At 57.5% G+C, this 57,671-nt stretch carries 51 protein-coding genes and 2 pseudogenes (2 of these 53 running past the window's edge); 28 read left to right on the plus strand and 25 right to left on the minus strand.

Features of this window, described 5'->3' with window-relative positions:
* The 3 genes from P2T68_RS00985 to istB (P2T68_RS00995) all read left to right on the plus strand — a co-directional run.
* On the plus strand, positions 1-1,087 hold the 3' portion of the coding sequence (locus P2T68_RS00985; RefSeq protein ID WP_277378916.1) for a DDE-type integrase/transposase/recombinase. It extends 389 nt beyond the left edge of the window; the window shows 1,087 of its 1,476 coding nt (coding positions 390-1,476); its start codon lies beyond the left edge, outside the window; its stop codon occupies positions 1,085-1,087.
* A gap of 103 nt (positions 1,088-1,190) precedes the next feature.
* The gene (istA, locus tag P2T68_RS00990; protein WP_115129398.1) at positions 1,191-2,690 is read left to right on the plus strand and encodes an IS21 family transposase; all 1,500 of its coding nucleotides are present in this window, start codon (positions 1,191-1,193) and stop codon (positions 2,688-2,690) included.
* On the plus strand, positions 2,683-3,486 hold the full coding sequence (gene istB, locus P2T68_RS00995; RefSeq protein ID WP_029241171.1) for an IS21-like element ISPsy20 family helper ATPase IstB: 804 nt from the start codon (positions 2,683-2,685) through the stop codon (positions 3,484-3,486). The genes istA (P2T68_RS00990) and istB (P2T68_RS00995) overlap by 8 nt, the downstream gene beginning before the upstream one ends.
* Before the next feature lie 148 nt (positions 3,487-3,634).
* On the opposite strand, the gene P2T68_RS01000 is transcribed toward istB (P2T68_RS00995), so the two are convergent.
* Positions 3,635-3,757: a hypothetical protein gene (locus P2T68_RS01000; protein WP_277378917.1), complete on the minus strand. Its 123-nt coding sequence runs from the start codon at positions 3,755-3,757 to the stop codon at positions 3,635-3,637.
* A gap of 266 nt (positions 3,758-4,023) precedes the next feature.
* Between P2T68_RS01000 and P2T68_RS01005 the strand changes: the two genes are divergently transcribed.
* Positions 4,024-4,245, plus strand: coding sequence for a hypothetical protein (locus P2T68_RS01005; RefSeq protein WP_003253450.1), 222 nt, complete (start codon positions 4,024-4,026; stop codon positions 4,243-4,245).
* An 82-nt stretch (positions 4,246-4,327) separates the two neighbouring features.
* Here P2T68_RS01005 and P2T68_RS01010 read toward each other — a convergent pair whose 3' ends face one another.
* The 3 genes from P2T68_RS01010 to P2T68_RS01020 are packed head-to-tail and all read right to left on the minus strand — an operon-like array spanning position 4,328 to position 7,144.
* Entirely contained in the window at positions 4,328-5,782 is a 1,455-nt protein-coding gene (locus P2T68_RS01010; RefSeq protein WP_169912132.1) for a glycosyltransferase family 39 protein, read from the minus strand.
* Positions 5,776-6,759 carry a glycosyltransferase family 2 protein gene (locus P2T68_RS01015; RefSeq protein WP_010951445.1) on the minus strand — a complete coding sequence of 328 codons (984 nt, stop codon included), beginning with the start codon at positions 6,757-6,759 and terminating at the stop codon, positions 5,776-5,778. Before P2T68_RS01015 ends, P2T68_RS01010 begins: the two co-directional genes overlap by 7 nt.
* Positions 6,725-7,144, minus strand: coding sequence for a GtrA family protein (locus P2T68_RS01020; RefSeq protein WP_169912133.1), 420 nt, complete (start codon positions 7,142-7,144; stop codon positions 6,725-6,727). The genes P2T68_RS01015 and P2T68_RS01020 overlap by 35 nt, the downstream gene beginning before the upstream one ends.
* Positions 7,145-7,401: 257 nt before the next feature.
* Here P2T68_RS01020 and P2T68_RS01025 point away from each other — a divergent pair.
* A pseudogene (locus P2T68_RS01025) lies at positions 7,402-8,322 on the plus strand (LysR family transcriptional regulator); the annotation flags it as partial.
* A 43-nt stretch (positions 8,323-8,365) separates the two neighbouring features.
* Positions 8,366-8,887: pseudogene (locus tag P2T68_RS01030) on the plus strand (porin); the annotation flags it as partial.
* Between the two features lie 75 nt (positions 8,888-8,962).
* Here the strand turns inward: P2T68_RS01030 and P2T68_RS01035 are convergent.
* From P2T68_RS01035 to P2T68_RS01055, 5 genes are all read right to left on the minus strand, one after another.
* The gene (locus tag P2T68_RS01035; RefSeq protein WP_169912135.1) at positions 8,963-10,960 is read right to left on the minus strand and encodes a heavy metal translocating P-type ATPase; all 1,998 of its coding nucleotides are present in this window, start codon (positions 10,958-10,960) and stop codon (positions 8,963-8,965) included.
* Positions 10,961-11,162: 202 nt separating this feature from the next.
* Positions 11,163-11,486, minus strand: a complete 324-nt coding sequence (locus P2T68_RS01040) for a DUF2790 domain-containing protein (protein WP_003253432.1) — start codon at positions 11,484-11,486, stop codon at positions 11,163-11,165.
* Positions 11,487-11,648: 162 nt separating this feature from the next.
* Positions 11,649-14,810: a CusA/CzcA family heavy metal efflux RND transporter gene (locus P2T68_RS01045; RefSeq protein WP_216891571.1), complete on the minus strand. Its 3,162-nt coding sequence runs from the start codon at positions 14,808-14,810 to the stop codon at positions 11,649-11,651.
* A gap of 24 nt (positions 14,811-14,834) precedes the next feature.
* Positions 14,835-16,085 carry an efflux RND transporter periplasmic adaptor subunit gene (locus P2T68_RS01050; RefSeq protein WP_169912137.1) on the minus strand — a complete coding sequence of 417 codons (1,251 nt, stop codon included), beginning with the start codon at positions 16,083-16,085 and terminating at the stop codon, positions 14,835-14,837.
* 68 nt (positions 16,086-16,153) lie between these two features.
* On the minus strand, positions 16,154-17,425 hold the full coding sequence (locus P2T68_RS01055; RefSeq protein ID WP_169912138.1) for a TolC family protein: 1,272 nt from the start codon (positions 17,423-17,425) through the stop codon (positions 16,154-16,156).
* 404 nt (positions 17,426-17,829) lie between these two features.
* Here P2T68_RS01055 and P2T68_RS01060 point away from each other — a divergent pair, with 404 nt between their 5' ends.
* The 3 genes from P2T68_RS01060 (at position 17,830) to P2T68_RS01070 (ending at position 20,778) form a co-directional block, all read left to right on the plus strand.
* Positions 17,830-19,173 (plus strand): OprD family porin, encoded by a 1,344-nt coding sequence (locus P2T68_RS01060; protein ID WP_009395919.1) that lies wholly within the window; start codon positions 17,830-17,832, stop codon positions 19,171-19,173.
* Between the two features lie 489 nt (positions 19,174-19,662).
* Positions 19,663-20,337, plus strand: coding sequence for a heavy metal response regulator transcription factor (locus P2T68_RS01065; protein WP_003253420.1), 675 nt, complete (start codon positions 19,663-19,665; stop codon positions 20,335-20,337).
* Positions 20,338-20,454: 117 nt separating this feature from the next.
* The gene (locus P2T68_RS01070; protein ID WP_169912139.1) at positions 20,455-20,778 is read left to right on the plus strand and encodes a hypothetical protein; all 324 of its coding nucleotides are present in this window, start codon (positions 20,455-20,457) and stop codon (positions 20,776-20,778) included.
* A gap of 91 nt (positions 20,779-20,869) precedes the next feature.
* Here P2T68_RS01070 and P2T68_RS01075 read toward each other — a convergent pair whose 3' ends face one another.
* From P2T68_RS01075 to P2T68_RS01085, 3 genes are all read right to left on the minus strand, one after another.
* Complete coding sequence (locus P2T68_RS01075) at positions 20,870-21,412, minus strand: hypothetical protein (protein WP_169912140.1); 543 nt, start codon at positions 21,410-21,412, stop codon at positions 20,870-20,872.
* 187 nt (positions 21,413-21,599) lie between these two features.
* Positions 21,600-22,997, minus strand: a complete 1,398-nt coding sequence (locus P2T68_RS01080) for a hypothetical protein (protein ID WP_223625449.1) — start codon at positions 22,995-22,997, stop codon at positions 21,600-21,602.
* Between the two features lie 81 nt (positions 22,998-23,078).
* Entirely contained in the window at positions 23,079-23,480 is a 402-nt protein-coding gene (locus P2T68_RS01085) for a hypothetical protein (protein ID WP_169912142.1), read from the minus strand.
* A 314-nt stretch (positions 23,481-23,794) separates the two neighbouring features.
* Here P2T68_RS01085 and P2T68_RS01090 point away from each other — a divergent pair, with 314 nt between their 5' ends.
* The 12 genes from P2T68_RS01090 to istB (P2T68_RS01145) all read left to right on the plus strand — a co-directional run bounded on the left by P2T68_RS01090 (position 23,795) and on the right by istB (P2T68_RS01145) (position 36,870).
* A complete protein-coding gene (locus tag P2T68_RS01090) occupies positions 23,795-24,838 on the plus strand; it encodes an ATP-binding protein (RefSeq protein ID WP_169912189.1) in 1,044 nt (347 codons plus the stop codon).
* Entirely contained in the window at positions 24,802-27,276 is a 2,475-nt protein-coding gene (locus P2T68_RS01095; protein ID WP_169912143.1) for a S8 family peptidase, read from the plus strand. The genes P2T68_RS01090 and P2T68_RS01095 overlap by 37 nt, the downstream gene beginning before the upstream one ends.
* A gap of 978 nt (positions 27,277-28,254) precedes the next feature.
* Complete coding sequence (locus P2T68_RS01100) at positions 28,255-28,971, plus strand: LuxR family transcriptional regulator (RefSeq protein WP_051448857.1); 717 nt, start codon at positions 28,255-28,257, stop codon at positions 28,969-28,971.
* Between the two features lie 159 nt (positions 28,972-29,130).
* A complete protein-coding gene (locus tag P2T68_RS01105) occupies positions 29,131-29,706 on the plus strand; it encodes an acyl-homoserine-lactone synthase (protein ID WP_041160802.1) in 576 nt (191 codons plus the stop codon).
* A gap of 135 nt (positions 29,707-29,841) precedes the next feature.
* Positions 29,842-30,435: an NAD(P)H-dependent oxidoreductase gene (locus tag P2T68_RS01110; RefSeq protein ID WP_024072551.1), complete on the plus strand. Its 594-nt coding sequence runs from the start codon at positions 29,842-29,844 to the stop codon at positions 30,433-30,435.
* Between the two features lie 13 nt (positions 30,436-30,448).
* Complete coding sequence (locus P2T68_RS01115) at positions 30,449-30,979, plus strand: DUF2867 domain-containing protein (protein WP_024072552.1); 531 nt, start codon at positions 30,449-30,451, stop codon at positions 30,977-30,979.
* Positions 30,976-32,175 carry an AfsA-related hotdog domain-containing protein gene (locus P2T68_RS01120; RefSeq protein ID WP_069077294.1) on the plus strand — a complete coding sequence of 400 codons (1,200 nt, stop codon included), beginning with the start codon at positions 30,976-30,978 and terminating at the stop codon, positions 32,173-32,175. Before P2T68_RS01115 ends, P2T68_RS01120 begins: the two co-directional genes overlap by 4 nt.
* Positions 32,176-32,188: 13 nt before the next feature.
* Positions 32,189-33,337: an NADH:flavin oxidoreductase gene (locus P2T68_RS01125; protein WP_277378918.1), complete on the plus strand. Its 1,149-nt coding sequence runs from the start codon at positions 32,189-32,191 to the stop codon at positions 33,335-33,337.
* Position 33,338: 1 nt separating this feature from the next.
* On the plus strand, positions 33,339-34,109 hold the full coding sequence (locus tag P2T68_RS01130; protein WP_277378919.1) for an SDR family NAD(P)-dependent oxidoreductase: 771 nt from the start codon (positions 33,339-33,341) through the stop codon (positions 34,107-34,109).
* A gap of 8 nt (positions 34,110-34,117) precedes the next feature.
* Positions 34,118-34,471, plus strand: coding sequence for an SDR family NAD(P)-dependent oxidoreductase (locus P2T68_RS01135; RefSeq protein ID WP_277378920.1), 354 nt, complete (start codon positions 34,118-34,120; stop codon positions 34,469-34,471).
* Between the two features lie 103 nt (positions 34,472-34,574).
* Complete coding sequence (gene istA / locus P2T68_RS01140; RefSeq protein ID WP_115129398.1) at positions 34,575-36,074, plus strand: IS21 family transposase; 1,500 nt, start codon at positions 34,575-34,577, stop codon at positions 36,072-36,074.
* Positions 36,067-36,870: an IS21-like element ISPsy20 family helper ATPase IstB gene (gene istB / locus P2T68_RS01145; protein ID WP_029241171.1), complete on the plus strand. Its 804-nt coding sequence runs from the start codon at positions 36,067-36,069 to the stop codon at positions 36,868-36,870. Before istA (P2T68_RS01140) ends, istB (P2T68_RS01145) begins: the two co-directional genes overlap by 8 nt.
* A gap of 443 nt (positions 36,871-37,313) precedes the next feature.
* Here istB (P2T68_RS01145) and P2T68_RS01150 read toward each other — a convergent pair whose 3' ends face one another.
* The 4 genes from P2T68_RS01150 to glyQ all read right to left on the minus strand — a co-directional run bounded on the left by P2T68_RS01150 (position 37,314) and on the right by glyQ (position 41,710).
* The gene (locus tag P2T68_RS01150; RefSeq protein WP_024072561.1) at positions 37,314-38,084 is read right to left on the minus strand and encodes a lysophospholipid acyltransferase family protein; all 771 of its coding nucleotides are present in this window, start codon (positions 38,082-38,084) and stop codon (positions 37,314-37,316) included.
* A gap of 82 nt (positions 38,085-38,166) precedes the next feature.
* On the minus strand, positions 38,167-38,706 hold the full coding sequence (gene gmhB / locus P2T68_RS01155) for a D-glycero-beta-D-manno-heptose 1,7-bisphosphate 7-phosphatase (RefSeq protein WP_172831391.1): 540 nt from the start codon (positions 38,704-38,706) through the stop codon (positions 38,167-38,169).
* Positions 38,706-40,760: a glycine--tRNA ligase subunit beta gene (gene glyS, locus P2T68_RS01160; protein WP_024072563.1), complete on the minus strand. Its 2,055-nt coding sequence runs from the start codon at positions 40,758-40,760 to the stop codon at positions 38,706-38,708. The genes gmhB and glyS overlap by 1 nt, the downstream gene beginning before the upstream one ends.
* Positions 40,757-41,710, minus strand: a complete 954-nt coding sequence (gene glyQ, locus P2T68_RS01165; RefSeq protein WP_003213601.1) for a glycine--tRNA ligase subunit alpha — start codon at positions 41,708-41,710, stop codon at positions 40,757-40,759. The genes glyS and glyQ overlap by 4 nt, the downstream gene beginning before the upstream one ends.
* 81 nt (positions 41,711-41,791) lie before the next feature.
* On the opposite strand from glyQ, the gene tag reads away from it, so the two are divergent.
* Positions 41,792-42,349, plus strand: coding sequence for a DNA-3-methyladenine glycosylase I (gene tag / locus P2T68_RS01170; RefSeq protein ID WP_024072564.1), 558 nt, complete (start codon positions 41,792-41,794; stop codon positions 42,347-42,349).
* Between the two features lie 40 nt (positions 42,350-42,389).
* On the plus strand, positions 42,390-43,277 hold the full coding sequence (locus P2T68_RS01175; protein ID WP_017848962.1) for a lysophospholipid acyltransferase: 888 nt from the start codon (positions 42,390-42,392) through the stop codon (positions 43,275-43,277).
* A gap of 124 nt (positions 43,278-43,401) precedes the next feature.
* Here P2T68_RS01175 and P2T68_RS01180 read toward each other — a convergent pair whose 3' ends face one another.
* The 5 genes from P2T68_RS01180 to def all read right to left on the minus strand — a co-directional run bounded on the left by P2T68_RS01180 (position 43,402) and on the right by def (position 47,964).
* On the minus strand, positions 43,402-43,713 hold the full coding sequence (locus tag P2T68_RS01180) for a tetratricopeptide repeat protein (RefSeq protein WP_024072566.1): 312 nt from the start codon (positions 43,711-43,713) through the stop codon (positions 43,402-43,404).
* Positions 43,714-43,731: 18 nt separating this feature from the next.
* Positions 43,732-45,105: a Trk system potassium transporter TrkA gene (gene trkA, locus P2T68_RS01185; protein WP_024072567.1), complete on the minus strand. Its 1,374-nt coding sequence runs from the start codon at positions 45,103-45,105 to the stop codon at positions 43,732-43,734.
* A gap of 22 nt (positions 45,106-45,127) precedes the next feature.
* A complete protein-coding gene (gene rsmB / locus P2T68_RS01190) occupies positions 45,128-46,438 on the minus strand; it encodes a 16S rRNA (cytosine(967)-C(5))-methyltransferase RsmB (protein ID WP_277378921.1) in 1,311 nt (436 codons plus the stop codon).
* Positions 46,435-47,388, minus strand: a complete 954-nt coding sequence (gene fmt, locus P2T68_RS01195; RefSeq protein WP_102623671.1) for a methionyl-tRNA formyltransferase — start codon at positions 47,386-47,388, stop codon at positions 46,435-46,437. The genes rsmB and fmt overlap by 4 nt, the downstream gene beginning before the upstream one ends.
* A 69-nt stretch (positions 47,389-47,457) precedes the next feature.
* A complete protein-coding gene (gene def, locus P2T68_RS01200; protein ID WP_024072570.1) occupies positions 47,458-47,964 on the minus strand; it encodes a peptide deformylase in 507 nt (168 codons plus the stop codon).
* Between the two features lie 135 nt (positions 47,965-48,099).
* Here def and P2T68_RS01205 point away from each other — a divergent pair, with 135 nt between their 5' ends.
* The 3 genes from P2T68_RS01205 (at position 48,100) to P2T68_RS01215 (ending at position 50,646) form a co-directional block, all read left to right on the plus strand.
* Positions 48,100-48,876, plus strand: a complete 777-nt coding sequence (locus tag P2T68_RS01205) for a peptidoglycan-binding protein (RefSeq protein WP_102623673.1) — start codon at positions 48,100-48,102, stop codon at positions 48,874-48,876.
* Between the two features lie 63 nt (positions 48,877-48,939).
* Entirely contained in the window at positions 48,940-50,034 is a 1,095-nt protein-coding gene (dprA, locus tag P2T68_RS01210; protein ID WP_024072572.1) for a DNA-processing protein DprA, read from the plus strand.
* A 54-nt stretch (positions 50,035-50,088) separates the two neighbouring features.
* Positions 50,089-50,646 carry an L-threonylcarbamoyladenylate synthase gene (locus P2T68_RS01215; protein ID WP_024072573.1) on the plus strand — a complete coding sequence of 186 codons (558 nt, stop codon included), beginning with the start codon at positions 50,089-50,091 and terminating at the stop codon, positions 50,644-50,646.
* A 104-nt stretch (positions 50,647-50,750) separates the two neighbouring features.
* Here P2T68_RS01215 and P2T68_RS01220 read toward each other — a convergent pair whose 3' ends face one another.
* Positions 50,751-51,728: an NADPH:quinone reductase gene (locus tag P2T68_RS01220; protein WP_277378922.1), complete on the minus strand. Its 978-nt coding sequence runs from the start codon at positions 51,726-51,728 to the stop codon at positions 50,751-50,753.
* 176 nt (positions 51,729-51,904) lie between these two features.
* Here P2T68_RS01220 and hemF point away from each other — a divergent pair, with 176 nt between their 5' ends.
* Positions 51,905-52,837, plus strand: a complete 933-nt coding sequence (gene hemF, locus P2T68_RS01225; protein WP_024072575.1) for an oxygen-dependent coproporphyrinogen oxidase — start codon at positions 51,905-51,907, stop codon at positions 52,835-52,837.
* Positions 52,837-53,655, plus strand: coding sequence for a shikimate dehydrogenase (gene aroE, locus P2T68_RS01230; RefSeq protein ID WP_277378924.1), 819 nt, complete (start codon positions 52,837-52,839; stop codon positions 53,653-53,655). The genes hemF and aroE overlap by 1 nt, the downstream gene beginning before the upstream one ends.
* A 49-nt stretch (positions 53,656-53,704) precedes the next feature.
* Here the strand turns inward: aroE and P2T68_RS01235 are convergent, their stop codons facing one another.
* From P2T68_RS01235 to betC, 3 genes are all read right to left on the minus strand, one after another.
* Positions 53,705-55,273, minus strand: coding sequence for a SulP family inorganic anion transporter (locus P2T68_RS01235; RefSeq protein ID WP_024072577.1), 1,569 nt, complete (start codon positions 55,271-55,273; stop codon positions 53,705-53,707).
* A 314-nt stretch (positions 55,274-55,587) separates the two neighbouring features.
* Positions 55,588-56,502 (minus strand): choline ABC transporter substrate-binding protein, encoded by a 915-nt coding sequence (gene choX / locus P2T68_RS01240; protein ID WP_277378925.1) that lies wholly within the window; start codon positions 56,500-56,502, stop codon positions 55,588-55,590.
* A gap of 14 nt (positions 56,503-56,516) precedes the next feature.
* Positions 56,517-57,671, minus strand: the 3' portion of a protein-coding gene (betC, locus tag P2T68_RS01245; protein WP_102623676.1) for a choline-sulfatase. 363 nt of this gene lie beyond the right edge of the window; only the last 1,155 of its 1,518 coding nucleotides appear in the window; the start codon falls outside the window, past its right edge; it ends in the stop codon at positions 56,517-56,519.

The following is a 57,671-nucleotide window of genomic DNA, read 5'->3' on the forward strand; positions in this document are numbered from 1 at the left end:
CTCGGTTTCCACCATTCGACGTTGGGCAGCCAAATACATTGGTCAGAACGTAGTAAAGCTGATCCCTCAGCATGCAAAAAAGGGCCGGGCTCCCGCGATACAGGGCGAGCTCGAAGTTATTCTCGAAGGGGTGATTAATAGCACCTACCTGCAGGATACGCTTCCTGCGGTCAGCGTGGTCGTTTCAGAATTTGAGGACCAGATTAAAGAAAGGAACAAAAGTCGTTTGCCCTCGGATCAGCTCAAGATCCCAAGCGGAATGACTGTCCGAAGGTACATCGCCAAGCTGGATCCGTATCTTGTGGATAAGGAGAGGCTTGGAAAACACGCAGCAGACAAAAAGCACCGCGTTGCGGCGGGTGTCCTACGTGTCCATGAGATTTTGGAACGGTGGGAGATTGATCACACGCTATTGGACGTACAGCTTGTGGATGAAACCTCGGGGTTGTGTATTGGGCGCCCCTATCTGACGATCGTCCTGGACCGCTTCTCTCGTATGGTGATGGGATATCTGCTTCACCTGTCGGCGCCAAATACGGAAACCGTGCTTCGTGTGATCGAACGCTCAATCCGTCCAAAGGCTGAACTGCTGAAGCGTTTTCCTAAAGTGAGAAATGAATGGTGGGCACGTGGGCTGCCAGCTCGCATCGTCCCAGACAACGCGGCGGAATTTCACGCGGGTGATCTCATCATGGGGTTCAACGAGTTGGGTATCGAGATCATGTATCCCGCTTCCAGGGCCCCCCAAAGGAAAGGTGCCGTCGAACGCTTTTTCAGCACACAGAACCTGGGGCTTATCCACAACCTCCCGGGCACCACGTTCTCGAATATCCAACAGCGTGGCGACTACGACTCGGAAAAAAATGCATGTTTCACGCTGCCGCAACTGGAGGCGGTGGTAGTGAAATGGATTGTCGATGGTTACCACCAGACACCCCATCGCGGGCTCGCTAATAGGACGCCGGCTCAAGTCTGGGGGACTAGCGAGGCGAACCACGTCATCAGTCTTCCCGTCGACCTGGACTCGTTGGAGTGCATCCTGGCCAAACGCGCTTCGGTGAAAGTTCACCATTACTGTTGCCGCTGACCGAAAACTGACCCAGTAGAGGCTGTTCTGCCGACTGAAAACTGACCCAGGTGTTCAACTGCTTCTGCTCACTTTTTGAGCAGGAGAACACAGGGTGATCAGCATGGAAATGTTGGGAAAAATCCGGCGGATGTACTTCCGCGACAAGCTCTCGCTGCATCAGATAGCCAAGCGTACCGGGCTGTCGAGAAACACCATCCGAAAATGGGTCAGAGCGCCCGAAGCCACTCAGCCAGCGTACCAACGGTGCGCAACCTTCAATAAGCTCAGCCCTTTTCACGAGACCCTGGAGCAGGCGCTCAAGGCCGATTCGTTCCGGCCAAGACACAACCGCAGGAGCGCCAAAGCGCTTTTCGAGCAGATCAAGGCCGAGGGTTACGACGGCGGCTACAGCCAGCTCACGGCGTTTGTCCGCTCTTGGCGAGGGGAGCAAGGCAAGTCTTTACGCGCTTTTGTACCGCTGACGTTTGCTCTCGGTGAGGCCTTTCAATTTGACTGGAGCGAAGAAGGTCTGCTGATCGGTGGTCTTTTTCGACGTGTCCAGGTCTCCCACATGAAGCTGTGCGCCAGCCGCGCATTCTGGTTGGTTGCGTACCCCAGCCAAGGCCACGAGATGCTATTTGATGCCCATACGCGCTCGTTTGGAGCGTTGGGTGGCGTGCCACGTCGCGGCATCTACGACAACATGAAAACGGCTGTCGACAAGGTCAACAAAGGTAAAGGCCGCACGGTCAACGCCCGGTTTTCCGTGATGTGCGCGCACTATCTGTTCGATCCGGACTTCTGCAACGTGGCCTCTGGCTGGGAGAAAGGCATCGTCGAAAAGAACGTGCAGGACAGCCGGAGGCGAATCTGGCTCGATGCTCAAAATTGCATGTTCCATACCTTTGAGGAGCTGAATGTCTGGCTCGGCCAACGTTGCCGGTCGCTCTGGAGCGAACTGGTGCATCCGCAGTACAACGGGCTGACGGTGGCCGAGGTCTTGGAGCTGGAGCAGGTCGAAATGATGCCAATGCCGACGGTATTTGATGGCTACGTCGAGCGTACCGTGCGGGTCTCCAGCACCTGTCTGATCAGCGTGGCGCGAAATCGCTATTCAGTGCCATGTGAGAGAGTCGGCCAGTGGGTCAGCAGCCGTTTGTACCCTTCGCGGATCGTGGTCATTGCCGACGAAACGGTGATCGCCAGTCACGAGCGCCTCTTTGATCGAGATCAGGTCAGTTTTGACTGGCAGCACTACATCCCACTCATCGAACGCAAGCCTGGTGCATTGCGCAACGGCGCGCCATTTGCTGATTTGCCAAAACCGTTACGGCTTCTCAAACGAGGACTGAGGCGTCACACCAACGGTGATCGAATCATGATGCAGGTACTGGCTGCTGTGCCAATTGCGGGTCTCGAACCAGTGCTGGTGGCGGTGGAGCTGGTACTTGAATCGGGAAGTCTGAGCGCCGATCACATCCTCAATGTCGTTGCCCGCCTGACCTCCACCACACCACCTCCCTGTGTAGAAACCAGCCTGCAACTCAAGGTCGCGCCTGTTGCCAATACGGCACGCTACGACCGGCTCCGTGCGACCGATGAGGAGAATCGCAATGCGTGACCTAATGACTGAACTCAAAGAACTTCGCCTGCACGGCATGGCCAGTGCTTGGGAAGAACTGGTCTCTCAAGGAACAGCGTCGACGGCTTCATCGAAATGGCTGCTGGAACATCTGCTTCAGCAGGAACATGCGGATCGCGCGGTACGCTCGGTGAATCATCAGATGAACATGGCAAAACTCCCCATGCACCGTGACTTAGCTGGCTTTGACTTCAGCGCTTCCAGCGCTGATGCCCGGCTGGTCAGCGATCTATCCAGCTTAGCGTTCACTGAAACCGCGCAGAATGTCGTGTTCATCGGCGGCCCTGGAACCGGGAAAACACACCTGGCCAGTGCCTTGGCTGTATCCGGAATCACGGCCCACAACAAACGCGTGCGCTTCTTTTCCACGGTGGATCTGGTGAATCTGCTGGAGCGTGAGAAGTACGATGGCAAGGCAGGGCGAATCGCCCAGGGACTGCTACGAACAGACCTGGTGATACTGGATGAGCTGGGGTATTTGCCCTTCAGTCAAAGCGGCGGTGCCCTGTTATTTCACCTGCTGTCCAAACTGTACGAACACACCAGCGTGGTCATCACCACCAACCTGAGCTTCTCGGAATGGTCGAGTGTGTTTGGCGACGCCAAGATGACCACCGCGTTGCTGGATCGGCTGACACACCACTGCCACATCGTCGAAACGGGCAACGAGTCCTACCGACTACAACACAGCACCTTGGCCGCGCAGACAAAGATCAAGTCACGGGAACGAAAGCGCAAGGACGGAGATGATGTCGAGGACGATGAGCCATTTTGATCCGCACCATAAATGCCCTGCCGCTTGCGGTGGGGCTTGATGGTCTTGAATCGGAACACTGCTGCTAAGCTTATCCACAATTGCTGGGGCAAAAATCAGCAATCCGTCCTGGGTCAATTTTCAATCGGCAGGGTGGGTCAGTTTTAAATCAGCGCCAACAAGCGCTGGAGGTGCGCGTCTGCGAGGTCAGCTCATCGAGCTGGACAGTGAGTTTTTCAGTGCAGCGGCGAAAGTCACCGATAGCAACTGCCCAGGGCTCTATGTCATTCATGGCTATCTCCTAGGGCGGCCAACAACGCCGCGCTGAATTAACGCGCTAGATATCAAAATTGTAATTTAAGAGAAAATTCGAAGTCGCCCTCGACAGTGCCGAGATAGACATGATCCTTCCAGATTTGAAGATTTAACGCATCCTATCTGCAGCCAAAATTACGGAATTGTAATTATTGACTCACCTTGTCGTTAGCTTCGCGTTCCTAAACTACAAACCAACAAAGGCCGCTAATCAGGCAGGCCTAGTATGAACCGAGGTTCACAATGAAATTTGTCAAATCTATCGCTATTGGCAGCCTGCTGCTGGGTCTCATGGGTACCGCTTACGCTGAAGGCGGCTTCGAGCGAGCGAAACAGTTCAACGAGAACTTCCGAACCGAACAGGCTCGCCTATGGAGCGATGACTCTTCGGACCAGAACAAACAACAAGTCGCTCAAGAGCAAAAGAAAGAAAGCAAGGATGGTAAGGAACAAGCCGACAATTAATCGGCGGTTAAATAGGACTTCAAATGACGAAAGCAATCGACAAAAAAGCCAGGGTAAAACCTGGCTTTTTTGTGCATGGAATTTAGCCTTCGTTCTTGCGAAGCGTTCCCACATTGCTTTCTCCAGCCAGACCCTCGGCACCTTGTTCGGTGCGTTTCCAATGGCACAGCAGGAGCTGGCTAGCGTTCGCTTCCGTGATCGCTGTGCAAGCCAGATCAACAGGCATTCCATCCTTGCTATCTCTCAAGCGCCTGGACAGGTAGAACGAGCCATCCCGCGGCCACTTGGCAGGATCCTTGATGTTCTCGGACTTCCCGCTGCTGTAAAACTCCGACGAGTATGAGCGGCGGCCAGGATAGATCAAGGGAGCGGAATGAGCAGACTGCACATTGAGCCAGGCTTGAACCACATCTCGCTGATTTTGAGGGCGCTCCTCTAGTACCCCGGCGTAGATGATGCCCGCACCGATGATTGGCAACACCAATGCGCTCGCAGCGGCAGCCCAGGTGGTCTTCGGGCCAACTTCGCTGACCCGTGCAGACAGCAGCAATGCCCACGCTGGCAGCGCGGGTAGCAGGTAGGTCCACAGAATGTTGCCTGCAAATGTGAAGAAGACCGGTGTCGCCAAGGCCCACAGCCAGAGGTAGGCTTCGAAGCGCTGCATCGATCCACGCTTGCGGATCAACAGTGGTAGAAACAAGGCCCATGGCAGTAGCGACAATCCGAGCTGGATCCAGATGCTGCCGTACGGCTTGGCATGAGCACTACCATAGAGGTCCCCTGCCCAGTTACTGACGACGTAGCGGCTCCAGTGCTCACCAACGAAGAAGTACTCCATGAAGCCGGGCGTTTTCATCTCGGCCGCGACATACCATGGCACGGATATACCGAACATGAGTACAAGGCCGCTAATCCAGGGAAGCCTCAGTACCCGTCCCCATTCCTTGTAGATAACGAACCAGGCAAATGCCGGCGCCCCCATAAGCACCAGGGTCAGCGGCCCTTTGGCAAGCAAGCCCAGCCCGAGACCTGCGAACATCAGGTAGGCATCCGCCTTGCTGGCGTACTTCATCCAACGCCAGAAACCGTAGCTGGCCAGCAGAATCGAAAACGACAAAACAGGGTCAGTCAGCACAACACCGCTGGAGACCAGGCCAAGTGTGGTGCTGGAAAAAATAATGGCAGCCCAGATGCCGGCGTTACGAGAAATCTGCTGCGTGCCGAGTTTGATGATGATGAAACAGCTTGCCAGGTGGAGTAGCCACGCTGGGAAGCGCGCAGCGAACTCGTTAACGCCGAAGACCGTCATGCTCGCGGCCTGGGTCCAGAAGGACAACGGAGGCTTGCCCCAGAACGGTACCCCGTAGTCGAACATGGGCGTGATCCAATCATTCAACTCGACCATCTTGCGAGCCATTTCAGCGTAGCGGGCCTCAGATGTGTCCATCAGCGGGTAGATGCCCAGCCCCACCAAACGCAATAGCAAAATCGAACCCAGGATCCACCACAGCGTCCTCTCCTTCTTCAGGTTCAGCATTTCTTACCCTCGATCGAAGCCATCGAAGGGTGGAGTGACACGGGATCTGCCTTGTTGCTGTGCTTCAGGAAATAGAGAGGCCGGCGCTTCACTTCCGCGAGTGTCACGCCCAGGTACTCCCCCACCATGGCGACACCAACGCACATGAATGAAGCCATTCCGACGATCAGGTGATGGATGTCGAAACTGCCTGCCACAAGCGACGCAAGCATGTAGCAGATGCTGGAGACGAAAAGACCGAAACTGATGAGGCTGAAAATGCGCAGTGGTTTGCGAGAGAAGCTGACGATGCTCTCGATGGCCAGATTGAACAGGCCAGCTGCATTCCATTTGGTGCTCCCGGCATGGCGAACAGTGCGATTGTAGGGCAGTTCGATGGTACGAAAGCCTACCCAGCCGATCATTCCTTTGAGAATCCTGGAGCGTTCATCCAGGGCCCGCAGGGCTGCCAGCGGCGCAGGCCCAATCAATCGGAAATCGCTGACATCGGCCGGCATGTCCACCTTCTCCACCAGGCGCTGCATGACCCAGTAGTAAGCCCGGGCACTCATGCGCTTGAACCACGAATCACCGATTCTCAGGTTGCGCTGCATGTTCACCACGTCGTAGCCGCGTTGCCAGTAGTCCACCATGGCCGCGATGAGCTCTGGTGGGTCCTGCAGGTCGACATCAATGAAGATCAGCGCACTGCCACGGGCATGGTCTATCCCGGCGCTCAGTGCAGCCTCTTTGCCGAAGTTGCGACTCAGGGACAGGCAACGTACAGATGACCCATCCTGATAGTGGCGAAGAATGTCGGCCGTCCGGTCATTACTGCCATCGTCGACATAGAGGATTTCGCAGGAGACGGGCAAGCGCTTCACCACGCGGGTGATGCGCTGGTGGAACTCGGGGATGGTTTCCTCTTCCTGGAAACAAGGGACCACGATGGTTAACAAGGGATCAGGGCGCTCGGGAAAGCGATGTAATGTCTGCATGATTGAATGTCCAAAAACGATGTGCAATGAATCCAAGTGCAGTGAGGCTTAAGGTCACTACGATTTGGGAGATGAGCGGTGACAGATTCGACTTGATGAGGAACCACATACCCACGCCATTGCCGAAGTTTGTGGCTAACGCGACCAGTGCAAACCTGACAGGCTGAAACTTACGAGAGCCATCTGCCACAAAACAGAGCGCCCTATTTCCAATAAAGCTTGCGATTGCGCCAACCATGCCGCCAGAGATACTGGCCAGCAACGGAGTAGCGAATTCTGTCGTAACCAGCACTAGGAACACCACGTAATGGATTCCCGTTGCTATGAAGCCGATCCCCAGATAACGAATTAGTAAGGTAATAAGAGGTGGGTTTTGATTTTCCATGCCCAAAGCCTATGGAGGCAAAGGTGAAAAAATAGTGAACTAAATGTAAATGCGTAATTAGCCGAATCTATATATGATAAGTAATGAGTTGGCGCACTAGGCTAGCACGCTACAATATCAAAGGGATTGCCTGAGGATTACGCTTTTGAAATAAAGGCCTGCCAATAACGCACGCATGACCTGTGCATTACAATGTTGTCAAGATAAGGAAATGTCAGACGACATTGAGCTAGATTCCCCGAATGAAGGGGGATCGAATGGTTACACAAAATGAAACATATACAAGCAGCGTTGTTCCTTACAGTCCTGACATATTGGATGATCTGCCAATTGATGATCAGCTGGCCGTAGAGTTTTTCGCAACAGCACGTTGTGCCAGTTTCAAACAGGCGGCCCGAGGGCTCAATGTGCCAGTGGTAGGCCTTCGCAAACGCTTGGAGAAACTGGAAGAGCACATTGGTGCTCCCGTGTTTGTCTACAAGCACAACAAGCTTGCTCTGACCCGGACAGGCGAGAGGGTCAGCCAGTACCTGTGCCAACTCTTCGGCCCTGAAGGCCTGGGCAAGTCCGGTGAAAAGGAGGTCCCGAAGCTTACCATCGCGATCACAGAGCCAGTACTGAGCGACATCGTGAACCGCGATCTAGTCGCCTACGTGCGCGATCATGCCGAAATGCAGCTGGAAATCCATTCAGAGTGCACAGCGCAGATGCTTTCTGAGTGTGAGGTCGATGTGGGTATCGCTTTCGTGAGCCCAGATGATGAGTGCGCGTTTGATCGCCATCCTACGTATAGGTTTGAACGGCTCGGCCGGATTGGGCACGCGCTGTTCATTTCCAGCCGCTACTCAAGGAGCGTCACCCTTCCAGTAGAGAGCTTGGACTTGCACAACTTCATGCTCGTTGTCCCTTGGGATGAAGAGATCTTGGCGGGCTCACGAAAGTGGGCATCGATAATGGCTGAGCATCAGGGCGGTACCACTCGGGTCAAGAGCTACAACCTATCACGAGGCCTTGTCGTTGGTGGTGCGTGTATTGGAGTACTGCCCGACTACAGCCGAAAATTGGAGAGAAATATCCTACCCGTGCCGGGTTTCTTGGACGACCTGGAGGAGAAAGATGTCTATCTTGTTATCAAATCGAAACTGATACGTAATCCGCAGGTTTTGGAAATTCGAAGATTGATCAAGAAGAGCTTCTTTGATAAGAAGGACTGGCTTGTTCGGTACCAACGGCAACCGCATGCTGTTTGGCGGTGCTGCTGCACAAGATGGCCTGTGGAAGGACGATTCGGTCTGGGGTCTCGAAGGAGCCTGGGCCACCGGCCCGTTCTCGGTGCAAGCGGAATACCTTCGCCGTAAGCTGAAAGCTGACCAGGCCAACAACGACATGAAGGCCTCCGGTTACTACGCCCAGATGGCTTACACCCTGACCGGTGAGCCGCGTATCTACAAGCTTGACGGTGCCAAGTTCGACTCTATCAAGCCAGAGAATAAGGAGCTGGGTGCCTGGGAAGTCTTCTACCGCTTTGACGACATCAAGGTTGAAGACGGCAACCTGGTTACTGCAGCCGATCAGTCGAATGAGCGCAAGGCCAAGAGCCACACTGTTGGTGTGAACTGGTACGTCAACGAGGCAGTGAAAGTCAGTGCCAACTACATCAACGTCCGCACCGACAACAACGAGAATACCGTGGGCGACGACAGCGGCAATGCCATCGTGACCCGCCTGCAATACGTCTTCTAATTACTCACTAGCGGACGAAAAAATCGGGGGCGCTTTTTGCGCCCCCGATTTTTTTCGACCCAATCAAATGAGTTATCACGCGTCTTTGCGGTAGGCCAGCAGGCGCAAAGCGTTGAAGACAACCAACAAGGTGGAGCCCTCATGGATCGCAACAGCAGCACCAATGCTCAAGCCCATGATGGTGGACGGAACCAGAATGGCCACAATCCCCAAACTGACGAACAGGTTCTGGCGGATGATCGATCGCGTGTGACGGCTCAGCCCCACCGCAAATGGGAGTTGCCTGATGTCGTCAGCCATAAGCGCGATATCAGCCGTTTCCAGGGCGACATCAGATCCGGCAGCCCCCATTGCGATGCCAACGCTCGAATTGGCCATGGCAGGGGCATCATTCACGCCGTCACCCACCATGGCCACCCTGGCGCTAAGGCGCAGGTTCTTGATGGCCTTGACCTTGTCTTCCGGCATCAGGTCTCCCCACGCCTCATCTAAGCCAACTTGTTTGGCTACCGCCTCTGCAACGCGGTTGTGGTCCCCAGAAATCATGACCATGCGGTCGATGCCCATCTCTCTGAGTTTCTGGAGTGCCTCTTTGGCACCCTCTCGGGGCGTGTCCAATAGCCCGATAGCGCCCAGATCCTTATCAGCACGACGTACCACCATGGTTGTGCGGCCCGACTGACGCAGACGCTCCGCAGCCTCCAAGGCTGCCTTGCTCAGTGCGGGAATACCGTTGGTACCGAACATCTCGACCTTGCCAATCCAGACGAACTGCCCATCAAGCTCAGCACGCACGCCGCGGCCAATCATGTTGCTCATGTTCTTGGCTTGGAATCGGCGCCTTGTACCAATCATCTCTTCACCGTCACGCACAATTGCCGCAGCCAGCGGGTGGTCGCTCATCGACTCCACAGCGATGGCGACGTTTAGTAAATCCTCAATTTGCGTACCACCTACCGGTATTACATCGGTGATACGTGGGCGCCCTTCGGTCAGGGTACCGGTCTTGTCGAATGCCATGGCATTCAAGGAGCCAAGCTCTTCAAGTGGCGCACCGCCCTTGATCAGCACGCCACCACGGGCTGCCCTGGCGATGCCAGAGAGAATGGCGCTTGGTGTAGCGATCGCGAGCGCGCAGGGGCTGGCTGCAACCAGTACGGCCATCGCCCGGTAGAACGAGTCACGGAACGGCTCGTCAAGGAAAATGCCGGCAAATAGCAGCCCGACTACCAGCAGTAAAACCAACGGGACGAATATGCGTTGGAAGCGGTCCGTGAATCGCTGGGTCGGTGACTTCCTGACTTCGGCTTCACTGACCATCTTGATGACCCGCGCCAAGGTACTTTCCGTAGAGCGCCGTGTTACCTCAACCTCGATGAGCGTTTCGCCATTGATGGTGCCGGCGAAGACTTTCGAGGCTGCATCCACTGCATCTGGCTTGCTGCGTGCGAGTTCGGCATCAGCGACAGGTTGCTTGTCCACGGGGACGCTCTCACCAGTCACTGGCGCCTGGTTGATACTTGAGGAGCCTACGACTACAAAACCATCGGCCGGCAGGCGGTCATTGGGACGCACGATGACAACGTCACCGGGAACCAGCAGCTCCACGGGCATTTCCGCCGTGCCATTTGCTCTGCGTACGATCGCAGTGGCCGGTGCGAGCTTGGACAGTGCCTCAATCGCTTTCTTGGCCCGCCCCATCGCGTAGCTTTCAAGGGAATGCCCCAGACTGAACAGGAACAGCAGCAGAGCCCCCTCCGCCCAGGCGCCAATGCTCGCGGCACCGACTGCGGCGAGAAGCATCAGCGAGTCGATCTCGAAGCGTTTCTGACGGATGTTGGTAACCGCTTCCTTAGTGGTGAACCATCCACCGAACACGTAGGCCGACACATACAGAATCAGAGGCAGACGATCAATCAGGCCAAGTTTTCCTGCGAGAGCTCCGGCACCCAGGAGAGCACCACAGATCAGCGCGAAAATCAGCTCTGTGTTCATTCCAAAAATGCCGCCATGCTCATGGCTATGACCTTCATGCCCGGCTTGGTCATCAGGGCGTTCAAGCAAACTCTTCATAACTCGTCCCTTCTGGGGTCAAGGCTTCCAATTGCCCTCTGCAGTTGGGGAGCCGTCTCTGTTGGTTGGCTAAGATCTATTGCACGGTTTGCCCGAGCCCAGGCGTTAACATTTCGAAGCTATGGGGTATCGGGCGTAATAAAAAATGCCAGGCACTGCCTGGCATTTATGAATTCTCTAATTGTTCTGTTCAAATCGTTTACTACTTGTTGTTGATGCATTGCGAATACATCGAGTAACGAACAGTCTTGAGCGTGCCCTGGGAGTCCTCGAAGGTCATCAACCGTGGGTAGACCTGGCAGGTACGGGGGTCCTGCGACTGACGTACGAATTTCGCAACGTCTATCTTCATGCCATATTTGTAATCCTGAATCTCTGGCATTGGCTTGCCATTTTTCTCCGCGTACTTGGCCACTGCGGTCTGGTGTTCCTTGGTGTATTGCAGCTGCTTGCTCTCGGAGAAAGTGTTGGCCTGCGAAGCCACCGAGAAAACAACAAGTGCAGCAGCGATAATTAGCTTTTTCATAAAACCCTCTCAATTTCAAAACTTCTCGGGCGTAACCTTAGCAATGCATAGGCATCACCGGCATGACGAGAAACTTACAATTTTGAAAGGTAAGTGCATCTACTTCACTTTAAACAAAAAAGCCCACAACACGTGTTGTGGGCTTCTCTTTAGCGGAGGCTGTTAGCTAACCACTTCGGCCTCGTCGCCGTCTTCATCCTTGCGGTGTGCCCAGTGATACAGGGCAGGCAGTACCAGCAAGGTCAGTGCGGTGGAGGACAGGATCCCGCCAATCACCACCGTCGCCAATGGCCGCTGAACTTCGGCACCGGTGCCGGTGGCCAAAGCCATCGGGATGAAGCCCAGGGACGCTACCAAGGCTGTCATCAGAACAGGTCGCAGACGGGTCAATGCACCTTCATCGACTGCCTGTCTGAGCGTTCGTCCCTCCTCCCTTAGCCCGCGGATGAAGGCAATCATCACCAGGCCGTTCAGTACTGCAACGCCGGACAGTGCAATGAAGCCGACACCTGCCGAGATCGACAGTGGGATGTCCCGCAGCCACAACGCCACAACACCACCGGTGAGTGCGAATGGAATACCGGTGAAGACCAGCATGCCGTCCTTCAGGTTGTTGAACATCAGGAACAACAAGGTCATGACCAGCAGCAAGGCGACTGGAACAACGATCTGCAGGCGTTTGGCAGCCGACTGCAGCTGCTCGAACTGGCCCCCCCAAGTCGTCCAGTAGCCCGCAGGGATTTGCACCTTCTTGTCCAGCGATGCGGTCGCCTCCTCAACGAAGGACCCCAGATCGCGGCCTCGAACGTTGGCGCTGACGATAACCAGACGTTTGCCGTTCTCGCGGCTGATTTGGTTCGGGCCCAGTTGCAGGTCCAGATTGGCGACCTGGGACAGCGGGATGAAACCGATCTGATTGGCACCCTGTGCCGCATTGGCAGGTACCGGGATCAGCAAGCTGGACATACCCGCTACGTCGGTGCGAACGGTCTCTGGTAGGCGTACTACCATGTCGAACCGACGGTCGCCCTCATACAGCGTGCCGGCCTGACGGCCACCCACGGCGATAGCGATCGAGTTCTGAACATCCGCGATGTTCAGGCCGTAGCGTGCTGCTTTTTCGCGGTCAATGTTGATGGTCAGCACCGGCAGGCCGGATGTCTGCTCAACTTTCACTTCCGATGAGCCCGGGACCGCTTTGAGCGCTGCCGCGATCTTGTTGGCGGTGTTGTTGAGCACGTCCATGTCATCGCCGAAGACCTTCACAGCGACGTCACTACGCACGCCCGAAATCAGCTCGTTGAAACGCAGTTGGATTGGCTGCGACAACTCGTAGTTGCTTCCTGGAACACCCGCTGCGGCCTTCTGCACTTCAGCAATCAGCTCATCACGAGGCTTCTTCGGGTTAGGCCACTGATCCTGAGGCTTGAGCATGATGTAGGCGTCAGAGGCGTTCGGCGGCATCGGGTCAGATGCAATTTCTGCGGTACCCGAGCGTGCGAACATCCGCTCAACTTCAGGCACCTGCGCAATCACCGCTTTCTCCAGACGCTGCTGCATCTCGACAGACTGAGTGAGGCTCGTTCCAGGCACACGCATGGCCTGCATCGCAAAGTCACCCTCACTGAGGCTTGGGATGAACTCGCTACCCATACGACTTGCCAGCACACCACTGAGCACGACCAAGGCTACTGCGGCCGAGAAAGCGATGTTCCGATGTCCCAGCACCCATTGCAGAACCGGTTCATAGCGCAGTCGAGCTGTGCGCATGACCACGCCTTCCTCTTCCTTCACCTTGCCAGTGACGAACATGGCAATAGCTGCAGGAACAAAGGTAACGGACAGGACCATTGCACCCAGCAGCGCCATCACAACGGTGAAGGCCATCGGGTGGAACATTTTGCCTTCGACGCCGGTGAGGGCGAAGATCGGCAGGTACACCACCATGATGATCAGCTGACCGAAGATCAGCGGCCGGCGAGCTTCTCGCGCCGCGGCAAAGACCTCGTGGAAGCGTTCGGTTTTGGTGAGCATGCGGCCATGCTTATGCTGCGCATGAGCCAGTCGACGGATCGCGTTTTCTACAATAACCACGGCACCGTCGACGATGATGCCGAAGTCGAGTGCCCCCAAACTCATTAAGTTGGCACTGACCTTGTTGTTGAACATGCCTGTGAAAGTGAACAGCATGGACAGCGGAATCACCATCGCGGTGATCAGTGCAGCACGGATGTTGCCGAGGAACAGGAACAGAATGGCGATTACCAGGATCGCGCCTTCCACCAGGTTTTTCTTCACCGTCGCGATGGCTTTTTCAACCAGGTTGGTACGGTCGTAAACGGTCACAGCCACTACGCCCTTTGGCAGGGTGCGGTTGATGTCCGCCAGTTTGGCGGCGACAGCTTGAGATACGGTACGGCTGTTTTCACCAATCAGCATGAACACGGTACCGAGCACGACTTCGCGGCCGTTCTCAGTAGCAGCACCTGTACGGAGCTCTTTGCCGATGCTGACGTCAGCAACGCTGCTGATGCGAATCGGTGCACCGTCCACGCTGGTGATCACGATGTTGGCGATGTCTTCGATGCTGCTTACCTGACCCGGCGCACGGATGAGCAACTGCTCACCATTACGCTCGATGTAGCCGGCGCCGACGTTGGCGTTGTTACTTTCCAACGCTGCGACCAGGTCATTGAGGGTCAGCTTGTAGGTAGCCAGGCGCTTAGGATCCGGCGCAACCAGGAACTGCTTGGCATAGCCGCCGATGGTATTGATCTCGGCTACACCCGGCACGTTGCGCAGCTGAGGCTTGATGATCCAGTCCTGGATCACGCGCAGATCGGTCGGGGTGTACGGCGTACCGTCCTCTTTGACCGCGCCATCTTCGGCTTCAACGGTCCACAGGAAGATCTCGCCGAGGCCGGTAGATACCGGACCCATGACGGCCTCTACGCCTTCGGGCAGCTGTTCCTTCGCAACCTGCAGCCGCTCGTTGATCAACTGGCGGGCAAAGAAGATGTCTGTGCCATCCTTGAAGATCACGGTGACCTGAGACAGGCCAGAGCGAGACAGGGAACGGGTCTGCTGAAGGCCCGGGAGACCGGCCATGGCCGTTTCAACTGGAAACGTGATCCGTTGTTCGGTTTCCAAGGGCGAATAACCAGGCGCTGCAGTGTTGATCTGCACCTGGACGTTGGTGATATCGGGTACCGCATCGATGGGCAGCTTTTGATAGCTGTAGATACCGATACCCGCCATGATCAGAACAGCGATCATTACTACGATGCGCTGCTCGATGGCGAATCTGATGATACGTTCAAACATGAGAAATCATCCTGTCAGTTCGCATCAGTGACCGTGTTCGGCAGAAGCTTTGCCGAGCTCGGACTTGAGTGTGAAGCTGCCACTGGTTGCTACCTGGGCGCCGGCTTCAATACCGTCGATGATTTCCACGTACCCATTGTCGCGGCGACCCAGTTTTACCGGGCGGGTGTCAAAGCCATCTGGGGTGCGTACGAATACCGAGGGTTTGTCTTCAACGGTCTGCACTGCGTGCTCAGGTACCGCTACGGCAACGCGATCGGTCTGGGAAGTGACCGCAATGTTCACGAACAGGCCTGGACGCCAAGCGCCGTTGGGGTTGGTCAAGGTGACGCGGACAGTAGCTGCACGGTTTTGCTCGCCCAGCAGGCTGCCGACATAACCCACCTTCCCTTCGACCTCGACGTTCATGTCAGGCGAAGAGACTTTCACCGCACGACCAGTCGTGACCTTGCCCAGATCTGTAGGCGGTACAGCGAAGGTTGCCCAGACCTGGTTCAGGTCGGAAAGGATGAAGGCGTTGGTTGCCTCGCTGACAACTTCGCCAACGGTCAGGTGTTTCTCCACTACCACGGCGTCGAAGGGAGCTCGGAGTTCGTAACGATTGCCGCCAACGGAGTTAACCGAGGCACCGATCGCACCGACCTTCTGCTTGGCGTTGGCCAAGGAGATCTCCGCTTCTTGCAGCGCTTGGCGTGCTTGGAGGTAGTCTTGCTCTGCAGAAATCTTGTCCTGCCACAGCTGTTTTTCGCGCTCGAAGGTCACACGCGCCAGTTCGACGCGACGCTGTGCGGCCTGTTGTTCGCTGCGCAGGTCAGAGATCTGCTGGCTGGCGATTACAGCGAGGACCTGACCTTTTTTGACCGTCTCACCCAGGTTGGCTTGGACAGTCTCGACAACGCCAGGAACACGAGGAACCACGTGGGCAGTACGGTCTTCATCGAAGCGGATTTCGCCCGGGAAGCTCACGACGGTACCGAGGTCACGAGGCGCTGCAGCTTCCAGGGCAACACCGGCTGCCTTGATCTGTTCAGCGCTGAGCGTCAGCTTGCCCTCTTCTTCACCGCCCTCCTCGCTGTGGCCTTCTTCACCATGGCCCTCATCACCTTCCTCTTTGGCGGCAGATGCGGCTTTCTTTTCGTCGCCATGGCCATCGTTAGCGCCATGCTCGGCGGTACTGGCGGCCTGCTGTCCGGAACTGTTGTTCCAGGCAAGGCTGCCAAATCCGAGGGCTGCCACAGCGGCTACCGCGAGGGCGATCTTGCGTTTGTTATCCATTGCTACTCCTGCTGATCGTAGGCACCGGCTTGTTCAAGGCTGTGTGCCGAAGAAAATGTTTGGCCCGTTCAGCGAGCGCCGGCAGTTGAGCCGACTTCGCCATAAACCCTTTCCACCTGCGCACGCGCATTGGTCGCCGCTGCCAACGATTCGAGGTATTGGCCACGAGCGACGATCAAGGTGCGCTGGGCATCCAGCACTTCGATGAAGCCGAATTTGCCCATCTCGAAGCCGCGGGTTGCGGTATCTACGGCTTGTTGGGCTGACGGCAGAATGGTCTTGTCGTAGGACTCGACCTCCTGCATGGCGGTAGACCACTGGTTCAACGCGGTTTGGGTTTCGGTGCGCAGGCGCAGCTCCACAGCATTGCGCTGGTCTCGGGCCTGATCTGCACGACGAGAAGCGGAAAGAATGTTGCCCTGGTTACGATCGAACAGCGGCAAAGGCATAGACAGGCCCACAGTGTTGACTCGCTCGCGCACAGAGCGGTCGTACTGGCTACCTACGCTGACGGTAAGGTTCGGGATACGCTGAGCTTTCTCTGAACCGAGCGAGGCATCGCTCTTGTCGATCTGCACCACGGCCTGGCGCATTTCTGCGGTCTGATCGAGCTTTGCCAGCAGATCTTCAGTGCGAGGTGGCAAGCCCGGGGAGAGGGTTGGCGATTCGAGTCGATCAAACACGGTGACTGAGCTCCCGGTAATTTGAGCGAGCTGTTGGTAAGCGGTCGCTTTTTCCGTTTCGGCACGTCGAACTTGCAGCTGGGCTTCGGCCAGTTGCACTTGAGCGCGGGTCGCCTCCACTGGGGACGATTTACCTGCGCGAACACGGCCATCGACGATGCGAAGACCGCGTTCAGTCAATTCGAGAGATTGCTTGGCCAGGTCGAGACCTGTCTGGGCTCGCAACGCGGCATAAAAGGCTTGGACGACGTCTGCACGCAGGCCGTTAACGCGACGGTCTAACTCAAGCTGTGCGGCGGTCTGCCCGTATGTGGCGACGTCAACACGAGCCCCCCGCTTGCCACCCAGCTCAAGGGTCTGGCTGAGAGAGACAGTCGTCTGGCTGGTGTTACGACGGGTGTCTTCCACGTCATACGAGATTGTGGGGTTGGGGATAAGCCCGGCCTGCTTGCGAGCACCATCAGCGATCCCAATCTCTTGCCTGGCAGCGGCCAGGTCTGGGTTGGCATCCATGGCCGTCGAAAGCGCCTGAGGCAAGCTGATGCTTTGGGCAAGGGCTGCAGGAGCCATCAACCCAGAGATGACTGCACAGAGTGCAGCGATCTTCCAGGGCGAGACGGGGGTCTTGGGTAAGACATTGCGGTTATACCGGGGCACTTTGATGGTCCTCGTGCACAAACTTCGATAAAGCTTGGCGAGAACGCCGAAACAGCTGCCAAGCCCCACTTGATTAGGTGATGGCACTCTAATGAGCGGTAGCTATCAGAGGGGTGGCTAGAAAATTACAATTTCGTAAGAAAGCTTTGTAATGCCCGTAAATACTGGGAAACCCAGCCCGACACGATGATTTCGATACAAGCAACGGAGATGGCAAACACGCGGTGCGAAGGCGCCGAACAACAGGTAGATGACGAAATTGTAATTGTCCTATCACCCTCCCGTTATCTTCGGCCTGCAAATATTAGCTCGCGCTACGCTAGGCGCGCCGCCGGGTCAGAACAATTAACGACACCCGCGCCGGTAAACATAATAAAAACTGCCGTGAATCAAAGGAGCATCGGATGAAAATCAAAGTACCACTGTATTTGGCGGCAGTTTCTGCGCTGTCTGGAAGCTATGCTATTTCGGCACAGGCTGAAGACAAACCAGAAGGCTTCATTGAAGGCAGCAGCCTTACAGTGTTGAACCGTAACTTCTACTTCAACCGTGATAACCGCGACAGCACCGCCCCCACTTACAACAGTGGCAAGGGCAACACCAATGGCTACTCCGAAGCCTGGGCGCACGCGATCATCAGCAAATTCAACTCTGGGTTTACCCAGGGAACAGTTGGCTTTGGCGTTGATGCCTTCGCCATGATCGGCCTCAAGCTCGACACCGGTGATGGGCGCAACGGCGGCCGTAGCTCTTTCGACGTGCTACCCGTTGATAACAAGGGCGAAGCTCGCGACGAATACACCAAGGTCGGCGGCGCAGCCAAAGTCCGCTTGTTCGATACCATCGTGAAAGTGGGTGATGTTTTCCCATCGACCCCGGTGGTTGCATCCGGCGACTCTCGCCTGCTGCCAGAAAGCTTCCGCGGCGTGACCGTTGAGAACACCAGCATCCAGGGCCTCACCCTGCAGGGTGGTCGACTGCACGCCATGAGCCAGCCAGTCTCCAGTGACCTGAACGACAACTTCGTGACCTTCTACGGCGGCCCGGTCAACTCGCCATGGATCGGTTACGGTGGTGGTGACTACTCGATCAACGACAACTGGACTGTGAGCGTCTACGCCAGCCAGCTGAAAGACGTCTGGAATCAGTACTACGCCGGCACCAGCGTGGTTTACCCGCTGAGCGACGATCTGGCGCTGATCGGTGGCTTCAACTACTACAAAGCCGTAGATGAAGGTAAGAAGCGCCTGGGTGAATTCGACAACAATATCTGGAGTGCCAAGGTCGGTGTGCGTTACGGTGCCCACACCCTGGCCCTGTCGCATCAGCGCAACAACGGCGACGACGATTTCGACTACCTGCGTCAGTCGGACTCGATTTTCGTCGACAACTCCATCCAGTACAGCGATTTCAACTCGCCGAAAGAGCGTTCCTGGATGCTGCGCTATGACCTGAACTTCACCAGCTACGGCATTCCAGGCCTGACGTTCATGACCCGCTACGCCAGAGGCTCGGGCGCGGATTACTCGAACGCTAACCAGTTCTACATGCGCACCGACGACAACGGCAACCCGCTCGACAATCAGAAGCGTTGGGAGCGTGACGTCGAAGTCAAATACGTTGTCCAAACCGGTCCGGCAAAAGATCTGTCCTTCCGGTTGCGCCAGGCAACCACGCGTGCCACTGCTTTCGAATCGGATCTGGATGAAACTCGTGTAATCATCGAGTACCCGCTTTCGATTCTGTAATTCGCTAACTGGGCCAGTTATCCATTGGCTGGTCCTGTTAGTAAAACGAGCATTACGCATTCACCTTGAGTGGCTTAAGTGCTCCTTTGGTAAAAGGTGGATATTTGGCGCCCATTGGGCGCCTTTTTTTTGCCTAGAATTCAAGTAGGCGTTCGATTGTACGCATCGCATGCCGGTGAAGTTCATGACTACACCAATGACCAGTCTCTTCAATGTGAGCGACCTCGCCGTCATCTGAGCGGAACGAAGCCAGCACAAAGAATAAAATAACCCAATACTTCATAAGGTCAAATCACCTGCTGGAGAGAGGGCCCGCAACTGTCAAACCCAAACCGCGACAAGATATACCGCCAGACTATCAACTGTATTACCTAGAAATTACAAATCCGTCATTTGAGCCCCGGCACGCTCATTTTGATTTACCATCCCTTTCAATAATGCCGGCGCGCGTGCGCGGTTAATTGCTCAGTGATATCGAGACAAAATCCCATGCGAATTCTGGTAATTGAGGATGAAGTAAAAACTGCGGAGTATGTGCGTCAAGGTCTGACGGAATGTGGCTATGTCGTAGATTGCGTCCACACCGGGTCAGATGGATTATTCTTGGCTAAGCAGCACGAATATGAGCTGATTATCCTGGATATAAATCTGCCAGAGATGGATGGTTGGCAGGTTCTTGAGTTGTTGCGCCGTAAAAATTGCCCTTCCCGCATCATGATGCTGACGGCGAGAAGCCGGCTGGCGGATAAGGTCCGGGGGCTGGAGAACGGCGCAGATGACTACCTGATCAAGCCATTTGAGTTCCCTGAGCTGTTGGCCCGGGTTCGCGCCTTGATGCGCAGGTCGGATCACCCGGCATCCGTAGAGGTCATTCGCGTCGCAGACCTAGAGCTTGATCAGAGCCGGCACAGGGCGTTCAGGGACGGTCAGCGTATTGACCTGACCACGAAAGAATTCGCGCTACTGCATTACCTGATGCGTAATACCGGTGTGGTGCTGAGCCGCACACAAATTATCTCGCAGGTTTGGGATATGAATTTTGACTGCGATACAAACGTTGTAGAGGTGTCGATTCGAAGACTCAGAGCCAAGATAGATGACCCTTTCGAGACCAAATTGATACATACGCTTCGGGGTGTAGGGTATGTGCTTGAAAAGCGATAATTGCCAAGCTCTCAAGTATCGAAAATCGGCTATATAGTCCCGTCGCTTGCGAGCTTGAGATTTCTGTTTACGGTCCGCAGCGCTGATTCCTCACCCAACAAATGAGGTAGGCTGTACATGAGGTATAGCATTGATTATCAGCAGGTTTCGCAAGGGCAATCGCATGCCAGGATTGATGCCTGTCCAGCTGACATTATCTTCAACAGCGACCATGGCTTAGCACTTATTCCGTGCGTCGGCGATGTTATCAACCTCCCCTCTACGGCGGTCAAAAAAGGGGTTTGCGGCATCGTTAGATCTAGGATTTTCAATTATCTACGAGGCCCTGAAGAGCTGTACTGCCACGTCAATATTCTCGTTGAAGAGGCAGACATCAACTTCGGAAATCTCATCTCGGAATACATGCGCAATCAGGCACGTGCACGCTCGCCATCTTCATAAAGTCGAAGGCGAGCCTGGCCATTAATGGCTACGTATGCATGAGTGAGGATTCAGCAGATCGAGCCTCTACTGAGCGCCAGAGGCGGAATAGTCACAGCTTAGTGGTTGAACGGGGTGCTGCTGGTGTACGCAGAGCCGGACTCATGGTTTTTTGAATGGCGCATTGCAGTATAAAGAAGTACATAAGCCCTGAGACAAATACGATAGCAGACAGAGAAACCATTTCTGAATCTAAGACCCCAGAAATCATATACTGCTTAATCGTAATAGATCCCAGGATGATTCCGGTGCAGTACATGACGCCCGTGAACTGATTCCCCATAAAACTCAGTATGCCGCTGAAGGCATTGTTTGCACTGAGTAGCACTGCCTTTAAAATGGTCCACCCGAGAAGTGGTAAAAATGCCTTAATCATGAAGGCAAATAGCATCGACGATGCAAATAGCTTTATCGGCGTTTCTGCCCAGGGCTTGATGGTACCGTCTATTTCAACGCCGGTATACAAGATGACATTCAGAACAATTGCCATGACGGTGCATATGCCGAGGCGTATCATTTCCCGCTTAAGTGGGGCCATCATTATCACTGCGTGAATCTTGCGTCCGATGAATCGGTTTAGTCCTTGGGTCGACATTTCTCTTCCTATGCTCTCGGGATGACGCTGTTTTAACGTTGTAAGAAGGTCATGCTTTTACCCGATGAGAGGTGACGCTTCAACGGTTCTGAATTGCGCAGGGGGTCTCATGTCTTTCCCTGGTCGGGTATCTTGCTGAAAAATCCTCATCTATCTGCGGGGCAAAGATGCGATCACCCCGCCGCCGTCAGAGCTCTGGAAGACTGGTTGCTGTCAGCAACTCATCGAGTGACGGAACCTTAGCGTTTGCACTGAGGACGAGTGTCCTGGATCGGAGTATGGATACATCAAATAAAGATTCGCACTCGACTCTTCCGTTTACTTCTCTCCAGTGGGTGACTTCTGGTATCAGCTCATTAGGCACCGGGTGTAGTGCCTTAGGGTTATGGAAGACCTCCACTTCAGCAGACCACGGCTCGTAGCCATATTGCGGCCAGAGCTGACCGTAGTCGCTGGACGCTACATCCAACAGAAATGGGATGCCTCGTGATGCTCCTGGAGAACGGTCGAAAAACTCACCAAACCGCAAGTATCGGTACCCGTCTAGATGAGCTCCGCCTGAGATCGGCACTCGGCTGAGCTTTGGCACTGTGCAGGCATTGGTGAAAATGACCGCTGAAAGATGGGCATTTTCCCTTAGCGTAAATAGGCCGTTGGGGCGCCCTGATAGCAGAGATGTCTCTTCCTCCACAGTTATCAGGTGCGTTCCACGATGCGCAGACGAGTGAACTGCAAAGCCATAGAGATAGCTGATGAGCGACTCCCTGCTCCACAGCATTGAACTGGGCGCATGGAAATCGGCTAAGGCCAGAATGAGCGGTTTACCCTCCACGTGCGGTAGGGATTCGTAACGCTTGTCCAATTTGTTTTGAATGGTCCTCGCAAACCTTTCTGCAGCCGCTCCTAAGAAGCGCTCATGTCGGTCAGCGGGTGGGGGGACCGGCGAGGCGCCAAAATGCTCATACCGCTCTTCCGGGTTGGCTGTCACTGCTTCAACCCAGGCCTCCTCTCCCAGCCTATTCTGGATGTGAAAATCGGGTGATTCTTTAGGCTGGGTGACCAAGAGTCCCTGTTCACGAAAAATCGCTAATAGGTGGGCTTCCCAAAGGCGGGTGTGAAAATTCTCAGTCTGGCAATCGGGAACCCAATTTCTGTCTGGGGATGGCAGTGCGAGATACAGTTGATTCAGCGCCCACGCCCCAATACGGCGGCTTGGATCAAATAGTGATTTGAACACCACGCTTGGTGTGCGCTTACCCATTCTGCTTAGAGGAGCACGTCGTCGTTCACCTGAAGGGAGTGGAAGCGGATGGGCTTGGGTATTGAGAAAATGGCTGATTGAGGCGCGGGCTTCGGACTCGCCAGTGGTGCACTCACTATGGCTGAGGATCACCCACACGCTATCGACACGACGCCGCAAGGTGACAATTCCGAAGCTGCCGGAATGGATATTTCGGGTTAGAGCGGCACAAGAAATTCCGTCCTCACTAAGCCATGCCCCTACTGGCGGGCTGTCCCCAAACCCCAACCCTCGTGGAAGCGACAAAGCGATTAGATCGAACATCGGCGCAGCAATTTCTTTCATTCGCTGATCTCGGCAGCCGTCAAAATGCATTCCATCAATGCCTCGGAGCGTGCCCGCCGGCGATGACATCGGTGGAGGTACCTATTGAAGGAGGGGGCTTTGCTCCACCAGGACGTCTCGGTTGGTGAAGATGGTCTCAATGGTTGCAGCCTCGGCAGCCACATGAGTCTTTCGCGTGATCTCTTCAAGGGCCAGTTCGAGCCGGTAGTCTTGGAAATACTCGTACAGCTTTTCAGAGCTCTCGGATATCTCCTCCCCACCATTCTTTGCGAACAAGATGTGGATGATCGCTGCGAGTGGGAGGGAGATGTCGAGATCCTTCTCTTCTGCATCTGACTCCGAGTTCAAACCGTCGAAATACCTCTCCAGATGATTCTGGAGCTCCTCAAGCCAGAACTGAGATAGGTTGCTAGGTAGGGAGCTTTCAGGCCCGGCCAGAAGGACTTCATCTCTGAATCGAGCCAGCAGATTGGGGTTTGCCATGGAGGACCTCACGATTAGATTTGAGAGCAACTGGTCAGCATAGTCCACCTCAAAATGACCACCTCCTTGACGCCCATCCTGGTGTTCCTGAGTCTCAGACGAGGTCTCAATGGGGGCGATCCCTCAAACTCAAATCAGGACACCGCTCATAGGAATAGAGTCGTCTCCCTTGACTCTAACTGCTACCATGGTGGCATAACGTAATCCTGCTTTGGCGAGCAGGATGCGAGTCATTGATTCCCTCCTATCCTGAGCACCGCGTCGTCGCCATAGCCACGGATTGGGCATTTTTTTGCAGAGATCAGGTAACAGAAATGGCCAGCGCCGAACAGCTCAAAGCGCTCGTGAAATCTCACATCGAACGGGATGATAGTCAGTTCTATTCCGTAGCGATGCAGGTTGCCGCGCGCGAAGCTAAATCGGGCCATGGCAAGCTCGCGACCGATCTGCGCGACATGATCGATGCTGCTAAAAGCAGCGTGAGTCTTGAAGGTCGACGCAATAGCCCCACACCCCTTGCCAAGCCTCGCGGCGAAATGGCGGGCTTGCTGAGCGTTACCTATCCAAAAGATCGTTTCGTTGAAATGGTTCTCGACGAAGCAGCATCAGCTCAGTTGCAACGAGTGCTGAAAGAGCAACGAATGTTTTCTCGTCTACGAGAGCATGGGCTTTCTCCTCGCAGGAAGGTGCTATTGGTGGGCCCCCCAGGAACGGGTAAATCCATGACTGCATCCGCTCTTGCTGGTGAGCTCGGGGTGCCGCTCTTTCTTGTCCGTTTGGACACGCTTATTACCAAGTTTATGGGTGAAACTGCGGCGAAGCTGAGGCAGGTTTTTGATGCCATAGCTGAAGTCCGTGGTGTCTATTTTTTTGATGAGTTCGACGCAATTGGTTCCCAGCGTGGAATGCCAAACGATGTTGGCGAGATACGCCGGGTACTCAATAGCTTTTTGATGATGATCGAAGAAGACCAATCAAATAGCTTAATCATTGCTGCGACTAATCACCCCGAGATCCTTGACTACGCCTTATTTCGTCGTTTCGATGACGTCATCGAGTATCACTTACCGACTGCTGAACAAGCATCGAGTCTTATTCGTTCACGGCTTGGACATTTCGCGCCTAAGCCCTTTTCATCCAAGGCCATTGGGGAAAAGGCTGCTGGTTTGAGCTATGCCGAAATCCGGCGGGCGGTGGATGACGCTATCAAAGATGCCGTTATGCACGATGAAGAACGCGTCAAAGGACAGACGCTGGGCAAGGCATTGATGGACCGCCAACTGCTCAGCCAGAAATTGGCAAAACAACGTAGCAGCGAGCCATGCCGGACAAAAGAAACGCAAAGCGTGAACACTTAATACTGCCAAAAAATTCTAAGCCGAGAGATTTCACGGCACATGCCTCTAAGGGTGGCGTAAAACCGCAGATCCCAGATTTGCCAAGGCAGCAGCATGGTGCGTCACTTCAGCATCAACTGCACGCATTGAAGCCAATGGCCGAAGCAGCTAAGAACTTTCAACAGGGGATAGATGTTGAAAGCGGCTTGGGCTTGCAAATCCAGTTCGTCGGTCAGCCCGATGTGGAAATGGCTTTCCAAAGCCTTGGTGATGAGCGCAAGAAAATCGAACTCCTCAGCGTACGCCAAGAGGGAGACCAGACCATTGCCAACGTCTTCGTCCCCGATGGCAAGCTCGACCACTTTGAGAGGATCGTTACGGAGTACCTTCAGGAGAAGAAGGACAAGAACGGTAATCCCCGAGACCACCGTAACCTAGTCAACACGATCGAATCGATTCGCAACGCCGAGTTGGAAGCGTTATGGACAGACGATCCAGATTTGCTGCCGGACGACAAATCAAAAGAGTTTTGGTGGGAGGTGTGGCTTCCGGTACGAGGTGCGCGCCAGGCCGTTATTAACGATTTCACCAAGATCGTCGAAGGTAGTGGATGCGTAGTCAGCGAAGCACGAGCTGATTTTCCCGAACGAACTGTGGTGCTGATGAAAGGTTCCCAGCGCCAATTCTCGCAATCGGTGATGGGGCTCAACTGCGTCGCTGAGCTTCGTCGAGCCAAAGAAACCGCAGACAGTTTCGATGACTTGGCCAATGAAGAGCAAATCGAATGGCTGGATGAATTGGTTGCGAGAACTGATTTCCCAGCAGTCAATCGTCACGCTCCCAGGATTTGTTTGCTGGATTCTGGTGTCAATCGCGCCCACCCCTTGCTCAGTCCACTGATCGAGGAAGAGGATACTCACACCGTAAACCCTCAGTGGGGTAAGCACGATGAGGAGAACCACGGCACCGGTATGGCAGCCCTCGCAGCCTATGGCGATCTTACCGACTGCCTATCATCACTTGAACGTGTGAGCATTCATCATCGGCTTGAGTCGGTGAAGCTTCTTCCAAGCCATGGGGCGAACGAGGGGAACGCACTGCTTCATGCATCGCTTTTTGCTGAAGGGGTGGCGCGACCAGAAATTAGCCACGCGGATCGATCCAGGGTCTTTAATTCAGCAGTTAGCGCCGAGGACTATCGTGACCGCGGTCGCCCATCCTCCTGGTCTTCAAAGCTGGATAGCCTGGCTGCGGATGCCGATAACGAAGGTGAGTTCCCCAGGCTGTTTATCCAATCGGCCGGGAACATTCGCGACATCAACGCTTGGATGCTTTATCCCGCGAGCTTGAGCACCAACCTGATCCATGATCCGGGGCAGGCTTGGAACGCTCTGACAGTGGGGGCCTGTACCCGTAAAATGGACACGAGACCCACTGCCTATGAACCAATAGCGCAAGAAGGTGGGCTCAGCCCCTTCACCACAACCTCTGCTACGTGGGAAAGTGCCTGGCCATTGAAACCGGACGTGGTTTTTGAGGGGGGCAATGCTGCCAAGGACCGATATGGCGCAGCGGGGATGGCGAGCCTTAATTTGCTCACCGCAAAGAATGAGTTCGAGGCAAGACGATTCTGTACCTTTAACGCTACGAGCGCAGCGTCGGCATTGTGCTCTCGTATGGCGGCCCAAATTCTGGTTCAGTATCCGGCCTTGCGTCCAGAGACAGTCCGCGCCCTGATTGTTCACTCAGCAGAATGGTCGGAAGCTATGCGCGAGGCTTATCTCCCTGCTCGCCCAGTGAAATCGGACTACGTAAACCTCATTCGACATGCCGGCTGGGGAGAACCAAGTCTTGAACGTGCTCTTTGGAGTGCGAGCAACACTCTCACCTTGGTGGTGGAAGACCAGCTCTACCCTTATAAGAAAGGTAAGGGGAAGATCGATACGAAGGAGATGAATCTCCACAACATCCCTTGGCCAAAGGACGAGCTTGAAGCTCTTCAAGGTGCAGAGGTGGAGATGAAGGTAACCCTTTCCTATTTTGTTGAGCCGAATCCCTCTGCTCGCGGCTCCGCGTCCAAGTATCACTACCCATCACACCGCCTACGATTCGATGTTAAGCGGCCTTTGGAAGGGCCTGATGATTTTGTGGGACGCGTAAATGCGGCTGCTGAGCAAGTGAATGAAGGGATGGCGCCCAAGGATCCCGACTGGCTCCTGGGGGGGCAATACAGGCACAAAGGGTCCATTCACCAAGACATTTGGAAAGGCACTGCTGCTGATCTCGCAAGCCGTGGCTTGCTGGCTGTGTTTCCTGGAATGGGCTGGTGGAGAACCCGACCCAATCTCAACCGGTACGCGCTCCCCGCTCGTTACAGTCTGATCATCTCTATCAAAACCCCGGAGACGGACATCGATCTGTATACCGCTGTCGAAAACAAGCTGGCTATCCTGGTTTAAATATCCTTCAAATGGGCTCAGGGTTCCGCCTCAGGAATAGTGATGATCAAAATTTCTGAGAGGGCGGTAGGCGATTCTGAGCATTTTGCGTTTTTCGGAGGGTTGATTCATAGACGAAGTGACCACAGCCATGCATCAGATGTTGATTGACACGCGTGCCGCCTAGGTTAGCCTTGCGGTTGAGGGCTGCAATTGCGCATTTGTCGGGTTTGGGTACCAGTATGAGCCCCCCGTAATTTTGGCAGCAGAGGAAGCTGGTTCCTCTGAAGTAGTGACGGCGGGCATTGCCCGTCGGATTCTGAACCCAAGGTCGCGAGACTTGGAGCTAAAGGATCGCTGCGACTACTCCTCATCCATTACCCCGTAAAGGCACACATCGGTAGCGCAGTGGAAACACTGACCCTCACTAGGCTATTCAGCTTTTGTGAGATGTGGGTAGGGTCTTCTCAGCTTTTTTGTGAAACGCGCCCCTTCACTTCACAAAAAAAATGGCCAAGCGTCCCATTTCACGAGGCCTGGCCTATCACCTATTTTGTGTAGTGGTCTAATGAAACCGGACACAGGTGGAGGTTCTCAGAATAAATGAGAACTTTCACAAATAGATGACTCAAGCTTGTCAGCTCAACTGACTGAAAAAGCCAACGTTTTTAAACGTTGGCTTTTTTGTCTTTAAAAACAGAGATTTTTAGCGCTGTTGTAGTTATCGGCAGCGGGGCCAATTCGGTGGTGACGCCATCACAGGGTTCAGGTAACAGAACGTCTCAAACTTCCCAACGCTCGGTCACCAACTGTCAATGAATTGTTCCAGCTCAATGATTTCCCGCCGCAGTCAGGCTACCCTTGCCTAGCGGCAGTAATCCCAATACCGATCACTGGTCTGGCAAGTTACCAAGCAGTAGCAGCACTACCCTGTGTCATGAGTGCGTCCGAAAGTGATAGTCGGCGCAGATAGAGCGTAACAAGGTCAATTCAAGGAGAATGACAGTGAAGTGGATGGATGACCTGTTACACACGATCGACAATGCCCAAACTGAAGCTGAATTGTTGGACCGGATAGTAAGCACTGCAAGACACCTAGGGTTCGACTATTGCGCCTATGGGATCCGAATACCTATACCCGTCACCCGCCCTGCGGTCGTGATGAGCAACAATTTTCAGCCTTCGTGGCGACAACGCTATGCCCAGTGCGAATACATTGCCGTGGACCCGACAGTGCAACACTGCACGAAATCGACGATACCGATTGTCTGGGACGAGCAAATAACCCAGCAAACCCCGCAGATGTGGGAGGAAGCCCGCGCAGCCGGACTGGTCCATGGTTGGGCTCAATCCTGTCTGGACGGCCGCGGCAGCGGCGGCATGCTGACACTGGCGCGCCCCAGCGACGCTATTACTGCGCAAGAGCTGGCATCCAATCAAAAATACATGCGGTTTTTGGTGAATGTCGCCCATCAGGGGTTCTTGCGAGTACTGACACCGCAGTGGCAATTACCGCAGGAAAAATCGCTGTCGCGGCGCGAATGTGAAGTCCTTAAGTGGGCGGCCGACGGCAAGACTGCCTACGAGATCGGTTTGATCCTCTCGCTATCGCGGGAAACCATCAAGTTTCACCTGCGCAATGCAGGCTCGAAACTGGGCGTCCATAACTGCACCGCTACCGTAGTGCGCGCCACTACACTGGGCTTGCTCGTCTGAGACACCACTCATGTGTGCACCGCTGAAGCGTTAACGGCGCCGAGTGAGAACAACAACAATAATACTCGCACGTTGAAGACGCACCTGCCCAAAAGAGCAGTACCTAAGCATTCGATTATTCTGCTGAATTATCCCTCGATTATTTGCCGAGGGTTCCTCATGTATATGACCACGGGTACGCGCCTTACATTACCGATAGAACTGTGGCAGGCCCTGCTGCGATATCGCTATCGCGTATTTGTCGAGAAACTTGGATGGCATCTGGACTGTGCGATCGGTGAGGAGCTGGATCAATTCGATCGCGACGACACGGTATACGTGATCGCCCATCAAGGCCCGCGCATCGTCGGCGTAGCGCGGCTGCTGCCCACACACAAGCCCTATCTGCTGGGAGAAGTGTTTCCCCAGGTGCTCGGCGACCAGGCACTCCCTCATTCGGCGGACATCTGGGAAATCTCCCGTTTTGCTGCCGTCGACCTGCAGCAACAGACCTTCACTGGCCATTCAATGTCATCGCCGAACGCCGTGGCGCTGCTGCACGAAGTGCTCAAGGTCGCGGCTCGCCACGAGGTTCGCCAATTGATCACGGTATCTCCGCCCGGGATCGCCCGATTGTTGCGCAAAGCGGGCTTCGACGCTCATTGCGGGGAAAAGCTGACCGTGATCGAAGGGCAAAAGATCATGGCCAACTGGATCAGGGTACCGCCCAGCCTTGTTGATCGAGAAGTGGCCTGAAGCACTACGAATGGCCTGCCGCTGCCGGCAAATTGGGCAAGCCGCCTCCCCAAAAGGTTAGGTTACAACTTCAGGCCCCTGTTCTTAAATAGCGCTGCATCGGCATTTCAACCATATAAAGGACATGGGCCCTACATGAAAAAAGTCATTGTCATTTCGGGGCATCCGGATCTCTCGGTTTCCCGCGTCAATATCGCGATCATGAGCAAGATCAGCCATCGTGGCGTCAAGGTCCATAGCCTGTCTTGCGCGGTAACGCCCACCGGGTTCGATGTTCGTGCAGAGCAGGCGTTGCTCGATGCCCATGACCGCATCGTGTTGCTGTTTCCGTTGTATTGGTATTCCTGCCCGGCAATCATGAAACAGTGGATCGATGAAGTGTTCACCCCCGGCTATGCCTACGCACGCGGTGGCGACAAGCTCAAGAACAAGGAGTTCATGATCGTCACCACAGTGGGGGCGCCATCCACAGGCTACCGCGCTGGCGGGTTCAACCGTTACACACTGGATGAATTGCTCAGGCCTTTGCAGCAGACGGTGGCGTACGTCAAAGGTATCTACCTGCCTGTCGTCGGGGTTTACGAATCGGTATTCATCGACGACGAATCAATTGACGTCATCGCTCAGAATGTCGCCGAACAGGTCATTGAGGACCAGGCATCCGCCGACCAGCTCTACGAAAACATGCTATTGCAGGCCGAGCAGGCGCAAATCGCCCTGCTGCAATAAGGTGTCATCCATCATGAAGACGCCAAACGCCCAGATCCCACCGTGCGCCAGCCTGGTGGCCGAGCACCATGAGCTAGGTTTTCTGCATTCGGCCAGCGCGATCATCGACACCGAATCCACGGTATTCGAACTGTATTGCCTGATGACGGCCGCGACGCCCGCCTGGCTCAAAGGTGCGTTCAGGCTGCGCGACAGCATCTCGCAGCACTTTCACGTCGAGAAGATCGGCGGGTTCTCGGGCGTCACACCAGAGTGCGTCCCGACGGTCGGCGAAAAGCTCGATTTCTTCACCATCGAGGCCCTCAGCGCACACAAGCTGGTACTGACCTCACGCGATACCCATCTGGCGGTCATGGTCTCGATCGATACAACACTCACGCAACCGCGTTGCTTGCATATCACCACCTCCGTCAAGACCTTCAATACTTTCGGCCGCCTCTACATGCTGCCGGTGGCGCCGGTACATGGGCCCATCATTAAGCTTTTGCTGTCCCGTCTCCCCCTACATTCCCCAATTCGCTCACTTGGAGATCGCAACCCATGAACTGCGCAGACTTGATTGACCCCCATCTGTTGCACAAAGACAGCCCCAAGGATGTCCTGATCGCTCGACCAAGGCTGATTCTGCCCAGTTTTCTCAGTACTACGATTGGTGCAGAAATACTGGCTGGCAACGCGCAGGATCAGGCCCTGTTCGAGGCGCTGTACAGTGCGCAAGATGGCCAGTATGTGCTGCGCTATCTGCCCTTGAAAATCAGTGCGGAACAGGCGAGCACACTCTCCACCTTCGAGATCCGCCTGACTGATTTCTATACCGAGTGCGGCGACCACTTCATCCTCACGGCTGAATTCATCCCCCTGCAGGCCCAACGCTACCTTGCCCAGCATTTTCAGGGCGGTGATGCCGAAATACCGTCCGACCAGGTATTACGCATGATCGAGTGCCTTGAAGCGCTCGCGCAGTGGGATAAGGCCAGGCAGGGGTCTTATCTGTTGATCAATGACACCAAGAATTACTACTTCTATAACAAGCAGCACGAACATGTGCCGGGCCTGATGTTGATCGAGGTGGCCAGGCAAGCCATGTACTACTACGTCTACAACTACTTGGGGCACCGGCGCGGCGCAGTTTCCATTTCCATCGAAGACTTGCGCATTTCCTTCAATGCCTACACCGAATCGGCCTATGAAGTCGAAATCGTGGTGCAGCAGGCCCAGGGCCTCAGGCGATCACAACCCAAGTCCATCGACAAGTGCGCGAACTTCTATCAGAACGGTCGGCTGGTGTCGCGTCTTTGGCTGCAAGGCGCAGTGATCAAGTTACCGCTGTTCAAACGCATGCGCTCGTTGAACTACCCTCAGGATCATTGGTTTACCCCTTCCGATCGCTTGCCCAAGAACATCCTCGTGCATCACGCCGATAGCGTGTTGCAAGCCAGGCTGAGCCTGCTCTCGGTACTGGGAGTGCTGGTGACTCATCAAGCCGGGGCCATCGATTGGAGCACGGTCAGTACCGTATCGCTCTACATCGAAGGGGGTGGTTTCCTCAGCCTGCCAGTTGCTTCGACCTGCTCCACCGGCGAATCCGACCAGCGGGTGCTGGTGTTCGGTAAGTTGTCCAAGGACCAGGCCAGCGAACTCCGTGAAACGATCAAGTGCCACTGCTTCTTTGCCGGGCAGATGCGATGGGCCGCGGCCTCTTCACCAGCCCCTCTGGCCCACGAGCAAATCGTGGCATGAGGATCGTTCGCCCATGAGCTATGAGCTTTCACAACGCCCACTGGTGATCGGTCAGAGCGTTTCGCTGAAAAACCGATTGTATTTCGCCCCGATGGGCATCGACCTGGCCACCTCGGACGGTTCGCTGTCCGAAGAAATGCTCACTTTCTATCAACATGTGATCGACGGTGGCTGCGCCATGGTGGTACTGGGCAACTCCTCCATAGCGCCCTCCACGCGCCTGCATGCGCGAGGCCTGTGCCTGCACAGCGATGCCAACCTGGAAAAGCTCGCGCCGCTGGTGGAGTACGGCCACCAGCGGGACTGTCCGGTGGTGGTGCAACTTCAGCATTACGGAGCCCAAGGTGGCACGCAGATCAGCGGCCAACCGCTGCTTTGCCCGAGCCGCAGTGCGTTATCCGGTAGCAGCGGTGCCGATCTGTTGGTAGAGATGAGTGTCGAGGACATCGACGCTGTCTGCGATCAGTTTGCCCAAGCGGCTCTGCGTGCCAGACAGGCCGGCGCCAAAATGGTCCAGCTCCAGGCATCCAACGGCTATCTGCTGAGCAGTTTTCTATCGCCCTGGACCAACCATCGGCGTGACGCCTATGGCGCCAGCCCGCTCAAGCGAGCGCGGTTCCTGCTGGAAGTCATCGACCGCATTCATAGGGTTACCGCTGGAGACCTGGAGGTTTCCGTGCGCCTGGGCATCGATGATTGTCTGGGCACCAGCGGGCAGCAACCGGAACTGCTCGAGGACGTAGTGGCTGCTCTGGCGGACGCCGGGACGTCGGCAATCATGTGCTCGATCACCATCAAGGAAACCTTCCGCTACATGCTTTCTGCCCATCCTGAGATTCAGCGACAGTTCGTCGAAGGGGTGCGGCTGATCAAGTCGTTCACCTCGCTCCCGGTCGGCTATGCCGGTTTCATTGGCTCGCTGCAGGAGGCAGAAGATCAACTGCGGCTGGGTCACTGTGATCTGGTCGGCATGAGCCGAGCCCTTTTTGCCGATAACGACCTGATCAGCAAGTCGCTCGCCGGCCATGAGGATCAGGTCCAGCAATGCCGGTTTGACGGTAACTGCTTTCGAGACAAGAGCAATCCGCAACTCGATCGGGTGTATTGCTGCGTGAATGAGCATTACAAGCGGCCCGCTCACATCCATTACGGGAATCAATAACATGGAATTTCAAGACAAGAACGTCGTCATCACCGGCGGAGCAAGCGGTATCGGCCTAGCCGTGGCAAAGCAACTGGCCGGAGCGGGCGCGCGGCTGTTCCTGATGAGCAGAAACGAGCAAAAGGCTGCCGCCGCTCTGGAGATACTCGGGGCTTCGGCGCAGTTCATCTTTTGCGATGTAGCGTCGGAAACTTCAGTAGCCGAGGCCTTCGCGAAGGTGGCTGGCGAGGTTGATCAGTTGCACTACGCCATCAACAACGCAGGCATTACCGCCCCCTACGCGCCGATCGCGACAATCCAGCCGCAGGACTGGAACAGGGTCATCCACACCAACCTGAACGGCCCCCTTTACTGCCTGCAAAAAGAACTGGCATTGATCAGCCAGCACCCCGATGGAGCGATCGTCAATGTTTCCTCGTGCGCTGGCGTGATGCCGATGGCCAATCAGGCGGCCTACGTCGCCAGCAAGACAGCGCTCAATGCCTTGACGCAGGTCGCCGCCATGGAGAATGCCTGCGACAGCGATTCCGGCTTTGCCGTGCGCGTCAACGCCGTAGCGCCCGGGCCGACACTGGGAGGTATGAACTCTCCGGAACGGCTGGCTGCCCATCCGGAAAACACCCAGCGCAAGCGTGACGTGACGGCCATGAAGCGCTTTGCCCAGCCAGAGGAAATCGCCGATGCGATCATGTTTTTGCTGAGCAAGAGATCCAGCTATATCACCGGCACAGTGCTCAGCGCCGATGGCGGCTATCACATCGGCAAATTCTAGGGGTAATCATGGCTAGCATATTGATCACCGGTGTAAGCACCGGTATCGGCAACGCCCTGGCACGCTATCACCTGGCCAGGGGCGACGAGGTGCTCGCGGTGTCACGAAATCCTGCGGCCAATATCCCGCCACAGGAGCACTTCCACTTTATGCGGTGCGATTTGACCGATATCGAGCGCGCACCGGCAATCTTGCAGACGTTGCTATCGCGCACCCCTGCCCCGGTAGAGACCGTCTACCTGAATGCGGGACGGTTCGGCGGCGCGCCCCAACTGGCCACGCAGACCTCGATGCAGGAGTTCAATAGCGTCTTGGCGCTCAACCTGGGCGCCGTAAAAATGGTCCTGGACTGTTGCCGCTGACCGAAAACTGACCCAGTAGAGGCTGTTCTGCCGACTGAAAACTGACCCAGGTGTTCAACTGCTTCTGCTCACTTTTTGAGCAGGAGAACACAGGGTGATCAGCATGGAAATGTTGGGAAAAATCCGGCGGATGTACTTCCGCGACAAGCTCTCGCTGCATCAGATAGCCAAGCGTACCGGGCTGTCGAGAAACACCATCCGAAAATGGGTCAGAGCGCCCGAAGCCACTCAGCCAGCGTACCAACGGTGCGCAACCTTCAATAAGCTCAGCCCTTTTCACGAGACCCTGGAGCAGGCGCTCAAGGCCGATTCGTTCCGGCCAAGACACAACCGCAGGAGCGCCAAAGCGCTTTTCGAGCAGATCAAGGCCGAGGGTTACGACGGCGGCTACAGCCAGCTCACGGCGTTTGTCCGCTCTTGGCGAGGGGAGCAAGGCAAGTCTTTACGCGCTTTTGTACCGCTGACGTTTGCTCTCGGTGAGGCCTTTCAATTTGACTGGAGCGAAGAAGGTCTGCTGATCGGTGGTCTTTTTCGACGTGTCCAGGTCTCCCACATGAAGCTGTGCGCCAGCCGCGCATTCTGGTTGGTTGCGTACCCCAGCCAAGGCCACGAGATGCTATTTGATGCCCATACGCGCTCGTTTGGAGCGTTGGGTGGCGTGCCACGTCGCGGCATCTACGACAACATGAAAACGGCTGTCGACAAGGTCAACAAAGGTAAAGGCCGCACGGTCAACGCCCGGTTTTCCGTGATGTGCGCGCACTATCTGTTCGATCCGGACTTCTGCAACGTGGCCTCTGGCTGGGAGAAAGGCATCGTCGAAAAGAACGTGCAGGACAGCCGGAGGCGAATCTGGCTCGATGCTCAAAATTGCATGTTCCATACCTTTGAGGAGCTGAATGTCTGGCTCGGCCAACGTTGCCGGTCGCTCTGGAGCGAACTGGTGCATCCGCAGTACAACGGGCTGACGGTGGCCGAGGTCTTGGAGCTGGAGCAGGTCGAAATGATGCCAATGCCGACGGTATTTGATGGCTACGTCGAGCGTACCGTGCGGGTCTCCAGCACCTGTCTGATCAGCGTGGCGCGAAATCGCTATTCAGTGCCATGTGAGAGAGTCGGCCAGTGGGTCAGCAGCCGTTTGTACCCTTCGCGGATCGTGGTCATTGCCGACGAAACGGTGATCGCCAGTCACGAGCGCCTCTTTGATCGAGATCAGGTCAGTTTTGACTGGCAGCACTACATCCCACTCATCGAACGCAAGCCTGGTGCATTGCGCAACGGCGCGCCATTTGCTGATTTGCCAAAACCGTTACGGCTTCTCAAACGAGGACTGAGGCGTCACACCAACGGTGATCGAATCATGATGCAGGTACTGGCTGCTGTGCCAATTGCGGGTCTCGAACCAGTGCTGGTGGCGGTGGAGCTGGTACTTGAATCGGGAAGTCTGAGCGCCGATCACATCCTCAATGTCGTTGCCCGCCTGACCTCCACCACACCACCTCCCTGTGTAGAAACCAGCCTGCAACTCAAGGTCGCGCCTGTTGCCAATACGGCACGCTACGACCGGCTCCGTGCGACCGATGAGGAGAATCGCAATGCGTGACCTAATGACTGAACTCAAAGAACTTCGCCTGCACGGCATGGCCAGTGCTTGGGAAGAACTGGTCTCTCAAGGAACAGCGTCGACGGCTTCATCGAAATGGCTGCTGGAACATCTGCTTCAGCAGGAACATGCGGATCGCGCGGTACGCTCGGTGAATCATCAGATGAACATGGCAAAACTCCCCATGCACCGTGACTTAGCTGGCTTTGACTTCAGCGCTTCCAGCGCTGATGCCCGGCTGGTCAGCGATCTATCCAGCTTAGCGTTCACTGAAACCGCGCAGAATGTCGTGTTCATCGGCGGCCCTGGAACCGGGAAAACACACCTGGCCAGTGCCTTGGCTGTATCCGGAATCACGGCCCACAACAAACGCGTGCGCTTCTTTTCCACGGTGGATCTGGTGAATCTGCTGGAGCGTGAGAAGTACGATGGCAAGGCAGGGCGAATCGCCCAGGGACTGCTACGAACAGACCTGGTGATACTGGATGAGCTGGGGTATTTGCCCTTCAGTCAAAGCGGCGGTGCCCTGTTATTTCACCTGCTGTCCAAACTGTACGAACACACCAGCGTGGTCATCACCACCAACCTGAGCTTCTCGGAATGGTCGAGTGTGTTTGGCGACGCCAAGATGACCACCGCGTTGCTGGATCGGCTGACACACCACTGCCACATCGTCGAAACGGGCAACGAGTCCTACCGACTACAACACAGCACCTTGGCCGCGCAGACAAAGATCAAGTCACGGGAACGAAAGCGCAAGGACGGAGATGATGTCGAGGACGATGAGCCATTTTGATCCGCACCATAAATGCCCTGCCGCTTGCGGTGGGGCTTGATGGTCTTGAATCGGAACACTGCTGCTAAGCTTATCCACAATTGCTGGGGCAAAAATCAGCAATCCGTCCTGGGTCAATTTTCAATCGGCAGGGTGGGTCAGTTTTAAATCAGCGCCAACAGTCAAGGCCGTTGTAGAGCGCCATGGTGGCCTTATCAGGTGTGAAAGCGTGGTAGGCAAAGGCACCACATTCAGCCTGCAACTGCCCTTGTTGGAAGACTGACCCACGTACTATTCGGCTGTGTATAAAAAACCGGTCTCAAGGACCGGTTTTTTACTGCGCAAAAAACTTATGCACGTTTTTATGGATTTTATGATGCGGGGAAATATGTAATTAAATCAGGTTGTTAGACGGTAAAAATGCCAATTTGCCAACAATCCGTACACAGGTTATCCACAGAACCTCAAATCACCGGCGTCTCGACCACCACCGGCTCCGGTGGCAGCGAACCCATGGCGCGTTGCTGGGCTTCGTTCCACGCGGCAGCGCGGTCATTCAGCGCGGCAATGGCCCGCGGCCCTTCCCCCTCGGCGTACATCGGTTCGCCAATCACCACGGTGATAGTGCCCGCACGCTTGGCCCAACCGGTCTTTGGCCAGAACTTGCCGGCGTTGTGGGCAATGGGCAACACAGGCAGGTGGGCATTGACCGCCAACGCGGTGCCGCCCCGGGAGAACTTGCCGACGGTACCGTAGGGCACGCGTGTACCTTCCGGAAAGATCAGCACCCACACACCGTCCTTGAGCAACTCATCACCCTTCTTGGCCACGTGCTTGAGTGCGGCCTTGGGGTTGTCACGGTCGATGGCGATCGGCCGCAACATGGCCATGGCCCAGCCGAAGAACGGCACGTACAGCAGTTCACGCTTGAGCACCTGGCTCAGGGGCGAGAAGTACGCCGACAGGAAGAATGTCTCCCAGGTGCTCTGGTGGTTCGACAGAATCACGCAAGGCTGGTCCGGGACGTTTTCCGCGCCCTTGACCTCGAAACGGATGTTCAGGAACACCTTGGTCAGCCACAACGCACAGCGGCACCAATAGACGTTGATGAAGCGATAGCGCGCCTTGAACGGCAGGAAGGGCGCGATAAAAAAGCTCAGGGTGCACCAGAGAAACGAGCTGGTGCCCAACAGCAGGTAAAAGAAGAAGGTTCTGATGGCCTGCAAAATCGACATGGCGGCATTTACCGTTGCGGGACAACGCCCGCCTGTTAAAAGCGCACTCCCGAACAGTCCTTGGTCAGGAAGTCGAGGGCGGCTAGTTGTTGATAAGTTCTGCGGCAACCGCCGCCAGATCGTCAAAAATCAAGGTGCCTACCGGCAGGTTTTTCGCCTGGGTCTTTTCGCCTTTCCCGGTCTTAACCAAAACTGGCTGAGAGTCGACGGCTTTGGCCGCCTCCAGGTCACCGAGGCTGTCCCCGACGAACCATAGCCCAGCCAGGGGCACGTTGTAATGTTCTGCAATGGTTTTCAGCATGCCAGGCTTGGGTTTGCGGCAATCGCAGCCCTCATCCGGCCCGTGGGGGCAGTACACCACCAGCCCCACCTCACCGCCCTGCTCGGCCACCAATGTGCGCAAGCGCGCGTGCATGGCGTCCAGTGTGGCGATGTCGTAATAGCCGCGGGCGATGCCGGACTGGTTGGTGGCAATGGCCACCGTCCAGCCGGCTTTGCTCAACTGCGCGATGGCCTCGATCGAACCGGGCAATGGAATCCATTCCGCCACCGACTTGATGTAAGCGTCGGAGTCGTAATTGATGACTCCGTCCCGATCGAGAATCAGCAGTTTCAACATGATCAGCCCAGTACGGAAATGTCAGCGATGTTGATGAACAGGCCGCGCAGACGCGCCAGCATGGCGTAGCGGTTTTTCCGCACGCCAGCATCTTCGGCATTGATCATCACCGCTTCGAAGAACGCGTCCACCGGCTCACGCAAGGTGGCCAGGCGTGCCAGGGCTTCGGCGTAGTTACGTTCGGCGATCAGCGGCTTCACCGCGTTTTCGGCCTTGGCGATAGCCGAGTTCAACGAAAACTCCTTGGCATCGGCGAACAGGCCAGGGTCGACATCGGCGTTGCCCAGGCCTTCGGCCTTGCTCAGCAGGTTCGATACACGCTTGTTCACGGCGGCCAGGGCATCGGCTTCCGGCAGCTTGCGGAACGCTTGTACGGCCTGTACGCGTTGGTCGAAGTCCAGCGCCGAACCCGGTTGCAGGGCACGTACCGACAGGTACACCGAAACGTCCACGCCTTCATCTTCGTAACGCGCACGCAGGCGGTCGAATACGAATTCGAGTACCTGTTCAGCCAGGCCGGTTTGCTTGACCTTGCCACCAAACTGGCCGACAGCGAACACCACGGCCTGGGTCAGGTCGAGGTCGAGCTTCTTGTCGATCAGGATCCGTAGCACGCCCAGCGCCGCCCGGCGCAGGGCATAGGGGTCTTTGCTGCCAGTAGGCAGCATGCCGATACCGAAGATACCCACCAGGGTGTCGAGTTTGTCGGCGATGGCCACGGCCGCACCGGTCAGGGTGGTCGGCAACTCGGCGCCAGCACCGCGCGGCATGTACTGCTCGTTCAGTGCCAGGGCGACATCGTCCGGCTCGCCGTCATTGAGGGCGTAGTAGTAACCGGCAACGCCTTGCATCTCCGGAAACTCGCCCACCATCTCGGTGGCCAGGTCGCACTTGGACAGCAGGCCGGCACGCGCGGCCCATGCCGCGTCACCCCCAATGCGCGGGGCAATGTAGGCCGCCAGCTTGGAAACCCGTACGGCTTTGTCGTAGACGCTGCCGAGTTTTTCCTGGAACACCACGTTTTGCAGGCGCAGGTTGAAGTCTTCGAGCTTCTGCTTCTTGTCTTGCTTGAAGAAGAACTCGGCGTCGGTCAGGCGCGGGCGCACGACTTTCTCGTTACCGGCGATGATCTGCTGCGGGTCCTTGCTCTCGATGTTGGCCACGGTGATAAAGCGCGGCAACAATTTGCCGTCCACGTCCAGCAGGCAGAAGTACTTCTGGTTGTCCTGCATGGTGGTGATCAGCGCTTCCTGCGGCACGTCGAGGAAGCGTTCCTCGAACGAGCACACCAGCGGCACCGGCCATTCAACCAGGGCGGTCACTTCGTCGAGCAGGTTTGGCGGCACGATGGCAGTACCTTCCTGCAGGCGGGCCAGCTCTTCGGTGCGCTTGCTGATCAGCTCGCGACGCTCATTGGCATCCGCCAGCACGTACGCTGCACGCAGGTCATCGAGGTAGTTGGCCGGCGCGGTGATACGTACGCTTTGCGGGTGGTGGAAGCGGTGACCACGGGAATCGCGGCCGGCTTTCTGGGCAAGGATGGTGCAGTCGATGACCTGGTCACCGAGCAGCATCACCAGCCACTGGGTCGGGCGCACGAACTCTTCCTTGCGTGCCCCCCAGCGCATGCGCTTAGGGATCGGCAGGTCGTTGAGGGAGTCTTCAACGATCGTCGGCAACAGGCTGGCGGTCGGCTTGCCCTTGATGACCTGGCTGAAACGCAGTTTCGGGCCGCTCTGGTCGATCTCGCTCAGCTCGACGCCACACTTCTTGGCGAAGCCCAGTGCGGCTTGCGTCGGGTTGCCTTCGGCGTCGAAAGCCGCCTGGCGTGGCGGGCCGTCGAGGTTGATGCTGCGGTCCGGCTGCTGGGTTTCCAGCGCGGTCAGCAACACGGCCAGGCGACGTGGCGCGGCGTAGACTTTTTTCGCGGCAAACTTCAGGCCGGCGGTCTGCAGGCCCTTTTCGATACCGGCCAGGAACGCATCGGCCAGGGTGTTCAATGCCTTGGGTGGCAGCTCTTCGGTGCCCAGTTCAACCAGGAAATCTTGAGCACTCATTGTGCAGCCTCCAGCTTAGCCAACACTTCATCACGCAGGTCCGGGGTTGCCATCGGGAAGCCCAGCTTGGCGCGTGCCAGCAGGTAGGCTTGGGCGACGGAACGCGCCAGGGTGCGTACACGCAGGATGTATTGCTGACGCGCGGTTACCGAGATGGCACGGCGGGCGTCCAGCAGGTTGAAGGTATGGGAGGCCTTCAACACCATTTCATAGCTCGGCAACGGCAGCGGCTGATCCAGTTCGATCAGGCGCTTGGCTTCGCTTTCATAGAAGTCGAACAGTTCGAACAGCTTCTCGACGTTGGCGTGTTCGAAGTTATAGGTCGACTGCTCCACTTCGTTCTGGTGGAACACATCGCCGTAAGTCACTTTGCCGAACGGGCCGTCAGCCCACACCAGGTCGTAGACCGAGTCCACGCCTTGCAGGTACATGGCCAGGCGTTCAAGACCGTAGGTGATCTCGCCGGTCACCGGGTAGCACTCGATGCCGCCCGCTTGCTGGAAGTAGGTGAACTGCGTCACTTCCATGCCGTTGAGCCAGACTTCCCAGCCCAGGCCCCAGGCGCCCAGGGTTGGCGACTCCCAGTTGTCTTCGACGAAACGGATGTCGTGGACCAGCGGGTCCAGGCCGACATGTTTCAGCGAGCCCAGGTACAGCTCCTGGAAGTTGTCCGGGTTCGGCTTCAGTACCACCTGGAACTGGTAGTAGTGCTGCAGACGGTTCGGGTTCTCGCCGTAGCGGCCGTCAGTCGGGCGACGACTGGGCTGCACATAAGCGGCGTTCCAGGTTTCCGGGCCGATGGCCCGCAGGAAGGTTGCGGTGTGGAAAGTGCCGGCGCCTACTTCCATATCGTAGGGCTGAAGTACCACACAACCTTGCTCGGCCCAGTATTGCTGGAGGGCGAGGATCAAGTCTTGGAAGGTACGCACGGCTGGCGTAGGCTGGCTCACGAAATTCACCTGTTACTTGGGCTGCGATTTAAAGAGCGGGAGTATACCCGATTCGGCCGCGCCACCATCCCCTGGAGCCTTATGCCACGCTGCTTTTGGTGTTCTGAAGATCCGCTGTACATGGCTTATCACGATCAGGAGTGGGGAACGCCGCTGCGCGACGCGCAGGGTTTGTTCGAGTTGCTTTTGCTCGAAGGGTTCCAGGCGGGCCTTTCCTGGATCACCGTTTTACGCAAACGCGAGCATTATCGAAAGGTCTTGTTCGGTTTTGATGCGCAGCGGTTGGCGCGCCTGACCGACGCTGAGATCGAAGCGTTGATGCTCGACCCAGGCATTGTGCGCAATCGCTTGAAGCTCAACGCGACCCGCCGAAATGCCGCGGCCTGGCTGGCGCTGGAGGACCCCGTGGGATTGCTCTGGTCGTTTGTCGGCGGCGTGCCCAAGATCAATCATTTCAAGGACCGCAGCGAAGTCCCGGCGATTACGCCGGAGGCTGAAGCCATGAGCCGTGCCCTGAAAAAAGCCGGTTTCACCTTTGTCGGCCCGACCATTTGCTACGCGTTCATGCAGGCTTCAGGCATGGTCATGGACCACACCCAGGACTGTGACCGTTACGCGGACCTGGCCAACGCCGGTTAGAATGCGCGCTTTGCGCACTACACACGATCAGGAGTGACCTGTGGAAAAGTTTAAAGGCGCCTTGCTGGTAGGCGCTCTTCGGTTGTTTGCCCTGCTGCCTTGGCGCGCGGTGCAAGCCGTGGGTTCGGCCATTGGCTGGATCATGTGGAAAACCCCCAACCGCTCCCGCGACACGGTGCGGATCAACCTCTCCAAGTGCTTCCCGGACATGGACCCGGCCGAACGCGAGCGCCTGGTGGGCCGCAGCCTGATGGACATCGGCAAGTCCTTGACCGAAAGCGCCTGCGCCTGGATCTGGCCGGCGCAGCGTTCCATCGACCTGGTGCGCGAGGTCGAGGGCCTGGAAGTGCTGCATGAAGCCCTGGCCTCAGGCAAAGGCGTGGTCGGTATCACCAGCCACCTGGGCAATTGGGAAGTGTTGAACCATTTCTATTGCAGCCAGTGCAAACCGATCATTTTCTACCGCCCGCCCAAGCTCAAGGCCGTGGACGACTTATTACGCAAGCAGCGCGTGCAACTGGGTAACCGCGTGGCCGCCTCCACCAAGGAAGGCATCCTCAGTGTGATCAAGGAAGTGCGCAAAGGTGGCCAGGTGGGCATCCCCGCCGACCCTGAACCGGCGGAATCCGCCGGGATCTTCGTGCCGTTCTTCGCTACGCAGGCGCTGACCAGCAAGTTCGTGCCGAACATGCTCGCCGGCCATAAGGCCGTCGGTGTGTTCCTGCATGCGCTGCGCCTGCCGGATGGCTCGGGCTACAAAGTGATTCTGGAAGCGGCGCCGGAAGACATGTACAGCACCGACACTGCTACGTCCTGCGCGGCGATGAGCAAGGTGGTGGAGCGTTACGTCGGCGCCTACCCGAGCCAGTACATGTGGAGCATGAAACGCTTCAAGAAACGCCCGCCGGGTGAGGCGCGGTGGTACTGACCCAAGGCCAATACAAAACCAAATGTGTGAGTGGGCTTGCCCCCGATAGCGGCGGTTCAGCCAAATATGTATTGGCTGACACCCTGCTATCGGGGGCAAGCCCCCTCCCACATTTGAGTTCCGCTCAAGCCTGGCGGTCGAGTTTTTTCAGGAATACCGCCATCTCTTTTTCGGCCTGTTTGTCGCCATGGGCCTGGGCCGCTTCAATGCCCTTCTCCCAGGCCTGTCGTGCAGCCGGATGATTGCCCAATCCGGCGTAAGACTTGCCCAGCAGCTTCCACGCCGCTGAATACTTCGGATCGAACTCGACACACTTGTGCAAATGCTCCGCCGCCTTGGCGTTGTCCTTCAAGTCCAGATAGCCCTTGCCCAGCCCAAAGCGCAGCAGCGCGTTATCCACACCCTTGGCGAGCATTTTTTCCAGGGATTCGAGCATGTCGGTCACTCCGGTTAATCAGAAAAAGCTCAACCCCACGTGGAACAGCTTCTCCACATCGCGGATATGTTTCTTATCCACCAGGAACAGGATCACATGGTCCCCGGTGGCGATCATCGTGTCGTCGTGGGCGATGATCACTTCTTCATCCCGAATGATCGCGCCGATGGTCGTGCCCGGTGGCAGGCCGATATCCCGAATGGCTTTGCCAATCACTTTGCTCGACTTCGAATCCCCGTGGGCAATCGCCTCGATGGCTTCCGCGGCGCCTCGGCGCAGGGAGTGCACGCTGACGATATCGCCACGGCGCACATGGGCAAGCAAGGTGCCGATAGTGGCCAGCTGCGGGCTGATAGCGATGTCGATATCGCCGCCCTGGATCAGGTCGACGTAGGCCGGGTTGTTGATGATGGTCATCACCTTCTTGGCCCCCAGCCTTTTGGCCAGCAGTGAAGACATGATGTTGGCTTCATCATCGTTGGTCAGGGCCAGGAAGATATCGGCGTCGGCAATGTTTTCTTCCATCAACAGGTCGCGGTCCGAGGCGCTGCCTTGCAGGACCACGGTGCTGTCGAGGGTGTCGGACAAATGCCGGCAGCGTGCCGGGCTCATCTCGATGATTTTTACCTGGTAGCGGCTCTCGATCGCCTCGGCCAAGCGCTCGCCGATCTGCCCGCCACCGGCGATGACGATGCGTTTATACGTCTCGTCGAGCCGACGCATTTCGCTCATCACCGCACGAATATTGGCTTTGGCGGCGATGAAGAAAACTTCGTCATCGGCTTCGATCACCGTATCGCCTTGGGGCAGGATCGGCCGGTCACGGCGGAAAATCGCCGCCACGCGGGTTTCCACATTCGGCATGTGTTCGCGCAGCTGGCGCAGTTGCTGGCCCACCAGCGGGCCACCGTAGTAAGCCTTCACCGCGACCAGTTGCGCCTTGCCGTCGGCGAAGTCGATCACCTGCAAGGCGCCAGGAATTTCGATCAGGCGCTTGATGTAGTGAGTCACCACTTGTTCGGGGCTGATCAACACGTCCACCGGGATCGCATCATTGTCGAACAGGCCGGCGCGGGTCAGGTACGCAGCTTCGCGAACACGGGCGATCTTGGTCGGGGTATGGAACAGGGTGTGGGCGACCTGGCAGGCGACCATATTGGTCTCGTCGCTGTTGGTGACGGCGACCAGCATGTCGGCATCGTCGGCACCCGCCTGACGCAGCACCGTAGGAAACGATGCACGGCCCTGCACAGTACGAATATCCAGGCGGTCGCCCAGGTTACGCAGGCGCTCGGCATCGGTGTCGACCACGGTGATGTCGTTGGCTTCGCTGGCCAAGTGTTCGGCCAACGTGCCACCGACCTGCCCTGCCCCGAGGATGATAATTTTCATCCGGTCACTCCCTTAAACCCATTCAGCCGCGTGCGGCGGCAATCTTGATCAGTTTGGCGTAGTAGAAGCCATCGTGTCCGCCTTGCTGTGCAAGCAGTTGGCGGCCATGGGGCTGCTTGATGCCGGCGCTCGTGGCGAGGTCCCGTTCGCGCGCACCGCTGGTGCGCGCAAGGAAGGCCTCGATGACCTCGGTGTTTTCGGTGGGCAACGTAGAGCAGGTGGCGTAGAGCAGGATGCCGCCGACTTCCAGGGTCGGCCACAGGGCGTCGAGCAGTTCGCCTTGCAGCACGGCCAGGGCGGCGATGTCGTCGGGTTGACGGGTGAGCTTGATGTCCGGATGGCGGCGGATCACACCGGTGGCGGAACACGGCGCGTCGAGCAGGATGCGCTGGAACGGTTTGCCGTCCCACCAGGCGGCGGTGTCGCGGCCGTCGGCGGCGATCAGTTCGGCGCTGAGCCCAAGGCGTGCGAGGTTTTCGCGTACGCGCACCAGGCGCTTGGCTTCAAGATCGACAGCTACTACACCGGCCAGGTCCTTTTCAACTTCGAGGATGTGACATGTCTTACCGCCTGGAGCACAGCAGGCGTCCAGCACGCGTTGGCCGGGAGCCAGGTCGAGCAGGTCGGCGGCCAGTTGCGCGGCTTCGTCCTGAACGCTGATCCAGCCTTCGGCGAAACCCGGCAGGCTGCGCACGTCGGTGGCCGCTTCCAGCACAATGCCGTCGGTGCTGTACACGCATGGCGTGGCGTTGATGCCTGCGTTCGTCAGCAATTGCAGATACGCATCACGGCTGTGATGGCGACGGTTGACCCGCAGGATCATCGGCGGGTGCGCATTGTTGGCCGCGCAGATGGCTTCCCATTGCTCAGGCCAGAAGGCTTTCAGGGATTTCTGTAGCCAGCGCGGGTGTGCGGTGCGCACCACCGGGTCATGCTCCAGCTCGGCCAGCAGCGCTTCGCTTTCGCGTTGGGCGCGGCGCAGTACAGCGTTGAGCAGGGCCTTGGCCCAGGGTTTTTTCAGTTTGTCGGCGCAACCAACGGTTTCACCGATGGCTGCGTGGGCCGGCACGCGGGTATAGAGCAACTGATAGAGGCCCACCAACAGCAGCGCCTCCACATCGGCATCGGCCGCCTTGAAGGGCTTTTGCAGCAGCTTGGCCGCCAGCGCCGACAAGCGTGGCTGCCAGCGCGCGGTGCCAAAGGCCAGGTCCTGGGTGAAACCGCGATCACGGTCTTCGACCTTATCCAACTGGGTGGGCAGCGAACTGTTCAGCGAAGCCTTGCCGTTGAGCACGGCGGCCAGGGCCTTGGCGGCGGCCAGACGCGGGTTCATTGGGCTACCGCCCCGAGGATCGTGCCCAGGGAAAATTTCTCACGGCGACTGTTGTACAAATCGCTGAAATTCAGCGCCTTGCCACCTGGCAATTGCAGGCGTGTCAGGCACAGCGCCTGCTCACCGCAGGCGACCAACAAGCCCTCTTTGCTGGCGCCGATGATTTCACCGGGGGCGCCTTTGCCGTTGGCCAGGGTGGCGGCCAGGACTTTCAAGGCTTCGCCATTGAGTGTGCTGTGGCAGATCGGCCACGGATTGAACGCACGCACCAGGCGCTCCAGCTCTACAGCCGGGCGGTTCCAGTCGATGCGGGCTTCGTCCTTGTTCAGCTTGTGGGCGTAGGTGGCCAAGCTGTCGTCCTGCACCTCACCCTGCAGGGTTCCGGCAGCGAGACCGGCAATGGCCTGGATCACGGCGGGCGGGCCCATCTCGGCGAGGCGGTCGTGCAGGCTGCCACCCGTGTCTGCGGCCGTGATCGGGGTGGTGACTTTGAGCAGCATCGGGCCGGTGTCCAAACCCGCCTCCATGCGCATCACGGTCACGCCGCTCTCGCTGTCGCCCGCTTCCACGGCGCGCTGGATCGGCGCGGCGCCGCGCCAGCGTGGCAGCAGCGAGGCATGGCTATTGATGCAACCGAGGCGCGGGATATCCAGCACCACCTGCGGCAAGATCAAGCCATAGGCCACCACCACCAGCAGGTCCGGTTTCAGCGCGGCCAGTTCGGCCTGGGCATCGGCGTTACGCAGGGTTGGCGGTTGCAGCACGGGGATGTTGTGCTCGAGCGCCAATTGCTTGACCGGGCTCGGCATCAGTTTTTGCCCGCGCCCGGCCGGGCGATCCGGCTGGGTGTACACCGCAACGATGTCATAAGGGCTGGCGAGCAGCGCCTTGAGGTGTTCGGCGGCGAATTCAGGGGTACCGGCAAAAACAATGCGCAGTGGCTCGGTCATGGGCGTTCTCGGTTAAAAGCAGTCACAAAAGAAAAAGGCTTGCCGCAGCAAGCCTTTGGAAGAAGGGCATCAAGCTTGCTGGCGATGCTTTTTTTCCAGCTTTTTCTTGATCCGGTCACGTTTGAGCGTGGACAGGTAATCGACAAACAGCTTGCCGTTGAGGTGGTCGCATTCGTGCTGGATGCACACCGCGAGGAGGCCTTCGGCGACCAGCTCGTAGGGGTTGCCGTCGCGGTCCAGGGCCTTGATCTTCACGCGCAGCGGGCGCTCGACGTTCTCATAGAACTCCGGCACCGACAGGCAGCCTTCCTGGTATTCGCCCATCTCGTCGGTCAGCGGCTCGAATTCGGGGTTGATGAACACCCGTGGCTCGCTGCGATCTTCCGACAGGTCCATGACCACGACACGCTGATGCACATTGACCTGGGTGGCGGCGAGGCCAATGCCCGGGGCTTCATACATTGTTTCAAACATGTCATCGACCAACTGACGAACCTTGTCGTCCACTACGGCCACCGGTTTGGCGATCGTGCGCAGGCGCGAGTCGGGGAATTCGAGGATGTTCAAAATAGCCATAAGCGTAATTGCTGCACATGTGAGGTAGAGGCAAATCGGCGTCGGGACGGACCCAGGCAGCCGGTGTGAAACGTTCGAAAGCCGCGAAGGCCAAGGCATTTCACGCGAACGCACATAATAAAGGAGATTCACCCCATGAGGAAATCGCTGCTCGTCTTACTGCTGTGGGCCCCCTTCGCAATGGCCTTGCTGCCACCGTCCGGCCAGCGCCTGGACCCCGCCACGCAACAGGCCATCCAGCGTTTTTTGTTACATAACCGTATTCTCGATTCGCCCCAGGACCTGGACAACGCGCCGTACATTGTCGCGGCAGACGCGGGGCGAGTGTTGGGCGCCAGTGGCGAGCGCGTGCATGCCAGGGGCGACCTGGATCCGACCCAGCCCAGCTATGGGATCTTTCGCCGGGGCAAGGTCTACACCGACCCCCAAACCCAGGAATGGCTGGGTATCAATGCCGACGATATCGGCACCGCACGCTTCATGATGGCCGGCGACCTCACCACCCTGGCTGTGCAACGGGTGACCCAGGAAGTGCGCCCCGGCGACCGCCTGCTGCGCAACCAGCCACCCGTTGAACTGGCCAACCTGGAGACGCCAACGGCAACGCCCTTTATCCAGGGGCAAATCATCGATATTCCCAAGGGCGTGAGCCAGATTGGCGTGCTGGACGCCGTGACCTTGAACAGAGGCCGCCGCGATGGTCTGGTCGAAGGCCATCTGCTAACGGTGATCAAAGCCGGTGCCAGCGTACGCGACGTCTTGACGGGCGCATCCGTGACACTTCCCGATGAGCGCGCCGGCACCCTGCTGGTGTTTCGCACCTATGAAAAGCTCAGTTATGGCTTGGTCCTCAGCGCTTCGCGTTCATTGGCTGTGATGGACCGTTTCGAGACTGCCCATCAAACGCAATAAATAGCCTGCTAAATAAGTTACCAACAGAGTTATCCACAGCTTGTTCCGGTCAAGGATGATCCGATGTTTCCGATAAACCGCAGTGAAATTTCCCCGTCCGAACTGGAAGCGCGACTGCGCTTGCACAGGCTGCCGGAACTGGGTCCAAAGCGTTTTCGCCTATTGATCGAGGCATTCGGCTGCGCCTCGAAGGCGCTCAGCGCGCCCGCCAGTGCCTGGCGTTCCCTGGGGTTGCCGGCCATCAGTGGCGATGCCCGGCGGAGCCACGAAGTCCGCGATGGTGCCAGTGCGGCATTGGCGTGGCTGGGGCACCCGGCCCAGCATTTGCTGATGTGGGACCAACCTGAGTACCCCGCCCTGCTTGCCGAGATCGACGATGCACCGCCGCTGCTATTCGTTGCTGGCGACCCTTTTATCCTGGAAAAACCACAGCTGGCCGTGGTCGGCAGCCGCCGCGCTTCGCGCCCTGGAATGGACACTGCCGCCGCCTTTTCCCGCAGCCTGGCGAGCGCCGGTTTTGTCATCACCAGTGGCCTGGCCCTGGGCATTGACGGTGCGGCGCATCAAGCGGCATTGGATGTTGGTGGGCAGACAATTGGCGTGCTGGGCACCGGGCTCGAAAACTTTTATCCACAGCGCCACCGACGGCTCGCGGCGGCGATGATTGCCCAGGGCAGTGCCGTGGTTTCCGAGTTTCCACTCGATGCCGCGCCCCAGGCCGGTAATTTCCCTCGGCGCAACCGCATTATCAGCGGCCTGTCCCTCGGTGTGCTGGTGGTGGAAGCCAGCATGGCCAGCGGTTCGCTGATCACTGCACGGCTGGCGGCCGAACAAGGGCGCGAGGTGTATGCGATCCCGGGCTCCATTCACCATCCCGGGGCCAAGGGGTGTCACCAGTTGATCCGCGATGGCGCGGTGCTGGTGGAAACCATCGAGCACATCCTCGAAGGTTTGCGCGGCTGGCAGGCGTTGTCGCGCCCCGCGCCGATGCCGGTCACTCATCCGCTGGTGGCGTTGCTGCATGCGGCGCCCCACACCAGCGAAGCCTTGGCGATTGCCAGCGGGCGCCCCTTGCCAGAGCTACTGGCTACCCTGACCGAGCTGGAGCTGGAAGGTCAGGTGATCTGTGAAAGTGGGCGCTGGCTCGCGCGCTGCTAGGTTTTGTAACGAAGATCGGTAAACTGCGCAGAGCTTTAGTCCGGAGAGTGAGCAATGGTCAACAGGTGGCGTGTGCTGGAAGCCGCACGAGAAATTCGCGCAGGCGCGGTGATTGCCTATCCAACCGAGGCGGTCTGGGGCCTGGGCTGTGATCCGTGGAACGAAGACGCAGTGGACCGATTGCTGGCGATCAAGAACCGTTCGGTGGACAAGGGCCTGATCCTGGTGGCGGACACTATCCGCCAGTTCGATTTTCTCTTCGAAGATTTCCCGCAGGAATGGATCGACCGCATGGCCAGCACCTGGCCGGGGCCGAATACCTGGCTGGTACCCCACCAGGATTTGCTGCCGGAGTGGGTCACGGGTGTGCATGACACCGTGGCGTTGCGGGTCAGCGATCATCCGTTGGTGCGGGATTTGTGCGCGCTGGTGGGCCCGCTGATCTCGACCTCGGCCAACCCCCAAGGGCGCCCGGCGGCGCGTACGCGGATCCGGGTGGAGCAGTATTTCCGTGGCCAGGTCGACCTGGTATTGGGGGGCGCCCTGGGTGGGCGCAAGAACCCCAGCTTGATTCGCGATTTGGCGACCGGTGAGGTGGTGCGGCCTTCTTGAGACCTCGTCGCGGCCATCGGGAGCAAGCCCCCTCCCACATTTGACCGTGTTGTCATGACGGACAGGGTTCAAATGTGGGAGAGGGCTCGCCCTCGAAGAGGCCCTCAAGGCAACAGAATGGTCGACCCCGTGGTGCGCCGTGCCGACAACTCGGTCTGGGCCTTCGCCGCCTCCGCCAGCGGGAAGCGCTGGTTGATATCAATGCGCACCTTGCCGCTCTTGATCATCGAAAACAGATCATCCGCCATCACCTGCAGGTTCGCCGGATTGTTGGCGTAGGTCGCCAGGGTTGGCCGCGTCACGTACAGCGAGCCTTTGGCTGCGAGTATCCCCAGGTTCACCCCATCCACCGCGCCCGAGGCATTGCCAAAGCTCACCACCAGACCGCGTGGCGCCACGCTGTCCAATGAGGTCAGCCATGTGTCCTTGCCGACGCCGTCGTACACCACGGGCACCTTTTTGCCGTCGGTCAATTCCAGCACGCGTTGTGCGACGTTTTCCTTGCTGTAGTCGATGGTCTCCCAGGCGCCCAGGGATTTGGCCAGTGCGGCTTTCTCCGGCGAGCTGACGGTACCGATCAGCTTCACACCCAGGGCCTTGGCCCATTGGCACGCCAGGGAACCCACGCCACCGGCAGCGGCGTGGAACAGGATGGTTTCGCCCCCCTTCAACTCATAGGTCTGGCGCAGCAGATACTGCACGGTCAGGCCTTTGAGCATGGCGCCGGCGGCCTGTTCGAAGCTGATGTCGTCCGGCAGGTGCACCAGGTTGGCGGCGGGCAGCACGTGCAATTCGCTGTAGGCGCCGAGTGGGCCACTGCCGTAGGCCACGCGGTCACCGACCTTGAATTGGGTGACCTCACTGCCCACCGCATCGACGATACCCGCGCCTTCCGCACCCAGTCCCGATGGCAGGGCCGGCGGCGTATACAACCCGCTGCGGTAGTAAGTGTCGATGAAGTTCAGGCCAATGGCTTTGTTAAGCACTCGAACCTGCTGCGGTCCTGGCTCGGCCGGTGTGTAGTCCACATACTCAAGTACTTCGGGGCCGCCGTGGGCGCTGAACTGGATTCTTTTGGCCATCTGCACTTCTCCTGAGGTCGAAATCGCGTAGCCCCCTATCGGACTCCTAAGCTTGATCTTCGTCAACAGCGACGCACCTAAGTGCAGTGGTATGCAGGTGCAGTGGTATCCTGTGCGCCCATTTGCCGCCGACGCCGCATGGCCTCGCGTAGCTTTGCCCGATTCAAGGTGATGCCATGACTACCCGCACCGAGGCTGTAAAAGCCTACCTGCTTGACCTGCAAGACCGCATTTGCAGCGCCCTGGAAACCTTCGAGGCGGACACTCGTTTTATCGAAGACGCCTGGACCCGGCCAGCCGGCGGCGGCGGTCGCACCCGTGTGATCGAAAACGGTTCGGTGATCGAAAAAGGCGGCGTCAATTTTTCCCACGTGTTTGGCAGCGGCCTGCCACCGTCCGCCAGCGCGCACCGCCCCGAGCTGGCCGGTCGCGGTTTTGAGGCCCTGGGCGTATCGCTGGTGATCCACCCGCACAACCCTCATGTGCCGACTTCCCATGCCAACGTGCGTTTCTTCATCGCCGAAAAAGAAGGCGAAGAACCGGTGTGGTGGTTTGGTGGCGGTTTTGACCTCACGCCCTACTACGGCAACGAAGAAGATTGCATCCACTGGCACCGCGTCGCCGAGCAGGCCTGTGCGCCGTTTGGCCCGGATGTGTATTCACGCTACAAAGCCTGGTGTGACACCTACTTCCATATCAAGCATCGCAACGAACCGCGCGGCATTGGCGGCCTGTTCTTCGATGACTTGAACGAATGGGACTTCGACACCTGCTTCGCTTTTATCCGCGCCATCGGCGACGCCTACATCGATGCGTACCTGCCCATTGTGCAGCGTCGCAAAGCCATGGCTTATACCGCGCAACAACGTGAATTCCAGGAATTCCGCCGTGGTCGCTACGTGGAGTTCAACCTGGTCTACGACCGCGGCACCCTGTTCGGCCTGCAATCGGGTGGGCGTACCGAATCGATCCTCATGTCGCTGCCGCCGCAAGTGCGCTGGAGCTACGACTGGAAAGCCGAGGCCGGCAGCGAAGAAGCGCGCCTTACCGATTACTTCCTGCAAGACCGCGACTGGCTCGGCGTTGCTACGCCTAAGGCGGCGGTTTGATGGATCGTTATGTGGTGTTTGGCAACCCCATCGGCCACAGCAAGTCGCCGTTGATTCACCGCATGTTCGCCGAGCAGACCGGCGAGCAACTGGACTACAGCAGCTTGCTCGCGCCGCTGGAGGATTTCATCGGTTGTGCCCGTGAGTTTTTCCAGCATGGCCGTGGTGCCAACGTCACCGTACCGTTCAAGGAGGACGCCTACCGCCTGGCCGACACCCTGACCGAGCGCGCCGAGCGTGCCGGCGCGGTGAACACCTTGAGCAAGCTGGCCGATGGCAGCTTGCTGGGCGATAACACGGATGGCGCCGGCCTGGTGCGCGACCTGACGGTCAACGCCGGGTTGAGCCTGCAAGGTAAACGCATCCTGTTGCTCGGCGCCGGTGGTGCGGTACGTGGCGCATTGGAGCCATTGCTGGCCGAGCGACCTGCCTCATTGATCATCGCCAACCGCACGGTGGAAAAAGCAGAAATGCTCGCCGAATTGTTCGACGACCTGGGCCCGGTGTCTGCCAGTGGTTTCGATTGGCTGCGTGAGCCGGTGGACGTGATCATCAATGCCACGTCCGCCAGCCTGTCAGGCGATGTACCGCCGATTGCCAATAGTTTGATCGAGCCGGGCAAGACGTTTTGCTACGACATGATGTACGCCAAGGAACCGACCGCGTTCTGCCACTGGGCCACCCAACAGGGCGCGGCAGTGGCGATGGATGGCCTGGGCATGTTGGTGGAGCAGGCGGCGGAAGCGTTCTTCCTGTGGCGTGGTGTGCGGCCGGATTCGGCGCCGGTGTTGGCCGAGTTGCGCCGCCAGTTGGCCTGACACTCAACAAACTGTGGGAGGTAAGCCCCTCCCACCTGTTTAACCGTATTCAGTCTTCGAAATGGATGGGGCATTGGTCGGCCCCTTCCAGTTTTTTCAACTCCTCCACCACCTGCGGCCTGGCGCGGCGCAGTGTCAGGCTACGCCCCAGCCCTCTTAAACGACGCGCCTCCTGGTGCAGCATCTCCACCCCGGAATAGTCGATAAAGTTGATCTGCTGCGCCTCGATCACTACCCGTACACCCTGCAAGCTTTGCAAGCGCACTTGCAGGTAATGGCTGGCGCCAAAGAAAATCGACCCGCCGACGCGCAACACATCTTCGTCCCCGTCACGCCATTGTTGAACCCGTGGCTGGGACGTGCGCTTGAGGTAGAAAAACAACGACGCCAACACCCCCGCATAAATCGCCGTTTGTAACTCCAGAAGCAAGGTGGCGACGCAGGTCAGGCTCATCACTACGAATTCTGCCCGGCTCACGCGGAACAACGCGCGAATACCCCGACGATCCACCAGGCCCCAGGAAATCAGCAAGATGCTGGCGGCCATGCTTGGGATCGGAATATGCGCGATCAGTGCGGCGCCGAACAGCGCAAACAAGGCCACCCATAAGGCGGAAAACACCCCTGCCAACGGCGAACAGGCGCCCGCCTCATAGCTGAGGCCAGAGCGGGTGAAGGAACCGGCTGACAAATACCCGGAGAAAAATCCACCAACGATATTGGATAAACCCTGCGCACGAACTTCCTGGTTGGCATCGAGCAGTTGTTGCGAGCGAGCTGACAGCGAACGGGCAATCGACAGGCTGGTCACCAGCCCCAGCATGCCCACCGCAACGGCGCTGGGCAGCAGGCGCAGGATCATGTCCGGATCCAGCGGCAACGGGCTGAACGGCGGCAGTTTGCCGATGAACGCGCTGACCCGCGCCACATGCCCGAACATCCCCGGCCACAGCCATGCCGCCAGGCTACCCAAGGCCAGCGCGATCAGCAGCGTTGGCCAGCGAGGCACAAGGTATTTGAGCAACGCGCCCACCAGCAAAGTGCCGAGCCCGAGGGCGAGCGATGCGTGGTCCCATTCGCCGCTATGGTGGATCAGTGCGAGCAGGCTATTGATTGCCGTGGCCTGGCTCGGCAAATCCAGGCCCAGCAGATTAGGCAACTGCCCCAGGGCAATCACCACGGCGGCGCCCAGGGTGAAACCCAGCACCACCGAATGCGAGACGAAGTTCACCAGCGCGCCAAAGCGCAGCATGCCCAGCAACCACTGGAACAGCCCGGCCAGGAATGTCAGCAACAGGATCAGGGTGATGTAGTCCTGAGACCCGGGCACGGCCAACGGGCTGACGCTGGCGTACAGCACAATGGAAATCGCCGCCGTGGGGCCACAGATCAAGTGCCAGGACGAGCCCCAGAGGCAGGCGATCAGTACCGGGATAATTGCGGCGTACAGGCCGTATTCGGCGGGAAGACCGGCAATGAGGGCGTAGGCAATCGACTGCGGCAAGGCGAGGACGGCACCGCTGAGCCCGACCATCGCGTCCCGACCGACGCTGGCTCGGGTTTGACGCGGCAGCCAGCTCAGGAAGGGGAAGAGTGTGTGGCGGTTGGGCCTGTGCATCGCAAACTCGGATAGAAAGGTTCGGGGCAGATTATCAGGTTGTGGCGAGCGGGCTTGCTGTGGTGAGCGGGCTTGTTGTGGCGAGCGGGCTTGCCCCGCGTTGGGGCGCGAAGCGGCCCCAAAACCAGACGCTCCAGATCCCACGGTTAGGATTGCGCGGCCTTCACTGGGGCTGCTGCGCAGCCCAACGCGGGGCAAGCCCGCTCGCCACAACAAGCCCGATCACCACAACAAGCTCGTTTGCCACAGAAAGTCAGCTTGTCAGAGCAAGCAAGCCTGTCACGAGGCCCCTCTCCAAAGGGCGGAGGTGTCATCTAGAGTTTGGCTTTTACCGCTGGCAACGCATCCTGGCCATCCACGGTTTTCACGCCATCGAGCCACTTTTCCAGCACTGCCGGGTTGGTCTTGAGCCACGTCTTCGCCGCATCCGCGTTGCTGACCTTGTTGTTGACTACCTCAGCCATGATGCTGTTCTCCATCTCCTGGGTGAAACTCAGGTTGGTCAGCAGCTTTCCAACATTCGGGCAGGCTTGTGCATACCCTTTACGGGTCAGGGTATACACGCTGCCGGTGTCACCGAAGTATTTCTCGCCGCCTTTGAGGTAGTGTATTTTCAACTGCACGTTCATCGGGTGTGGTGTCCAGCCGAGGAAGGTGACGAAGCGTTGTTTCTTCACGGCCCGTGACACTTCGGCGAGCATTGCCTGTTCGCTGGACTCGATCAGCTTCCACTGGCCCAGCTCGAAGTCATTCTTCTTGATGATTTCCTGCAACGAGATATTGGCCGGCGCACCGGAGCCGATCCCGTAGATCTTCTTGTCGAACTTGTCGGCAAATTTGTTCAGGTCGGCAAAGTCATGCACCCCGGCGTCCCACACATAGTCCGGCACGGCGAGGGTGAACTCGGTACCGTCGAGGTTTTTCGCCAGTTGCACCACCTCGCCATTGGCCACGAACTTGTCATAGAAGCCCTGCTGCGCCGGCATCCAGTTACCCAGGAACACATCCACCTGGCCGTCCTTGAGCCCGCCAAAGGTAATCGGCACCGCCAGGGTGTCGACCTTGACCTTGTAGCCCATGCCGTTCAACAGAAAACCAGTGATGGCATTGGTGGCGGCAATGTCGCTCCAGCCCGGATCGGCCATTTTTACCGTGTCACAGCTGGTGTCCGCATACGCATTGGCGCTACTCAGCACCAACATGCCCACTACCGCAGTCAACTTTTGCATGGCCTTCCCTCTGTCTATTTATTGGTTTGGCAGGGTTGTGGATAACGTGCCTTGCGCTCCAGGTCATCGAGGTCGATATGGTTGCGCATGTATTGCTGACTGGCGTCGACCAGTGGCTGGTGATCCCAGCTCTTCAGCTTGCCTTGGGTCAGCGCCTCGAACACCAGGCGACGACGGCGTTGGCTGGCGAGCACCTGCTGGTGGATCGCCGGGATGTCCCATTTGGCCCGCGCTTCACTCAAAAACGCCTCGAACAGTGGTCGGTGTTCCGGTGACTGGCTGAGGTCTTCCCGCTCGTGCGGGTCGTTTTGCACATCGAACAGTAAGCACGGGTCGTCTTCGCTGTAGATGAATTTGTACGCGCCACGGCGAATCATCATCAGCGGGCTGATGGTGCCTTCGGCCATGTATTCGCCGAACACTTCGTCATGCCCGCCCTTGCCCTGTAAGTGCGGGACCAGTGAGCGGCCATCCAGCGGCAAGCGCGCGTCCAGTTCGCCACCGGCCAGTTCCACCAGGGTTGGCAGCAGGTCGGCGGTGGAGACAGCCTGGGTCACGCGACCCGCCGCGAACTGCCCCGGCGCACTGACCAGCAACGGCACGCGCGCGGCCATTTCAAACCAGTGCATTTTGTACCAGAGGCCGCGCTCGCCGAGCATGTCGCCATGGTCGCCGGAGAAGACGATGATCGTATCGTCGGCCAGGCCGGTGTCTTCCAGGGTTTGCAGGAGCTTGCCGACATTGCTGTCGATGTAGCTGCATGCGCCGAAATAAGCACGGCGCGCGTCGCGGATCTTGTCTACCGGCAGCGGCTTGTCCCACAGGTCGTAGACCTTGAGCAGGCGTTGGGAGTGCGGGTCGAGATCGGCCTGGGCGGGCGTCGCAGGCAAAGGGATGTCGCTGTCGTCGTACAGGTCCCAGAACGGCTTGGGAATGGTGTACGGGTCGTGAGGATGGGTCATCGACACGGTCAGGCAGAACGGCTGGTCACCGTCCTCGCGGATATGGTCGAACAGGTACTGCTGGGCCTTGAACACCACCTCTTCATCGAAATCCAGCTGGTTGGTACGCACACACGGGCCGGCTTGCAGTACCGATGACATGTTGTGGTACCAGGTGGGTCGTACGTCGGGTTCGTCCCAGTTCACCGCCCAGCCATAGTCGGCCGG

The organism is Pseudomonas sp. G11 (assembly GCF_029457515.1).
Classification (GTDB): Bacteria; Pseudomonadota; Gammaproteobacteria; order Pseudomonadales; family Pseudomonadaceae; genus Aquipseudomonas; species Aquipseudomonas gorinensis.

Bases quoted from the DNA above. Each gene is read 5' to 3' on its own strand.
- istA (WP_115129398.1), top strand. From the start codon at position 1,191: ATGGAAATGTTGGGAAAAATCCGGCGGATGTACTTCCGCGACAAGCTC.
- istB (WP_029241171.1), top strand. From the start codon at position 2,683: ATGCGTGACCTAATGACTGAACTCAAAGAACTTCGCCTGCACGGCATG.
- P2T68_RS01000 (WP_277378917.1), bottom strand. From the start codon at position 3,757: ATGAATGACATAGAGCCCTGGGCAGTTGCTATCGGTGACTTTCGCCGC.
- P2T68_RS01005 (WP_003253450.1), top strand. From the start codon at position 4,024: ATGAAATTTGTCAAATCTATCGCTATTGGCAGCCTGCTGCTGGGTCTC.
- P2T68_RS01010 (WP_169912132.1), bottom strand. From the start codon at position 5,782: ATGCTGAACCTGAAGAAGGAGAGGACGCTGTGGTGGATCCTGGGTTCG.
- P2T68_RS01015 (WP_010951445.1), bottom strand. From the start codon at position 6,759: ATGCAGACATTACATCGCTTTCCCGAGCGCCCTGATCCCTTGTTAACC.
- P2T68_RS01020 (WP_169912133.1), bottom strand. From the start codon at position 7,144: ATGGAAAATCAAAACCCACCTCTTATTACCTTACTAATTCGTTATCTG.
- P2T68_RS01035 (WP_169912135.1), bottom strand. From the start codon at position 10,960: ATGAAGAGTTTGCTTGAACGCCCTGATGACCAAGCCGGGCATGAAGGT.
- P2T68_RS01040 (WP_003253432.1), bottom strand. From the start codon at position 11,486: ATGAAAAAGCTAATTATCGCTGCTGCACTTGTTGTTTTCTCGGTGGCT.
- P2T68_RS01045 (WP_216891571.1), bottom strand. From the start codon at position 14,810: ATGTTTGAACGTATCATCAGATTCGCCATCGAGCAGCGCATCGTAGTA.
- P2T68_RS01050 (WP_169912137.1), bottom strand. From the start codon at position 16,085: ATGGATAACAAACGCAAGATCGCCCTCGCGGTAGCCGCTGTGGCAGCC.
- P2T68_RS01060 (WP_009395919.1), top strand. From the start codon at position 17,830: ATGAAAATCAAAGTACCACTGTATTTGGCGGCAGTTTCTGCGCTGTCT.
- P2T68_RS01065 (WP_003253420.1), top strand. From the start codon at position 19,663: ATGCGAATTCTGGTAATTGAGGATGAAGTAAAAACTGCGGAGTATGTG.
- P2T68_RS01070 (WP_169912139.1), top strand. From the start codon at position 20,455: ATGAGGTATAGCATTGATTATCAGCAGGTTTCGCAAGGGCAATCGCAT.
- P2T68_RS01075 (WP_169912140.1), bottom strand. From the start codon at position 21,412: ATGTCGACCCAAGGACTAAACCGATTCATCGGACGCAAGATTCACGCA.
- P2T68_RS01080 (WP_223625449.1), bottom strand. From the start codon at position 22,997: ATGAAAGAAATTGCTGCGCCGATGTTCGATCTAATCGCTTTGTCGCTT.
- P2T68_RS01085 (WP_169912142.1), bottom strand. From the start codon at position 23,480: ATGGCAAACCCCAATCTGCTGGCTCGATTCAGAGATGAAGTCCTTCTG.
- P2T68_RS01090 (WP_169912189.1), top strand. From the start codon at position 23,795: ATGGCCAGCGCCGAACAGCTCAAAGCGCTCGTGAAATCTCACATCGAA.
- P2T68_RS01095 (WP_169912143.1), top strand. From the start codon at position 24,802: ATGCCGGACAAAAGAAACGCAAAGCGTGAACACTTAATACTGCCAAAA.
- P2T68_RS01100 (WP_051448857.1), top strand. From the start codon at position 28,255: ATGACAGTGAAGTGGATGGATGACCTGTTACACACGATCGACAATGCC.
- P2T68_RS01105 (WP_041160802.1), top strand. From the start codon at position 29,131: ATGTATATGACCACGGGTACGCGCCTTACATTACCGATAGAACTGTGG.
- P2T68_RS01110 (WP_024072551.1), top strand. From the start codon at position 29,842: ATGAAAAAAGTCATTGTCATTTCGGGGCATCCGGATCTCTCGGTTTCC.
- P2T68_RS01115 (WP_024072552.1), top strand. From the start codon at position 30,449: ATGAAGACGCCAAACGCCCAGATCCCACCGTGCGCCAGCCTGGTGGCC.
- P2T68_RS01120 (WP_069077294.1), top strand. From the start codon at position 30,976: ATGAACTGCGCAGACTTGATTGACCCCCATCTGTTGCACAAAGACAGC.
- P2T68_RS01125 (WP_277378918.1), top strand. From the start codon at position 32,189: ATGAGCTATGAGCTTTCACAACGCCCACTGGTGATCGGTCAGAGCGTT.
- P2T68_RS01130 (WP_277378919.1), top strand. From the start codon at position 33,339: ATGGAATTTCAAGACAAGAACGTCGTCATCACCGGCGGAGCAAGCGGT.
- P2T68_RS01135 (WP_277378920.1), top strand. From the start codon at position 34,118: ATGGCTAGCATATTGATCACCGGTGTAAGCACCGGTATCGGCAACGCC.
- istA (WP_115129398.1), top strand. From the start codon at position 34,575: ATGGAAATGTTGGGAAAAATCCGGCGGATGTACTTCCGCGACAAGCTC.
- istB (WP_029241171.1), top strand. From the start codon at position 36,067: ATGCGTGACCTAATGACTGAACTCAAAGAACTTCGCCTGCACGGCATG.
- P2T68_RS01150 (WP_024072561.1), bottom strand. From the start codon at position 38,084: ATGTCGATTTTGCAGGCCATCAGAACCTTCTTCTTTTACCTGCTGTTG.
- glyS (WP_024072563.1), bottom strand. From the start codon at position 40,760: ATGAGTGCTCAAGATTTCCTGGTTGAACTGGGCACCGAAGAGCTGCCA.
- tag (WP_024072564.1), top strand. From the start codon at position 41,792: ATGCCACGCTGCTTTTGGTGTTCTGAAGATCCGCTGTACATGGCTTAT.
- P2T68_RS01180 (WP_024072566.1), bottom strand. From the start codon at position 43,713: ATGCTCGAATCCCTGGAAAAAATGCTCGCCAAGGGTGTGGATAACGCG.
- trkA (WP_024072567.1), bottom strand. From the start codon at position 45,105: ATGAAAATTATCATCCTCGGGGCAGGGCAGGTCGGTGGCACGTTGGCC.
- rsmB (WP_277378921.1), bottom strand. From the start codon at position 46,438: ATGAACCCGCGTCTGGCCGCCGCCAAGGCCCTGGCCGCCGTGCTCAAC.
- fmt (WP_102623671.1), bottom strand. From the start codon at position 47,388: ATGACCGAGCCACTGCGCATTGTTTTTGCCGGTACCCCTGAATTCGCC.
- def (WP_024072570.1), bottom strand. From the start codon at position 47,964: ATGGCTATTTTGAACATCCTCGAATTCCCCGACTCGCGCCTGCGCACG.
- P2T68_RS01205 (WP_102623673.1), top strand. From the start codon at position 48,100: ATGAGGAAATCGCTGCTCGTCTTACTGCTGTGGGCCCCCTTCGCAATG.
- dprA (WP_024072572.1), top strand. From the start codon at position 48,940: ATGTTTCCGATAAACCGCAGTGAAATTTCCCCGTCCGAACTGGAAGCG.
- P2T68_RS01215 (WP_024072573.1), top strand. From the start codon at position 50,089: ATGGTCAACAGGTGGCGTGTGCTGGAAGCCGCACGAGAAATTCGCGCA.
- P2T68_RS01220 (WP_277378922.1), bottom strand. From the start codon at position 51,728: ATGGCCAAAAGAATCCAGTTCAGCGCCCACGGCGGCCCCGAAGTACTT.
- hemF (WP_024072575.1), top strand. From the start codon at position 51,905: ATGACTACCCGCACCGAGGCTGTAAAAGCCTACCTGCTTGACCTGCAA.
- aroE (WP_277378924.1), top strand. From the start codon at position 52,837: ATGGATCGTTATGTGGTGTTTGGCAACCCCATCGGCCACAGCAAGTCG.
- P2T68_RS01235 (WP_024072577.1), bottom strand. From the start codon at position 55,273: ATGCACAGGCCCAACCGCCACACACTCTTCCCCTTCCTGAGCTGGCTG.
- choX (WP_277378925.1), bottom strand. From the start codon at position 56,502: ATGCAAAAGTTGACTGCGGTAGTGGGCATGTTGGTGCTGAGTAGCGCC.